Source organism: Nonomuraea sp. NPDC049400, from assembly GCF_044466425.1.
In the GTDB taxonomy this organism is placed as follows: domain Bacteria; phylum Actinomycetota; class Actinomycetes; order Streptosporangiales; family Streptosporangiaceae; genus Nonomuraea.
Window position 1 is genome coordinate 1 of sequence record NZ_JBITMP010000018.1, and the last position, 56,357, is coordinate 56,357.

52 protein-coding genes (1 of these 52 running past the window's edge) are annotated in these 56,357 nt (G+C 70.5%); 23 read left to right on the forward strand and 29 right to left on the reverse strand.

The window, feature by feature from the left end; genetic code table 11:
• Positions 1-352 precede the first annotated feature (352 nt).
• From ACIBVN_RS27395 to ACIBVN_RS27405, 3 genes are read right to left on the reverse strand one after another with little or no spacing between them, the layout of a single operon-like run.
• The gene (locus tag ACIBVN_RS27395; RefSeq protein ID WP_397141011.1) at positions 353-898 is read right to left on the reverse strand and encodes a hypothetical protein; all 546 of its coding nucleotides are present in this window, start codon (positions 896-898) and stop codon (positions 353-355) included.
• Between the two features lie 47 nt (positions 899-945).
• Entirely contained in the window at positions 946-1,431 is a 486-nt protein-coding gene (locus ACIBVN_RS27400; RefSeq protein ID WP_397141013.1) for a TSUP family transporter, read from the reverse strand.
• A 21-nt stretch (positions 1,432-1,452) separates the two neighbouring features.
• Entirely contained in the window at positions 1,453-1,950 is a 498-nt protein-coding gene (locus ACIBVN_RS27405) for a hypothetical protein (RefSeq protein WP_397141015.1), read from the reverse strand.
• Positions 1,951-2,231: 281 nt separating this feature from the next.
• Between ACIBVN_RS27405 and ACIBVN_RS27410 the strand changes: the two genes are divergently transcribed.
• The gene (locus tag ACIBVN_RS27410) at positions 2,232-3,209 is read left to right on the forward strand and encodes an L-threonylcarbamoyladenylate synthase (protein WP_397141017.1); all 978 of its coding nucleotides are present in this window, start codon (positions 2,232-2,234) and stop codon (positions 3,207-3,209) included.
• Positions 3,210-3,382: 173 nt separating this feature from the next.
• On the opposite strand, the gene ACIBVN_RS27415 is transcribed toward ACIBVN_RS27410, so the two are convergent.
• Together ACIBVN_RS27415 and ACIBVN_RS27420 are read right to left on the reverse strand one after the other, a co-directional pair.
• The gene (locus ACIBVN_RS27415; protein ID WP_397141019.1) at positions 3,383-4,024 is read right to left on the reverse strand and encodes a carbonic anhydrase; all 642 of its coding nucleotides are present in this window, start codon (positions 4,022-4,024) and stop codon (positions 3,383-3,385) included.
• Between the two features lie 532 nt (positions 4,025-4,556).
• Complete coding sequence (locus ACIBVN_RS27420) at positions 4,557-5,573, reverse strand: TerC/Alx family metal homeostasis membrane protein (RefSeq protein WP_397141022.1); 1,017 nt, start codon at positions 5,571-5,573, stop codon at positions 4,557-4,559.
• A gap of 417 nt (positions 5,574-5,990) precedes the next feature.
• Between ACIBVN_RS27420 and ACIBVN_RS27425 the strand changes: the two genes are divergently transcribed.
• Both ACIBVN_RS27425 and ACIBVN_RS27430 read left to right on the forward strand, forming a co-directional pair.
• Positions 5,991-6,170 carry a hypothetical protein gene (locus ACIBVN_RS27425; RefSeq protein WP_397141024.1) on the forward strand — a complete coding sequence of 60 codons (180 nt, stop codon included), beginning with the start codon at positions 5,991-5,993 and terminating at the stop codon, positions 6,168-6,170.
• A gap of 359 nt (positions 6,171-6,529) precedes the next feature.
• Entirely contained in the window at positions 6,530-7,930 is a 1,401-nt protein-coding gene (locus ACIBVN_RS27430; RefSeq protein WP_397141026.1) for a sensor histidine kinase, read from the forward strand.
• Positions 7,931-7,959: 29 nt separating this feature from the next.
• Here ACIBVN_RS27430 and ACIBVN_RS27435 read toward each other — a convergent pair whose 3' ends face one another.
• The 3 genes from ACIBVN_RS27435 to ACIBVN_RS27445 form a co-directional block, all read right to left on the reverse strand.
• A complete protein-coding gene (locus ACIBVN_RS27435; protein ID WP_397141028.1) occupies positions 7,960-10,020 on the reverse strand; it encodes a beta-galactosidase in 2,061 nt (686 codons plus the stop codon).
• Between the two features lie 85 nt (positions 10,021-10,105).
• The gene (locus ACIBVN_RS27440; protein WP_397141030.1) at positions 10,106-10,606 is read right to left on the reverse strand and encodes a DUF6807 family protein; all 501 of its coding nucleotides are present in this window, start codon (positions 10,604-10,606) and stop codon (positions 10,106-10,108) included.
• A complete protein-coding gene (locus tag ACIBVN_RS27445; RefSeq protein ID WP_397141032.1) occupies positions 10,603-11,715 on the reverse strand; it encodes a Gfo/Idh/MocA family protein in 1,113 nt (370 codons plus the stop codon). Before ACIBVN_RS27445 ends, ACIBVN_RS27440 begins: the two co-directional genes overlap by 4 nt.
• Before the next feature lie 115 nt (positions 11,716-11,830).
• On the opposite strand from ACIBVN_RS27445, the gene ACIBVN_RS27450 reads away from it, so the two are divergent.
• A complete protein-coding gene (locus tag ACIBVN_RS27450) occupies positions 11,831-12,871 on the forward strand; it encodes a LacI family DNA-binding transcriptional regulator (protein ID WP_397141034.1) in 1,041 nt (346 codons plus the stop codon).
• Positions 12,872-12,935: 64 nt separating this feature from the next.
• On the opposite strand, the gene ACIBVN_RS27455 is transcribed toward ACIBVN_RS27450, so the two are convergent.
• The 7 genes from ACIBVN_RS27455 to ACIBVN_RS27485 form a co-directional block, all read right to left on the reverse strand.
• Positions 12,936-13,511, reverse strand: coding sequence for a hypothetical protein (locus ACIBVN_RS27455; protein WP_397141036.1), 576 nt, complete (start codon positions 13,509-13,511; stop codon positions 12,936-12,938).
• 43 nt (positions 13,512-13,554) lie between these two features.
• Positions 13,555-14,580: an ABC transporter ATP-binding protein gene (locus ACIBVN_RS27460; protein WP_397141038.1), complete on the reverse strand. Its 1,026-nt coding sequence runs from the start codon at positions 14,578-14,580 to the stop codon at positions 13,555-13,557.
• Entirely contained in the window at positions 14,577-15,674 is a 1,098-nt protein-coding gene (locus ACIBVN_RS27465; RefSeq protein WP_397141040.1) for an ABC transporter ATP-binding protein, read from the reverse strand. Before ACIBVN_RS27465 ends, ACIBVN_RS27460 begins: the two co-directional genes overlap by 4 nt.
• A 68-nt stretch (positions 15,675-15,742) precedes the next feature.
• Positions 15,743-16,870 carry an ABC transporter permease gene (locus ACIBVN_RS27470; RefSeq protein ID WP_397141042.1) on the reverse strand — a complete coding sequence of 376 codons (1,128 nt, stop codon included), beginning with the start codon at positions 16,868-16,870 and terminating at the stop codon, positions 15,743-15,745.
• A 6-nt stretch (positions 16,871-16,876) separates the two neighbouring features.
• Positions 16,877-17,863 carry an ABC transporter permease gene (locus tag ACIBVN_RS27475; RefSeq protein ID WP_397141044.1) on the reverse strand — a complete coding sequence of 329 codons (987 nt, stop codon included), beginning with the start codon at positions 17,861-17,863 and terminating at the stop codon, positions 16,877-16,879.
• A gap of 46 nt (positions 17,864-17,909) precedes the next feature.
• Positions 17,910-20,030 (reverse strand): ABC transporter substrate-binding protein, encoded by a 2,121-nt coding sequence (locus ACIBVN_RS27480; protein WP_397141046.1) that lies wholly within the window; start codon positions 20,028-20,030, stop codon positions 17,910-17,912.
• Positions 20,031-20,408: 378 nt separating this feature from the next.
• The gene (locus tag ACIBVN_RS27485) at positions 20,409-20,741 is read right to left on the reverse strand and encodes a hypothetical protein (protein WP_397141048.1); all 333 of its coding nucleotides are present in this window, start codon (positions 20,739-20,741) and stop codon (positions 20,409-20,411) included.
• A 194-nt stretch (positions 20,742-20,935) separates the two neighbouring features.
• Here ACIBVN_RS27485 and ACIBVN_RS27490 point away from each other — a divergent pair, with 194 nt between their 5' ends.
• Positions 20,936-22,315: an FAD-dependent monooxygenase gene (locus tag ACIBVN_RS27490; protein WP_397141050.1), complete on the forward strand. Its 1,380-nt coding sequence runs from the start codon at positions 20,936-20,938 to the stop codon at positions 22,313-22,315.
• A gap of 76 nt (positions 22,316-22,391) precedes the next feature.
• The gene (locus tag ACIBVN_RS27495; protein WP_397141351.1) at positions 22,392-22,811 is read left to right on the forward strand and encodes a CoA-binding protein; all 420 of its coding nucleotides are present in this window, start codon (positions 22,392-22,394) and stop codon (positions 22,809-22,811) included.
• A gap of 27 nt (positions 22,812-22,838) precedes the next feature.
• Here ACIBVN_RS27495 and ACIBVN_RS27500 read toward each other — a convergent pair whose 3' ends face one another.
• The 3 genes from ACIBVN_RS27500 to ACIBVN_RS27510 all read right to left on the reverse strand — a co-directional run bounded on the left by ACIBVN_RS27500 (position 22,839) and on the right by ACIBVN_RS27510 (position 24,666).
• On the reverse strand, positions 22,839-23,219 hold the full coding sequence (locus ACIBVN_RS27500) for a DUF2255 family protein (RefSeq protein WP_397141052.1): 381 nt from the start codon (positions 23,217-23,219) through the stop codon (positions 22,839-22,841).
• 42 nt (positions 23,220-23,261) lie between these two features.
• Positions 23,262-24,251 (reverse strand): aldo/keto reductase, encoded by a 990-nt coding sequence (locus ACIBVN_RS27505; RefSeq protein WP_397141054.1) that lies wholly within the window; start codon positions 24,249-24,251, stop codon positions 23,262-23,264.
• Between the two features lie 70 nt (positions 24,252-24,321).
• Positions 24,322-24,666, reverse strand: a complete 345-nt coding sequence (locus ACIBVN_RS27510) for a carboxymuconolactone decarboxylase family protein (RefSeq protein WP_397141056.1) — start codon at positions 24,664-24,666, stop codon at positions 24,322-24,324.
• A gap of 170 nt (positions 24,667-24,836) precedes the next feature.
• On the opposite strand from ACIBVN_RS27510, the gene ACIBVN_RS27515 reads away from it, so the two are divergent.
• Complete coding sequence (locus ACIBVN_RS27515) at positions 24,837-25,733, forward strand: helix-turn-helix transcriptional regulator (protein ID WP_397141058.1); 897 nt, start codon at positions 24,837-24,839, stop codon at positions 25,731-25,733.
• Between the two features lie 228 nt (positions 25,734-25,961).
• Here ACIBVN_RS27515 and ACIBVN_RS27520 read toward each other — a convergent pair whose 3' ends face one another.
• Both ACIBVN_RS27520 and ACIBVN_RS27525 read right to left on the reverse strand, forming a co-directional pair.
• Positions 25,962-28,379 (reverse strand): glycosyl hydrolase family 95 catalytic domain-containing protein, encoded by a 2,418-nt coding sequence (locus ACIBVN_RS27520; RefSeq protein ID WP_397141060.1) that lies wholly within the window; start codon positions 28,377-28,379, stop codon positions 25,962-25,964.
• Between the two features lie 42 nt (positions 28,380-28,421).
• Positions 28,422-30,314: a glycoside hydrolase family 97 catalytic domain-containing protein gene (locus ACIBVN_RS27525; protein ID WP_397141062.1), complete on the reverse strand. Its 1,893-nt coding sequence runs from the start codon at positions 30,312-30,314 to the stop codon at positions 28,422-28,424.
• Between the two features lie 170 nt (positions 30,315-30,484).
• Here ACIBVN_RS27525 and ACIBVN_RS27530 point away from each other — a divergent pair, with 170 nt between their 5' ends.
• The 3 genes from ACIBVN_RS27530 to ACIBVN_RS27540 all read left to right on the forward strand — a co-directional run bounded on the left by ACIBVN_RS27530 (position 30,485) and on the right by ACIBVN_RS27540 (position 34,437).
• Entirely contained in the window at positions 30,485-31,885 is a 1,401-nt protein-coding gene (locus ACIBVN_RS27530) for a glycoside hydrolase family 28 protein (RefSeq protein WP_397141064.1), read from the forward strand.
• The gene (locus tag ACIBVN_RS27535) at positions 31,882-33,630 is read left to right on the forward strand and encodes a hypothetical protein (RefSeq protein WP_397141066.1); all 1,749 of its coding nucleotides are present in this window, start codon (positions 31,882-31,884) and stop codon (positions 33,628-33,630) included. Before ACIBVN_RS27530 ends, ACIBVN_RS27535 begins: the two co-directional genes overlap by 4 nt.
• A gap of 75 nt (positions 33,631-33,705) precedes the next feature.
• On the forward strand, positions 33,706-34,437 hold the full coding sequence (locus ACIBVN_RS27540; RefSeq protein ID WP_397141068.1) for a hypothetical protein: 732 nt from the start codon (positions 33,706-33,708) through the stop codon (positions 34,435-34,437).
• On the opposite strand, the gene ACIBVN_RS27545 is transcribed toward ACIBVN_RS27540, so the two are convergent.
• The gene (locus ACIBVN_RS27545; protein WP_397141070.1) at positions 34,368-34,772 is read right to left on the reverse strand and encodes a VOC family protein; all 405 of its coding nucleotides are present in this window, start codon (positions 34,770-34,772) and stop codon (positions 34,368-34,370) included. The two genes, ACIBVN_RS27540 and ACIBVN_RS27545, sit on opposite strands and share 70 nt — an antisense overlap.
• Before the next feature lie 55 nt (positions 34,773-34,827).
• Here ACIBVN_RS27545 and ACIBVN_RS27550 point away from each other — a divergent pair, with 55 nt between their 5' ends.
• Positions 34,828-36,084, forward strand: a complete 1,257-nt coding sequence (locus ACIBVN_RS27550) for a hypothetical protein (protein ID WP_397141072.1) — start codon at positions 34,828-34,830, stop codon at positions 36,082-36,084.
• A 25-nt stretch (positions 36,085-36,109) separates the two neighbouring features.
• On the opposite strand, the gene ACIBVN_RS27555 is transcribed toward ACIBVN_RS27550, so the two are convergent.
• The 6 genes from ACIBVN_RS27555 to ACIBVN_RS27580 form a co-directional block, all read right to left on the reverse strand.
• On the reverse strand, positions 36,110-36,922 hold the full coding sequence (locus tag ACIBVN_RS27555) for an amino acid ABC transporter permease (protein ID WP_397141074.1): 813 nt from the start codon (positions 36,920-36,922) through the stop codon (positions 36,110-36,112).
• Positions 36,923-36,941: 19 nt separating this feature from the next.
• Positions 36,942-37,610 carry an amino acid ABC transporter permease gene (locus ACIBVN_RS27560; protein WP_397141076.1) on the reverse strand — a complete coding sequence of 223 codons (669 nt, stop codon included), beginning with the start codon at positions 37,608-37,610 and terminating at the stop codon, positions 36,942-36,944.
• A 4-nt stretch (positions 37,611-37,614) separates the two neighbouring features.
• Positions 37,615-38,451, reverse strand: coding sequence for a glutamate ABC transporter substrate-binding protein (locus ACIBVN_RS27565; protein ID WP_397141078.1), 837 nt, complete (start codon positions 38,449-38,451; stop codon positions 37,615-37,617).
• A 9-nt stretch (positions 38,452-38,460) separates the two neighbouring features.
• A complete protein-coding gene (locus ACIBVN_RS27570; protein ID WP_397141080.1) occupies positions 38,461-39,204 on the reverse strand; it encodes an amino acid ABC transporter ATP-binding protein in 744 nt (247 codons plus the stop codon).
• Between the two features lie 81 nt (positions 39,205-39,285).
• Positions 39,286-40,113, reverse strand: a complete 828-nt coding sequence (locus tag ACIBVN_RS27575) for a glutamate ABC transporter substrate-binding protein (RefSeq protein ID WP_397141082.1) — start codon at positions 40,111-40,113, stop codon at positions 39,286-39,288.
• The gene (locus ACIBVN_RS27580) at positions 40,110-40,796 is read right to left on the reverse strand and encodes a response regulator (protein ID WP_349458035.1); all 687 of its coding nucleotides are present in this window, start codon (positions 40,794-40,796) and stop codon (positions 40,110-40,112) included. Before ACIBVN_RS27580 ends, ACIBVN_RS27575 begins: the two co-directional genes overlap by 4 nt.
• 162 nt (positions 40,797-40,958) lie before the next feature.
• On the opposite strand from ACIBVN_RS27580, the gene ACIBVN_RS27585 reads away from it, so the two are divergent.
• From ACIBVN_RS27585 to ACIBVN_RS27625, 9 genes are all read left to right on the forward strand, one after another.
• Positions 40,959-43,772, forward strand: a complete 2,814-nt coding sequence (locus tag ACIBVN_RS27585; protein WP_397141085.1) for a response regulator — start codon at positions 40,959-40,961, stop codon at positions 43,770-43,772.
• Between the two features lie 83 nt (positions 43,773-43,855).
• Complete coding sequence (locus ACIBVN_RS27590) at positions 43,856-44,563, forward strand: hypothetical protein (RefSeq protein ID WP_397141087.1); 708 nt, start codon at positions 43,856-43,858, stop codon at positions 44,561-44,563.
• Positions 44,563-45,441, forward strand: coding sequence for a hypothetical protein (locus tag ACIBVN_RS27595; RefSeq protein ID WP_397141089.1), 879 nt, complete (start codon positions 44,563-44,565; stop codon positions 45,439-45,441). The genes ACIBVN_RS27590 and ACIBVN_RS27595 overlap by 1 nt, the downstream gene beginning before the upstream one ends.
• A gap of 17 nt (positions 45,442-45,458) precedes the next feature.
• A complete protein-coding gene (locus ACIBVN_RS27600) occupies positions 45,459-45,767 on the forward strand; it encodes a YbaB/EbfC family nucleoid-associated protein (protein WP_397141091.1) in 309 nt (102 codons plus the stop codon).
• 68 nt (positions 45,768-45,835) lie between these two features.
• Positions 45,836-48,868 (forward strand): BTAD domain-containing putative transcriptional regulator, encoded by a 3,033-nt coding sequence (locus tag ACIBVN_RS27605; protein ID WP_397141353.1) that lies wholly within the window; start codon positions 45,836-45,838, stop codon positions 48,866-48,868.
• Positions 48,869-48,941: 73 nt separating this feature from the next.
• Entirely contained in the window at positions 48,942-49,847 is a 906-nt protein-coding gene (locus ACIBVN_RS27610; RefSeq protein WP_397141093.1) for an ATP-binding cassette domain-containing protein, read from the forward strand.
• Entirely contained in the window at positions 49,844-50,635 is a 792-nt protein-coding gene (locus ACIBVN_RS27615) for an ABC transporter permease (RefSeq protein ID WP_397141095.1), read from the forward strand. Before ACIBVN_RS27610 ends, ACIBVN_RS27615 begins: the two co-directional genes overlap by 4 nt.
• A 43-nt stretch (positions 50,636-50,678) precedes the next feature.
• A complete protein-coding gene (locus tag ACIBVN_RS27620; RefSeq protein ID WP_397141097.1) occupies positions 50,679-51,953 on the forward strand; it encodes a sensor histidine kinase in 1,275 nt (424 codons plus the stop codon).
• Positions 51,944-52,588: a response regulator gene (locus ACIBVN_RS27625; RefSeq protein ID WP_397141099.1), complete on the forward strand. Its 645-nt coding sequence runs from the start codon at positions 51,944-51,946 to the stop codon at positions 52,586-52,588. Before ACIBVN_RS27620 ends, ACIBVN_RS27625 begins: the two co-directional genes overlap by 10 nt.
• Positions 52,589-52,610: 22 nt before the next feature.
• On the opposite strand, the gene ACIBVN_RS27630 is transcribed toward ACIBVN_RS27625, so the two are convergent.
• Together ACIBVN_RS27630 and ACIBVN_RS27635 are read right to left on the reverse strand one after the other, a co-directional pair.
• Positions 52,611-53,306 (reverse strand): sulfotransferase family protein, encoded by a 696-nt coding sequence (locus tag ACIBVN_RS27630; protein WP_397141101.1) that lies wholly within the window; start codon positions 53,304-53,306, stop codon positions 52,611-52,613.
• Between the two features lie 42 nt (positions 53,307-53,348).
• A complete protein-coding gene (locus ACIBVN_RS27635) occupies positions 53,349-54,107 on the reverse strand; it encodes a maleylpyruvate isomerase family mycothiol-dependent enzyme (protein ID WP_397141103.1) in 759 nt (252 codons plus the stop codon).
• Positions 54,108-54,170: 63 nt separating this feature from the next.
• On the opposite strand from ACIBVN_RS27635, the gene ACIBVN_RS27640 reads away from it, so the two are divergent.
• The 3 genes from ACIBVN_RS27640 to ACIBVN_RS27650 form a co-directional block, all read left to right on the forward strand.
• On the forward strand, positions 54,171-55,157 hold the full coding sequence (locus ACIBVN_RS27640) for a MerR family transcriptional regulator (protein ID WP_397141105.1): 987 nt from the start codon (positions 54,171-54,173) through the stop codon (positions 55,155-55,157).
• 117 nt (positions 55,158-55,274) lie between these two features.
• On the forward strand, positions 55,275-55,997 hold the full coding sequence (locus tag ACIBVN_RS27645; RefSeq protein WP_397141107.1) for a DUF6082 family protein: 723 nt from the start codon (positions 55,275-55,277) through the stop codon (positions 55,995-55,997).
• Positions 55,998-56,268: 271 nt separating this feature from the next.
• Positions 56,269-56,357: the 5' end (the start) of a GNAT family N-acetyltransferase gene (locus ACIBVN_RS27650; protein WP_397141109.1), read on the forward strand. Its footprint extends 460 nt past the window's final position; the window shows 89 of its 549 coding nt (coding positions 1-89); the start codon lies at positions 56,269-56,271; the stop codon falls past the right edge of the window.

Below are 56,357 nucleotides of genomic sequence, written 5' to 3' on the forward strand. Positions count from 1 at the left end.
GATCTGACTCCCAGCCGCGGGAGGTGTCATAGAGGCTGGGCACCGACAGCTGGGTTTTCGGTGCGACACGCTCAGGGGAGGCGGACGAGGACGGCGTCGGCGTGCCGGTCCGGGGCGCGTGCGATCCTCCCGAGTCATCGCTTCCCGCACCTCCTCCGCAGGAGGTGAGAAGGCCGGCGACCGCCATTGCCGCAAGTACGCACCTGGGCCGATTCACACGAATCCTCCATTCAGCAGAACGCATCGGTTGGTTCGACTGCCGAGATCGCCGCAAAGTTCCGGGAAGTTTCGACCCTGAATGGGTCGCGGATCTGGCGCCGTTGCTTGCCCATTGCCCCCGGTACAAACGCGATCAATCCCTGATGACTGCGACGCGCTCGCTATTGGCCGACCGTGTGGCCGACCCTGCCGAGCCGGTCGTGATGCGGCCGCACTTGTACGGCACTTTGGAACTCGATATGAGCAAGCACCTGGAATGGGACGAGCAGAACGCGTTCCAGGACTCGATCATCGAGGTCAATTCCACACGGCGCTGTTTCGCGTAGAGCGGCGAGGGCGATGCGGTCGTCGGATCTGGCAGGCAATGTCCGGGGAGCCAGGTGTGCGTCAGGCTGAGCGGATTGAGGATCCGTTCAGTCAGCAGATCGGCTTCATTGAGGTCGCCAGCCTTGAAGCCGGAGGTCGGGGACGGAAGGTGTACCGCCTGACCGACGCCGGTCGTGAGGAGTTCCGCGCGTGGATGACACGGGAGCTGGCTGGGCCCGATCTGGAGACTGCGGCGCTGTCCAGGCCCTACTTCCTCGGTCTGCTGGAGCCGGTCGAACGCGTAACGGTGCTCGGCCGCATCACGGCACGCATTGAGACTGACCTCGCCGCGCTCTCGGCCCTCGACAAGCACCTCGATACGCTGGACATCCCTGAGGAGCACCGCGACCTCGCCGTCTATCAGCGTGCGACGCTCGATACGACCCCGATCGCCGCCTGCGCCGGGCCGGGCAGGGCCAGCGCGCCCAGGGCGGTGGTGTGGGTGAGCATCAGGGCGGCGGCCATGAGGACCATCATCGCCGCGAGCACCTTGTAGAGGGTGTCGGTGCGCATCCGGACCGCCCAGGAGGCGCCCGCCCAGGCCCCCAGCAGGCTTCCGGCCAGCAAGTTCGCCGCGACGGTCCAATGCGCGGCCAGCTCGGCGAGCGAGACGGCGGCCAGCCGGGCGGGCAGCGCGGTGAGCATCACGATCAGGATCATCGCCTTGTTCAAGATGACCGCCGACAGCGCGGCGAACCCGAACAGGCTGATCAGCAGCGGCAGCCGGAACTCGGCGCCGCCCAGGCCGATCATCCCGCCTGACACGCCCACCGCCGCGCCGGCGGCGAACACCAGTGGCAACGAGCGCACCACGCGGGAGGGCATGGCGCCTTCGTCCAGGTCCATGCCGGTCAGGGGTGTGTCCAGTCAACCGTACAGACCCCATCTGGGGTCTTCTGCCCACGTCGGAGGCCAGGCCGGGGGGAATGATGATCGCATTACGCGACGGAGCACCGTGCCCGTGTAGGTGCCTGCCACCGCGGCGTCGGGGACGTTGATCACCAGGGTGGGATTCCAGGCGGCGGAATCGTCGCCGGAGCCGGTGGTCTTGCTGAAGGCGGTGCGCGTGGCGGCCAGCGTCTCGGCGGCGGCTGCGTTGGCCTGGCCTGCCCCGAAGGTTCCGGTGCCTGTGGTGGCTGTGGCCGGGCCTGACCAGTACAGCACAGCCGAGTTGGGAATGGTTTCAGCAGCCGTGCCGCCGCCGGTAGTGAAGCCGCCCGACGCGGCGGACACTGATGCGACCCAGGTGGCGTTGAGTGCCGCGCGCTGGTCGGACACGGTGACCGTGCCGAGTTGCTTGCCGCACACACCGAAACGTAAGAACGCCTCGAGGCCGTCGTGATCTACGCTGGCGACGTTGCACACTCAGCGCCTCCCTGGGCACGGCGACCGTGCTGGACAGCAGGAACGGGAACTCTCCCTGGACGGCAACCGCCACGGCCGCCGACTTCACCACCGGCGGCGGACCCCCGCGCAGACCATCACCAAAGATCGTCTCGCCTACTGGTCCGGCCCGATCGCCGCCCAGTCAGGTGCTGGCACCCGCGTCGCGGGCCAACCCACCGCGAGCGAACAGCCTTGGCTCGTCGTCATGCGCTGATGAGACGGCGGGGTGTGGAGAGCGCAGCAGTGAGAGGATTGTGAGCGTGAGGGCAAGAACCAGTGACATCGACAAGGCGGCCGGTGTGCTGCGCGGTGGAGGTCTGGTGGCTTTCCCGACCGAAACCGTCTACGGTCTGGGCGCCAACGCCGAGGACTCTGCCGCCGTCGCGCGCGTCTTTCAGGTCAAGGGGCGCCCGCCCTCCCACCCGCTGATCGTCCACATCGGCGGCGCGGAGCACCTGGGCGACTGGGTCGAGAACGTGCCCGTGACGGCGCGTCTGTTGGCCGAACGCTTTTGGCCGGGGCCGCTCACGCTGGTCCTGCCGCGCGGTCGCCGGGTGCCCTTTGAAGCGACTGGTGGCCTGGAGACGGTGGCCGTGCGCGTGCCTGACCACCCCGTCGCGCTGGCGCTGCTGGCGGCCTTTGGCGGCGGAGTCGCGGCCCCGTCTGCCAACCGCTTCGGCTCGGTCAGCCCTACAACGGCGAATCACGTCCGTGCGGAGCTCGGTGATGAGGTCGACTTCGTGCTGGACGGCGGCCCCTGCGAGGTCGGCGTCGAGTCAACCATCGTCGATGCTACGGGCGAGGCCCCGAGCGTCCTTCGGCCCGGCGGGGTGACGCGCGAGGACCTCGAAGCGGTTCTGGGGCGCCCGCTTGCGGTCCACTCCACCAGCCGTGTTCGGGTGCCTGGCCAGCATCCGTCACACTACGCGCCGCGTGCGCGGGTCGTCCTCGTCGAGCCCGAGAAGGTCGTCGCCGAAGCGGAGCTCGCGCAGGAGCTAGGGCACCAGGTGGGCGTCTTTCTTCCCCCCTGTTTCGCCGACGCTGCGGTGAAGGCGCACGCCGTGGTGGCGATCCCGGGTTCGATGGCTGCTTACGCGCGCGGGCTGTATGGGTTCCTGCGCGAGCTCGACCAGCGGGGGTGCGACCTGATCGTCGCCTCCTTGCCGGTGGAGGAGGGGCTGGGACTCGCGATCGCCAACCGGCTCCGCCGCGCCGCGGGGCCCCGATCCTCCGCGTGACCAGCAACGCCCCTCGTCAGTGAGCACCGCTCTCCCCGTGGAACCCCTCGCAGTTCCCTCTGTGCCAAGTGGCACGGGCCAGGCCGGCGCGCGAGGTGCGAGATAGGGAGCGGGACCGGATCGGTGGGCCTGCGCGGTGTGACGTGGCTGTGCAACGGCTGGCGGAGCTCCGGTCACAAAGCGGAGCCAGCAGCGACTTCGAGGCCACGGGCTGCTACCACCTGTGCGCTGCCGTCGGCCAGGCGGTAGCACAGGCCCACGACGGCGGCGTGGCCGGCGTCGACCCGTTCGGCGAGCACCCGAGAGCGGTCCAAAAGCAAGTCAACCGTGTGCCTTATGTGCTCGGCCAGGACCTCGTCGGCCTCCACACGACCTGCGGCCCGCGCCGCGAGCACGCTGGGCGTCACCCGCTCGACGACGTCCCGGACGTACCCGGCCGGCGCCATGCCGTCTTCCAGTGCGGCGCACGCGGCGCCCACCGCGCCGCACGAGTCGTGGCCGAGGACCACTACCAGCGGGCAGTCCAGCACGTCCACCCCGTACTCGATGCTGCCCAGCACCTCCGCGCCCATCACGTGGCCCGCGGTGCGCACCACGAACAGGTCACCCAGGCCACGATCGAAGATGATCTCTGCGGCCAATCGGGAGTCGGAGCATCCGAACAGGACGGCGAACGGGCGCTGGCTGGGTGCGATCTCGGCGCGGCGGGTCGCGTCCTGGTTCGGGTGCTCGGGGGTACCCGCAACGAAGCGCTGGTTACCCGCGAGCAGCAGCTCGAAGGCTTCCTTGGGAGTCGGAGACTTGATCTCGGCCATGACCGCAGCCTAAGCCAAGCCCCCGGCCGTCTCACTGCCTGGTCTTTCCAGTACCCGCTGAAAGTTTCGTCATCACCCGCAGGGGACGATGCTCGATGACCGGCCAAGTAATCGAGACAAAAGTATGCAGCTCAGCCCGGTTCGTACCGGTATGGCGATCAGGCTCCCAGCATCCGTCGCGAGGGCTGTCGGGCTGACGTCAGCGGTGCCTTCGGCGTCGATCATCTTCTCGAAGCTGGTGCAACGGGTGCACCTTCTGGCTGCAGGGATCCTTTTCAGGATGGCAGAGGCAGGCAGCGGGGGAGGACTGGGGTGTCTCCCCCAACAGTCTCCCCCAACAGCGGACAGGGATGAGGTTTGATGGGTATGACTGCTGCGCCGGGCACGCCGGTGGGGGAGAGTTGGAGGCGGATCTCGCCAGGCGGCGCACGATGCTGGTTCGGGCTTCGGTAAGAACGTGATCTGATCGGCGGTTGAGACCGGCGCGTAGCCGGGACACGCTCCTCAAGCTACGCAGGGAGCGCCCCGCGCGTTAACCGTCGGAGGGTGGGTCGGCACGTTGGGCATCGCGGCTGTTGGCGTGCACGCTGGTGATCGTGACGGTCGTCAGGACCGCGATGATGACCCCGAGCGAGACCAGGGTGGGGATCTGAGGGACGGCGGGCCAGATGCCGTGTGCCCAGTGCAGGACGAGTTTGAGCCCGATGAAGCCCAGGATGACGCCGAGCCCGTGGTTGAGGTGCCGCAGCTTCTCCAACACACCCTGCAGCACGAAGTACAGCGCCCGCAGCCCCAGCAGCGCGAAAGCGTTGGTGACGAAGACGAGGAAGGGGTCTTCGGTCACGCCGTACACGGCGGGCACCGAATCGACCGCGAAGACGATGTCGGTGGCGAACACGGCCACGATGGCCAGCGCCAGCGGGGTCAGGGCGCGCCGACCCGACTCGCGAACCATCAGGCGGGAGCCGCGGTAGTCGTCGGTGACCGGCATGACGTGCCGCAGCAGGCGGACCGAGCGCATGGAGGAGATGTCCACCTCCTGCTCCCTGCCGCGCAGCGCGTCTTTGAGGATCTTCCCGGCGGTGACGATCAGGATCGCGCCGAACAGCAGGAACGCCCAGGTGCCGCTGGCCAGCGCGGCCGCGCCCAGGGCGATGAAGACCGCGCGCAGCGCCAGTGCCCCGATGATGCCGTACAGCAGCACCCGCTGGGCCAGCTCGCGCGGCACCGCGAAGGCCGAGAGCAGCAGCATGAACACAAACAGGTTGTCCACTGAGAGCGACTTCTCCACCACATACCCGGTGTAGAACTCCACCGACGCCTGCGACCCGAACGCCAGCCACACATAGACGCCGAACAGTAGAGGAAGCGCCAGGTAGAAGACCGACCACCGCACCGCCTCACGCATCCGCACCTCGTGCGGGCGCCGCGTCAGGACGAAGTCGGCGCCCAGCAGCAGCGCCAGGCAGGCAACAGTGATCACCCACAGATGCGGTGAGCCGATCGTCTCCAGCGGGGCAGCCGTCTCCAGACTGGTTGGGGCTGGCATGGGACCTCCTCGAACGCGACAGGGCCGTTCGAGGTCTCCTTCACCCACCACCACCGTGCGGGCGGCCGCCCGGGGACGAGGTCACGCCCGTACTGACCGGGCCGGCTCTTGGGAAGTACTCCCCTCGCCCTTCCAGGGTAGGCGAACCTCCTGGTCAGCTCCACTTCGGCGGCTCCCTTGGGGCGATCGCAGGGCGTTTGACCAGTGCCGCAAGCTGGGCCGATAGTGGAAGGAGCACGTAAAGGGGAGTACCCGCCGTCGGACATCCCGCCGTCATCACGGTCTTCACGCCTGGAAAGGCTCGGCGGGATGGCCCTCCAGCTGTGGCCTGGCCGACAAGGCTGCTGAGGCGGAGGGTGCGGGAAGACCTTCGTCTTCATGGCCGTACCTCCAGGCGAGGCTGAGGGGGGAGTCCTCATGTCGATCATCGTGCTTCTCGAGATCCTGGCGGGCATCCTGCTGATCTTCTCCGCACTCATCAGCGCCGCTGCGCTGTGGGTTCCACCGCCGCGGTCCCATGCCGCCGTCCGTCACCGCGCCGCCTCTCGCACGCAGCCTGTCGAAGACCGCCCGGAGTGGCTGGGAACGCGCCGCTGACAAGAACGCCGGGCCCTGCCACTCCGCACAGTGCCCATCGCCACCACCACCGGCAGGGCTCTCCGTACGTGGCTGACGTGCCTTGACAACCCCTAGATATTGGCCAGGCGTGTTCTCAAACCGCCTACTTGCCTGATGGTCGCGCGGCACCCCAGATAACTGGATCGCCGACAGGACGAGGAGCAATGTCCTGGAATCAGTGCGAGGACGACGTCGTCGCAGAGCCAGGTGGCGCTGCCCAGCAGGAGCCCAGACGAACTGCACCCGTGATGTGGTTTACAGCCTTTTGACCGTTTTTCTCCTTATCGCCAGTTAGGGTTTCGGTGCGGGGGTTTTGCGGTGCAGCTGGTCACGAGGGGGTGATCAGGGTCAGTTGGTGGCATCGTTGTTCGATCCGGGCCCGTCTGGCCCTGCTGGCCAGTGCCGTCATGGCGCTGCTGTGCTCGGCGTTGGCGGTGTTCATCGTGCTGGTGGCGCGGCAGGCGGCCATCGATCACCGGACCGAGCAGCTCTTTGCGCTTGCTGTGGAGATGGGCATCCAGGCGCGCCAGCAGATACCCGATCTGACGCAAGGCAGCCCGGTCCGGGCGGTCCAGGTGTTCAACCCGGCCGGCGACATGGCTGCGGCCACCCCGGAGATGGCGGACAAGCCACCGATGACGAACCTGCGCCCCGATCCCGACGCCTTTGCCAGCGCCCGCACGTGCGATACGCAGGCATTCCCCGGCCGGTGCATGATCGTGCTCGCCTATCCCTTTCACCGCTCCGACGGCGTGTGGCAGATCGACATGGCCGTTCCCGACGTCCCCTGGTACGTCGGTCCGGAACTGCTGATCCCGCTCGCCGTCGGCTGGCTGCTCCTGGTCGCGGCGACCGCAGCGGGCAGCTATCGGATCGTGGGCAAGACCTTGGAGCCGGTAGGCGTCATCGCCGGCAACCTCGCCCAGATCACCGCCAGTGACCTGGACCATCGGGTGCCGGTGCCCAGGTACCGCGACGAGCTGCGGGATCTGGCCGAGACCGCGAACCGCACGTTGGATCGAGCCCAATCCGCGGTCGAGCAGCAGCTCCGCTTCGCAAGCGAAGCCTCCCACGACCTGCGCAGCCCGCTGACCGCCATCCGCATCCACATCGAAGAGGCCCTGATGGACCCGCGCCAGGCGAACTGGCCACAGGTCGCGAACGCGGTGCTGGAGAGCGTGGAACGCATGCAGCACCTGGTCTGCGACCTGCTGCAGGCGGCCCGCCTGGACGCGGGAGTCACCGGCCGCCGCGAGAGGCTCGACCTGACCGAACTGGTGCGGCGCGAATTGGACCAGCGGCCCGCCAGGGTCTACCTACGCCGCCGCCTGGCGGCCGGTGTGATCGTTGAGGGTGACCGCCTCGACCTGGCCAGGCTGCTGAACAATCTGCTGGACAACGCCGAACGGCACGCCGAGTCCATCATCACCGTGCTCCTCACGCTCGAGGACGGTGAGGCAGTGCTGGAGGTGAGCGACGACGGAGAAGGTGTTCCACCCGAGCAACGGGAGATGATCTTCCAGCGGTTCGCGCGGTTGGAGGCATCCCGTGTCAAGGACGCTGGTGGGACAGGGCTTGGACTACCGATTGCCCGGCAGATCGCGCACGCCCACAACGGCACCCTGACCCTTGAGGACAGCCCTCGCGGCGCACGATTCGCGTTCCGCCTTCCCGGCTACACCACGCGCAACGCCAATCATCCGCAAGGCAAGAAGGTGAGGCGCAGCCAGCCGCATTGAACACCTGGCGAATCTCCTGGTCTCAGTGCTCAGTGAGTCTTGTGGCGCAGGACGACCGCGCCGAACGGTGGCAGTCGCAGACGGTCTGCGACGGCGGCGTGGCCGTTCAGCAGGTCGACGGACCAGGACAGGGCGGGGTCGAGGTCGACGATCGCCTCCTCTGGGGTGTGGTTGAGCAGGAAGAGGTGGTCGGTGCCGTCGGCGGCGCGGCGGTGGACGGCTTCGACGCCGTCGGGGGTGTCCATGACGGGGGTGACGCCGGCGCCGGTGGCGCAGTCCAGGACGAGGCGGTGCATGGTTTCGGGGTCGGGTGAGGTGCCAAGGTAGGTGGCGGTGCCGGTGCCGAAGCGGTGTCTGGTGGCGGCCGGTTGTCCTTTCTGCTCGCCGTCGGTGTAGGTGGCCAGTGGCTCGGCGCCGTTGAGCAGGATGATGTCCTGCCAGTCCGTGGCCGTGCCGGTATGGCCGGCGTGGTGCAGCTCGTAGGCTTCGCCGATCTGGAGGGGGTTGAGCTCGTCGATGTCGATGCCGAGCAGGTCGCGGAAGGCGCCGGGGTGGCCGCCGGGCCGTACCCGGTCGTGCTGGTCGACGATGCCGGAGAAGTATGACATCAGCAGGTGCCCGCCGCCGCGCACGTACGCTGTGATGTTGTCGGCGGCGGCGTCGTCCACAAGGTACAGGTTGGGCACGATCACCAGGCGGTAGCGGCTCAAGTCGGCGTGCGGGTGGGCGAAGTCGACGGGGATGTTCGCGTGCCAGAGCGGCCGGTAGTGGTCGAGGATGCCTGTGGTGAACTTCAGGTCGCTGGATGGGTGGTCGGGTGCCTCCAGTGCCCACCAGTTTTCCCAGTCCCACAGCATGGCCACGTCGGTGGGGTCGCAGGAGCCGCCGACCAGGTCCGCCAGGCGCGCCACGTCGTGGCCCAGGGCGACTGCCTCGCGCCAGGTGCGGGTACGGGTGCCGCCGTGAGGGACCATCGCGGAGTGGAAGCGCTCGGCGCCGGCGCGGGAGGCGCGCCACTGGAAGAACATCACCGAGTCCGCGCCCCGTGCCACGGCCTGCAGGGAGCGTACCCGCAGCTGGCCGGCAGGGCGGGCGGAGTTGCGGCCGCCCGTGAGGTTGTTGCCGGTGGCCGATTCCAGCATCAGCCATGGCTTGCCACCGCGTAGCGACCGCATGAGGTCGAAGTTGTAGGCGGCCAGCAGCTGGCCTTCCGGGTCGTACGGTTTGGCGTAGATGTCCAGGGACACGACGTCTTCCGCAGCGGCCCAGCGCCAGTAGTCCAAGTGCTTGAAGGAGCCCATGAAGTTGGTGGTCACCGGCAGGTCGGGAGTGTGGCGGCGGATGATGTCGCGTTCGGCGATGAAGCACTCCAGCGACGCAGTGTCGGAAAAGCGGGCGAAGTCGAGGAGCTGGCCGGGGTTGGGGCCGGACACGAGCCTGTTGCGGGCGGCGGGGGTGCCGATGTGGTCGAAGGAGTCGTACCGCTGGCCCCAGAACGCGGTGCCCCACGCGTCGTTGAGGGCGTCGACAGTGCCGTAACGGTCGGCGAGCCAGCGGCGGAAGTGCGCGACGGAGACCGGGCAGTGGCAGCCGAACCCGACGTACTCGTTGCCGACGTGCCACATGGCCAGCGCGGGATGGCCGGCGTAGCGCTCGGCCAGCCGTTCGGTGATCCGCGCCGCGTGGTACCGGTACACCGGCGAGGACGGGCAGAAGTGCACGCGGGCGCCGAAGGCGATCTTGCGACCCTCCGCGTCCACCGGCAGCGTTTCTGGATGTTCGTGGGCCAGCCAGGAGGGCGGCGCGGCGGTGGGGGTGGCCAGGTCGACGCGCACGCCTCCCTCGGCCAGGAGGTCCATGACCTCGTCCAGCCAGCCGAAGTCGAAGACGCCGGGACGGGGCTCCAGCAGCCCCCAAGAGAACACGCCGACGGTGACCAGGTTCACCCCGGCCTCGCGCATCAAATGGATGTCTTCCCGCCAGGTGTCGGCCGGCCACTGCTCGGGGTTGTAGTCGCCGCCGTAGGCCAGGCCCTGCAGGCGCTGCCGCAGTCCGGCCAGGCGTTCGTCGGCGAGGTCGGTGTGGGGCACGGATTGCTCCTTGGTGGTGTTGTGGATCACTTCTGTGTTCCCATCAGCAGGGCCATGGCCCAGTCCTGGTCGTTGCCGCGGCTGTTCACCGTGCCCCTCCCCACGCCCGCGTGTCCTCTGGTCCCACCACGCCGGCCGACCTCGCGTCACGGCTCAGCAGCTCCTTTACCGCAGTGGCGAGTTCTGGCGCCTGGTCCGGCCCCGCGTCGGCCACGGCGACGCCGTAGCGGAACCGGACCGTGCCCGAGGCGGGCACGGTGAGCTCCTCGCTGAAGAACGGTGCCGGGTTGAGGCAGGCGAACGCCTCGGCGCGGGCGAACCACTGTGGTGGGTGCCGGGGGTTGTCCGCGGCGTCGGCCATCAGGACCAGCGACCGTGCGTCGTCCTCGTCGTGCCGGCCTGCGAATGCCATCCAGGAGTGGCGCTGTCCGCGCAGTTCGTCACCGCCCGTGCCGGACGGGGTGACGAGCGTGCCGTCCGTGAAGGAACGGGGGCCGCGCCAGAACAGGCCGCCGTACCCGGCGTTTTCCCGGCCCCGTGTGGTCGGGGAGCCCAGTGCGATGTCCGCGCCGGAGACGTTGGTCATGCGGGCTCCTTGACGCGCGGCCATGGCACGGCGCCACCGTCCATGGCGCGTACGAAAGGATCGTCGCCGGTCAGTTCGCCGGCGGCGACGGGGCGGCGGCGGAACGCGGAGGCGTAGGTCGCGGCGGCGAACTCCAGGGTGCGGCGCGCTTCGGCGAGGCTCACCGCGGGTTCGGTGCCGTGGCGCAGCGCGTCCAGGACCGCCGCGATCTGCACCAGGTGCCCGCTCTCGACGTCGTCCGCGCCGTCGCTGCGCCACAGGTCGGCCAGGTGCTCGTGGCCGTGGGCGGGAGTGAAGCGCCAGTGCTTGTCCTGGTAGCCGTAGAGGTGCTCCAGCTCGACGGTGGCGTGCTCGAAGTCGAAGCGCAGGCGTGAGGTTTCGCGCGGGGCGAGCAGCGAATTGACGACGCTGGCCATGGCCCCGTTCTCGAACCGGGCGAGGGCCATCGAGACGTCCTCGGTGTCGGTGGGCCGGGCGAGACGGCCGGCCACGGCGGTGACCTCGCTCCACGGGCCGAGGACGGAGAGCAACAGGTCGAACTGGTGGATGCCGTGGCCCATGGTCGGGCCGCCGCCCTCCACCTCCCAGCGCCCGCGCCAGGGCACGTCGAAGTACGCGTCGGTGCGGTACCAGAGGGTCTCGCAGACCGCGGTGAGCGGCCGGCCGAGCGCCCCGGAGGAGACCAGCCGGCGCAGCCGGACGGCGGCCGGGCCGAAGCGGTGCTGGAAGACGGTGAGGACGGGTGTGCCGGTGGCCTGCTGCACCGCGGCGAGTTCGTCCAGCTCGGCGAGGCTCAGCGCGGTCGGCTTCTCCACCAGTACCGGCACCCCGGCGCGCAGGGCGGCGATGGCCAGCGGCGTGTGACTGTGCGGCGGGGTGCAGATGTGCACCAGGTCGAGGCGCTCCTCTGCGAGCAGCTCCTCCGCGTCGGTGTACACGCCCGGCACGGAGAAGCGTCGGGCGAAGGCCTCGGCGCGGTCGCGGTCGGTGTCGGCGACGGCCACCAGGCCCGCCCGGTCGGACAGTTCGGTCAGGGCACCCGCGTGGGCGTGGGCGATGCCGCCCGCGCCGACGATGGCGACGCGGGCGGACGGGGACGGGTCCGGCATGGACGGGCTCCCTCGAGAGGCATAATAGTGAACGTTCACTTTTGCTTGGAGGGAAACCGTAGTGAACTTTCTCCCGCAGGGCAATAGGGTGCGTTCAGCACAGGGGGTTCCATCCATGACCGAACACTCCGCACCGCCCAGGCGGCCCACCATCAAAGAGGTGGCACGCCTGGCGGGCGTCTCGCACCAGACCGTGTCGCGATATCTGAAGTCCCGTCAGGGCCTGCGCCCGGCCACACTCGAGCGCATCGACGGCGCCGTCGAGAAACTCGGTTACCGCCCCAACCTCATGGCTCGCTCCATGCGCACCCGGCGCACCGGCCGGCTCGCCGTCGTCATGCCCGTCAACACCTTCAACCACGCGCGCCTGCTCTCCGGTGCCCTGGCCGCGGCCCACGAGGCGGGACACGTGGTCGAGGTCGTCAGCGTCGAGGGCTCCACCGCGGCCCGGACCGAGCGAGTCCTCGAACTCGCCCACGCCGGACAGGTGGACGGGGTGCTGTCGCTGACGCCCATGGCGGCCGGCTTCGAGGACGCCTTGCCGAAGGGGGCGGCCGTCGTCGTCTCCCCGGATTTCGACGACGGCATGCGAAGCATCGGTGAGCTCACCGACGCCTCGCCCGTCAGCGAGCTGATGGAGCGCCTCGCCGCCCTCGGCCACCGGCGGTTCCTGCACGTCGCCGGCGATCAGGAGTTCGCCTCGGCGCGGGCGCGCAAGGTCGCCTACCTGGAGGCGGTCGAGCGGCTCGGACTCGAGTCGGTCGGGATGGCGGAGGGTGACTGGTCGGGCGAGTCGGGGGTGGAAGCCGTCCGGCAGCTGGACCCCGACCGGCTGCCCACGGCCGTGATCGCCGCCAACGACGTGGTCGCCTCCGGGGTGCTGCGCGGTGCCCGTGAACGCGGCCTGGACGTGCCCGGTGACCTGAGCGTCACCGGGTGGGACGACAACGAGCTGTGCCGGTTCCTCCCCCCGTCGCTCACTACCGTCCGCATCTCCTGGGAAGGAGCCGGGCGCAACGCGGTGCTGCGGCTGATCAAGGCGGTCGGCGGGCCCGAGCTTGAACCGTGGAACGGCCCGGTGGCGCAGGTCATCTGGCGCGAGTCGACGGCCCCACCGCGCCGTCGCCCCGCGTCCGCACCCGCCGGGACGCGCTGACGCCGGCAGGCTGCCGCGTGTCCCGCCACGGTGCCGCGCGGCGGGGCGGCGTTCCGGCTGGGGCTCAGGCGACGTGACCGGGTGCACCCGACGCCGTGGCCGCATGGGATGTACCGGGCACTGCCCGGCCCAGCTCCGGATCCGCGCCGTACCAGATCTCTTCGGCGAGCTGGAGCGTGGCCCAGCAGTAGTTCCCCATCGGAAGCCAGTACGCGTACGCTCCCCGCGTCGCACCTTGATACACGAAGACCAGCTGGGTCTGCCCCGCGTACAGCGCCCGGATGCAGCGCTGGCGGATGTGTTCCCCCTCGCGGAAGGTGACGGTGCGCTCCATCTCCACCGCCCCGCCCACCGTGTCCTCGCGCGCCTCCAGAACGTCCCGTTCCGGCAGCGTGGCCAGGCCGGCGTCGAAGCCGTCGCGCAGCTCGGGCAGGTCGCCGGCGGTCACGCCGGCCGGGAGCGTGCTCACCCAGGCGGCGACGTAGGTGTCCGGGTCGTCCGCGTCGGGCCTGAGCATCACCCCCTCGCGGTCCTGGTCGAGCCGGTCGGCGTACCAGTCCCAGGGGTAGCGAAACGAGAAGCGGCCGCGCGGGTCGCGGTAGCGGGTGATGCCGGTGAACTGCGGTATGTCGTCGGTCATGGCACTCCTGTCGGACGCCCGGTGACGGGAGAACTGGCGGGTTTCAAGACGTGGGCGCTGCCGCGGCGGCGCCCACGAGCGGCAGCTCGCCGGCGAAGTGGCAGGCCGAGCGGTGGCCCTCGCCGACCTGACGCACCGGCGGGGTCTCCGCGGCGCAGACCGGCTGGGCGTAGGGGCAGCGCGGGTGGAAGTAGCAGCCGCTGGGTGGGCTCGCGGGGCTCGGCACGTCGCCGGTGAGCAGCTTCGGACGGGTTCGCACCCGCGGGTCGGGCTGCGGTACGGCGGCCAGCAGCGCCTCGGTGTACGGGTGCTTCGGCGCGGTGTAGAGCTGCTCGACCGGTCCGCTCTCGACGATCCGTCCCACGTACATCACCACCACCCGGTCGGCGATGTGCTCGACGGCCGCCAGGTCGTGGCTGATGAAGAGGTAGGCGAGGCCCAGCCGGCGCTGCAACTCCTCCAGCAGGTTGAGGATCTGCGCCTGCACGGACACGTCCAGGGCGGAGACCGCCTCGTCGCACACGATCAGGTCCGGGTTGAGGGCGATCGCCCGCGCGATGCCGATGCGCTGGCGCTGGCCGCCGGAGAAGGCGTGCGGATAGCGGTTCGCATGTTCGGGGCGCAGGCCGACCAGGGTGAGCAGGTCCGCGACGCGGTCCTTCAGCGCCTGCCCGGCCGCCGCCTTGTTGATGATGAGCGGTTCGGCGATGATGCTGCCGACGGTCATCCGGGAGTCCAGGGAGGCGAACGGATCCTGGAAGATCATCTGGAGGTGGGGGCGGACCGCGCGCAGAGCGCGGGCGTCGGCGGACTCCAGGTGGACGGGGCCGCGTTCGGGGTGGTGGAAGACGACCTCGCCGGCGGTCGGCTCTTCCAGCCGGACGATCGTGCGCCCGGTCGTGGACTTGCCGCAGCCGGACTCGCCGACCAGGGCGACGGTCTCGCCCCGGCGGACCGTCAGATCGACCCCGTCCACCGCCTTGATCTCCCCGATGGGGCGGCGCAGGAAGCCGCCGCGGACGGGGAAGTGCTTGCGCAGACCGGTTACTTCGAGCAGTGGTTCGTTCATGCGTCCTCCCCCGGTTCCGTCCGGCCGGTCTCGTCGTCGCCCTGGTAGAGATGGCAGTGCACGGTGTGTCCCGGTCCCGCGGTGCTCAGGGCCGGGACGGCGGTGTCGCAGCGGCCCGGGATCGCCTCCGGGCACCGGGGGTGGAACGGGCAGCCGGCCACCCGGGTGTGCGGATCGGGCACCGAGCCCTCGATCACGTCCAATGGCGCCTTGCGATTGCCGCCGATGCGGGGTATCGAGCGGAGCAGCGCCTGTGTGTAGGGGTGCTTGGGGTCGTGGAAGAGGTCGTCGACGCTGCCGCGCTCCACGATCCGGCCGAGATACATCACGATCACCTCGTCACAGAGCTGGGCGACCACGCCCATGCTGTGGGTGATGAACATGATCGACATGCCGGCCCGGTCGCGCACGTCCCTGATCAGTTCGAGGATCTGTGCCTCGGTGGTGACGTCCAGCGCGGTGGTGGGCTCGTCGGCGATGAGCATCGTCGGGTTGCAGGAGAGCGCCATGGCGATCATGGCGCGCTGCCGCATGCCGCCGGAGAGCTGGTGCGGATAGGACGTGGCGACCGCCTCGGGGTGCGGCATGCCCACCTGGCGCAGCATCTCCACGGCGCGCTTGTGCGCCTCCTCGCGGTCGCGCGTCTGATGGATGAGGACGGCTTCGGCGATCTGGGCGCCGATGGTGTACACCGGGTTGAGCGAACTCATCGGCTCCTGGAAGATCATCGCGATCTCCCTGCCGCGCAGCGCACGCATCCGCGCACTGTCCGGGCCGAGCCCGGTGATCTCGGTCTCCCCGCCGACACCGCGCAGCGTGATGCTGCCGCCGGTGATGCGCCCCGGCTTCTCGACGATCTGCAGGATCGCCCGGGCCGTCACGCTCTTGCCGCAGCCGGACTCGCCGACGATCCCGAGCACCTTGCCCCGCGGGACGTCGAACGTCACGCCGTTCAGCGCGCGTACCACGCCCAGCGGAGTGGGGAACTCCACCTCCAGGTCACGGACGGACAGCACAGGGTCTCCCGCGCTGTGCGGCACCTCCACGGAGGCGGCAGCAGGTGCTCCTTCCTCTGCCGCGTATGACTGGCTCATCGTGCGGTTCTCCGGCTCGGTCGGGGGTCGGTCGGTCTGTCCTTTCACGCGGGTTGCCACGGCGCCCCTCATCCGTAGGGGTCGACGGCGTCGCGCAGCCCGTCGCCGATCAACTGGAAGCAGGTCACCGCGAGCACCACCAGGGCCGCCGGGATCAGCAGCCATGGGTACTGCTGCACGGTTGCGACGTTCTGCGCGTCGGATAGCAGGACACCCCAGCTCACGGCGGGCGGCAGCATGCCGACGCCGAGGAACGACAGCGACGTCTCGGCGATGATCGTGGCCGGCACCGCCAGCATCGCCGTGGCGACGATGTGGCTGGAGGCGTTCGGTATCAGGTGCCTGAAGACGATGCGGGCGCTGGAGGAGCCGGCGATCCGGGCGGCGGCGACATAGTCGCTGGCCGCGTACGACATCACCTTGCCGCGGATCTGCCGCGCGAGGCCCGCCCAGCCGACCAGTGACAGGATGAGGGTGATCAGGAAGTAACGGCTGGTGACAGACATGTCCTGGGGGAGGATCGCGGCCAGCGCCAGCCACAGCGGCAGTGTCGGCAGCGACATCAACAGTTCGATGAACCGCTGCAGCAGCGTGTCGACGGCGCCACGGAAGTACCCCGAGATCGTGCCGATCGTCGCGCCGAGGAAGGTGCCGACGGCCACGCCGAGCAGGCCGATGGTGAGCGACACCCGCGCGCCCTCCATGGAGCGGGCGAACACGTCCCGGCCGGCGCTGTCGGCGCCCCAGAGCAGCAGCGTGTGCGGCTTGTCCACCGTCACCAGGTGCCGGTCGGTCGGGATCAGGCCGAACAGCTTGTACTCGTGCCCCTTGCCGAAGAACCGCAGCGGTACGGGCCTGCTGCAGTCACTGCGGTACTCGTAGGTGAAGGTCGCGGTGTCGAGCTGCTGTTCGCGGCTGCAGATCGCCGGTCCGCCGGACCAGATGACGGCCGTCGGGGGTGCGTTCTTCAGGTCGGCGTCCTGCCGGTCGTAGGGATTGGGGGAGAGGAAGGGGGCCAGGATCGCGCACGCGTAGAGCACCGCGAGCACGACCGAACCGGCCACCGCGAGGCGGCTCTTGAGGAAGCGGCGCAGCATGAGCCGCCACTGCGGCAGCGTGGCCGTCCCGTTGCCGGCCTTGGCGGGCGCGGAGGGGGCGGTCGGCTCCTTGACGGGAGCCGGTGGTGTGGTCGTCATCTCCGATCACTCTCCGAGCCGGATGCGGGGGTCGATCACGGTGAGCAGGAGGTCGGCGACGAAATTGCCGATCACCAGCAGGGCCGAGAGCATGAGCAAGATGGTGCCCGCGACGTACATGTCCTTGTTGAGCAGGGAGTTGACCAGCAGCGGCCCGATGGTCGGCAGATTGAGGACGATCGACACGATCGCCTCGCCGGAGATCAGCACGGGGAAGGTGGTACCGAAGGTCATCACCAGCGGGTGCAGCGAGTTGCGCACCGCGTGCTTCCAGATCACCTTGCGCTCGGACACCCCCTTGGCCCGCGCGGTCTGCACATACTGGTTGTTGAGAACGTCGAGCAGATTGGCGCGCACGACGCGGGTCAGCCAGGCGGTCGAGCCGGCCGCGATCACCACCAGCGGGACCCAGAGATGTTCGAGCAGATCGGTGAACTTGGCCCAGCTCCACGGGGCGTTCTCGTACTGGCTGGAGAAGAGCCCGCCGACGTCCGCGCCGAGGTGGTTGGCGGCGAGCGTCATGACCACCAGCGCGAACAGGAATTCCGGGATGGCGACCCCGATGAACTGGATCACCGTGATGACGCTGTCGGGCAGCGAGCGCCGGTGGGTGGCGGAGTAGACCCCGAGTGGGATCGACAAGCCCCAGGCGATGAGCAGGGCCCCGATGCTGAGCAGCAGAGAGAGTCCGAGCCGGCTCCAGATGAGGGAACCGACGGGTTCGTTGAGAGTGAAGGAGAACCCGAAGTCGCCGTGCCAGAAGCCGGATATCCACTTCGCGTACTGGGTGAACCAGGATTCGTCGACGCCGTACTGCGCCTTCAGCGCGATGATCTGCGCCTCGGTCACCTCGCCGCCCTGCGACTGCAGCTGGGAGATCTTCTGCGAGAGAGCACTGCCGGGCGGGGCGGCGATGATGGCGAAACTGAGCATGGACACGACGGCGAGCGTCACGATCATGTAGAGGACGCGGCGGGCGACCACGATCAGCATGCGGCTCTCCCGGGGATGACGGCCGGCCCGTCCGCGCTGGATGCGCTCACGAGTGCTTCTCCGGGTTCGTCCAGTACCAGCACTCGGGGTCGTAGGTGGCCGGGGCAGGGATGTGCCAGGGGCCGGTGATGCCGCCGAGGGCGAGGTTCTTCTGATCGGGGACGTTGGCGAGGTCCCGGTTCTTGACGATCACTTCGGGGAAGTTGGCCGTGGAGCCCATGAAGAACGGCCCGTCCTCAATGTGGATCTTGAACATCTGCCAGACCAGCTGGTTGCGCTTGACTGGATCTGCTTCGGTCTTGGCCTGTTTGTACAGACTGGTGAGCTTCTCGACAGGGTCGCCTGGCTCGGGCGCCATCCGCGGGGGATGCCGCTTGATCGGCGCGAGGTCCAGCTCCTCCTTGTTCTTGCCGCTCGCGCTGTTGGCGTACCAGGCGGCCTCCAGCGGGGCCCAGTACTGGGTGTTCACCGGGACCAGCCAGTTCGGGACCACCATGATCGAGGTGCCGTTGGCGTTGCCCCAGTTGGTGTGGGACATCAGCTGCCCTGCCGTCCACTGCTCGCCGAAGGCGGCCGGCGACATCGGGACGCGCTTCATGTGCAGCCCGATCTTCTTCATGTCGGCGACGAGCTGCTCGTCCTTGTCGGCCTCCGGCTTGGAGATGTCGGCGGAGTAGGGGACCTGGATCGTCAGGGGCGCGCCGTCGGGGAACTCCACGTAGCCGTCGCCGTCGGTGTCCTTCAGACCGATCTCCGCCAGCAGCGCCTTGGCCTTCGCGGGGTCGGGGCCGAGGTAGGAGTCGCGCCACTGCTGGTACAGCTTCGGGCCGTCCGGCTCCGCATGGAACTCGGCCGTGCCGGGCCCGATGGTCCCGGTGGTGAGCTCACCCTGGTCGAAGTACAGGCTCTTGCGGGTGGCCTTGCGGTCCCAGCCGAGCGAGACGGCCTGGCGGAAGCGTTTGTCGCGGATCAGCTTGCCGTACTTCTCGTCCTTGGCGATGTAGTCGTAGTTGAAGAAGAAGATCGAGCCGGTGCCGTCCCCGGTGTTCCACAGCAGGATGTCGTAGTGGCCCCTGTCCTTGTTGCGGGAGAGCGTGGACACGTCGGCGAGGCTGACCTGATTGAAGAGGCCCTGGCAGTAGTCGACCGCACCCTGCTGGATCTTGAGCTTGAGCGCCTCGGCGTTGGTCTGCATCGAGAAGCTGATCTCGTCGATGTAGGGCAGCTGGTCGCCGTTGGTGTTGACGACCCAGTAGTACGGGTTGCGCTCGAGGACGATGCCGGTGTTGTTGTCGAAGGACTTGCACCGGTAGCCGGTGAGCGTGGGACAGTCGGGGTTGCGCTTCCAGTCGGCCTTCTGCTCCCACAGGCCGCCCGGGGTGTCCCAGTCCTTGGGGACCTTCTTGTTGTACTTGGGGTGGTACTGCTTCAGGTAGTGCTTCGGCAGCACCCAGGTCGGGCCGTTCCTGCCCAGGCCTCCGTTGACATAGGTGGCCAGTTGCTCGGGGAAGAGCGGCTGCGGGGTGTCCCAGGTGAACTTCAGCGTATGGTCGTCCGCCTTGGTCATCTTCACCGGGGTGCCCTTGCCGGAGATGTTCGACGGCGGTGGCGTCTGCGCGTTGTGGCCGGGCAGGACCATGTCCTCCCACCAGAACAGGATGTCGTCCACGGTGAAGGGTTCGCCGTCGGACCACTTGAGGCCCTCGCGGAAGTGGACGGTCCACTCGGACGCGTCGTCGTTGGCGCTCCACTTGTCGGCGAGACCGGGGCCGACGTCCAGGCCGTCGTTGAGGAAGCGCAGGGGCGAGTTGCCGTAGCAGAATTCTGCGATCGAGTTGGCGTTGGCAGCGCCTGTGGAGCCGAAGGCGAGCATCTTCAGCTTCCCTCCGTACCGCCCCTCACCCGTCCAGCGGTGCGGGATGACGTAGGGGTTTGTGGGGATGCGCTGCTCGACGGGCGGCAGACCCTTGCCCGTCAGTGCAGGCGACTCCTGGATCTTCGCCGGCCGCTTCAGCGCCTCGGTCACGTCGCCCTTCTTGTCAGAACCCCCGCTCGGGGACGTCGCGGCGGGCTTGTCAGAGGTACCGCTGGTGCATGCGGCGAGCATCACGCCGCCGGCGGCGGCCGCGGCGGTGCGCAGCAAGTGGCGTCGGCTGATTTGGCTCATGGTCCAACTCCTGGACTTGGAGGCGTCGGGGGTGCGGAGAAGTAGCGGCAGCATGCGCGTGCCGGTGCGGTTGAGCTGCGGGAAGGCGGCTCGCAAACCTGTGGCGACGCGATTGCGTCGAGGCTAGTGAACGTTCACCTTTGGGTCAATACACATGACGTGATCGATCACTTTTAAGTGGGCGCGGAGTGAGGGCCGTGGGCGGCATGGCTGGCAACACGGGCCACCGGGCCCGTCACCCGGCATGCAGACGTGTCGTACGTGTCCAAGAACCGCAAGATCTTCTACGGCGGTGAGAGGCTCCTCCCTGCCGCGCAGCATCGCCGAGTCCTGCGACCAGTCCTACCCGTCCCCAGGACAGGTCCTCCGGCAGCGCCGTCACCCGGAGCACCTGCGCGACGCCGGAGCGGGACGCAGGTCCTCGGGTGACGTCAGCATCCGGATGGGCACGTCCAGACCCGCGACATCGCTATGGGGTCGTGGCAGCCTCTCCGAGGTCGTGGTCAGCAGGTCATACAGGCGTACGAGCGTGTCGGGGTCCCTGAAGCCGCCCGCCTTGACGACGACGGGCAGCCGCCTTGCGCCTTCGACGAAGCCGGGCGGGATGCCAGCCTCGACATCGCCGGCCAGGGCGACGGACCGGATGCCGAGGGCGAGCAGGACCGTACGAGCGCTCTCGCGAGAGGGTACGCGGCCCTCGTACCTTCTCACTCCACATCCGTCAACCTGATGATCCACTGAGGTGGTAGATGAGCGGCGTGGACGTGGATGGCCGCGAGCTCGGGGAACTGCTCGTCCGGCTCTACGCCGGAGGGCCGCTGCTCAACGTCGATTCATCTGTCGGGATGACAGCGCCCGGCAGAAGCTGACAGCGATCCGGCAGCGCGGCCTGGCACGGTCGTGCCATGAACGAGAAGACAGATGTACTCATCGTCGGTGCCGGCCCGACCGGGCTCACCCTCGCCGTGGATCTGGCCCGCCGGGGCGTCGCCTGCCGCATCGTGGACCAGGCGGCTGTGCCTGCCGGCGGCTCCAAGGGCAAGGGGCTGCAGCCCCGTACGCAGGAGGTCTTCGACGACCTCGGGGTGATAGGCCAGGTCCTGGCGGGCGCGACGCCCTACCCGCCGCTGCGGGTCTGGATGGGCAGGGTGCCCGTGTGGCAGGCCCGCATGCACAAGCGCACCCCGGCCACGGACGCGGTGCCGTACCCGATGGTGATGATGCACCCGCAGTGGCGGACCGAGTCGGTGCTGCGCGAGCGTCTGGCCGAACTGGGTGGGAAGGTGGAGCAAGGCGCCGCGCTGATCGGTTTCGAGCAGGACGCGTACCGGGTGACCGCCAGGCTGGGCACGGGGGAGATCCTGCGGGTGCGTTACCTGGTGGCGGCGGACGGCGGCAGGAGCCCGGTGCGCAAGGCCCTCGGCATCGGCTTCACCGGCGAGACGCGCGAGGAGGAGCGGATGGCTCTGGGCGACGTGCGGGTCGAGGGGCTCGGCCGGGACCACATCCACGTCTGGGTGCGGCCGGGCAAAGGGATGGTGGCGCTGTACCCCATGGCCGGCACCGACACCTTCCAGCTGCTCGCCTCGCTGAAGCCGGGCGTCGTGCCGGAGCAGACGCTGTCCTGGTATCAGGAGATCGTCGCGGAACGGTCGATGCGGCGCGGGGTGCGCCTGACCGAACTGTTGTGGTCCTCTCTCTACCGGGTCAACATCCGCCTCGCCGACCGTTACCGCTCCGGCCGCGTCTTTCTGGCCGGGGACGCCGTCCACGTGCACCCGCCAGAGGGCGGGCAGGGGCTCAACACCGGCGTGCAGGACGCCTACAACCTGGGCTGGAAGCTTGCGCGGGTGCTCGCAGGCGCACCGGAAGCGCTGCTGGACACGTACGAGGAGGAGCGCAGGCCCGTCGCCGCCCGGGTACTCGGCCTGAGCGCGGACCTGCACGACAAGAAGTCCTACAAGCGTGACGAGGAGACCTACCAGCTCTCACTGAGCTACCGGGGCGGCTCGCTGGCCCGGTGCGGTGGCGAGCGGGTGCCTGACGGCCGGCTCCGGCTGGCCGACGGGACGTGGGCACGCATGTTCGACCTGCTGCGGGGCCCGCACTTCACGCTGCTGTCGCCCGACCCCGCCCCTCGCGTCGCGGGTGGGCCCGAGGTGCGCGCCTACAAGCCGGCCGAGCCGTACGGCGGCGAGCGGCACACGCTCGTCCGGCCGGACGGGTACGTTGGGATCTCCACTTCATCGGCCGACGAACTCGCTGCCTACCTGGCCATGGTGTGATCCTTTTCGCCATCCGATGACGAGACGGTTGGCGCGGCCGCGGAAGTTCCGGCGCGCCGGCTGTGTTGCCGCCGGCATGGAAAAGCGTTTCGCGGACGACGATGTCATCAAGCGGCTGCTTCACGAGGCACAAACCTGGGCCTTCGTCGGGCTGAGCGACAACCCGGAGCGTACGGTCTACGATCAGGCGCGGCTGCTCCAGGCGCGAGGCAAGCGGATCATCCCCGTTCATCCTGCCGCCGAGACCGTGCTGGGCGAGACCGGATACTCGTCGCTTGCCGAGGTCCCGGAGAAGGTGGACGTGGTCGCCGTCTACCGGCGTTCCGAGCTCGCGGGGCAGGCGGTTGACGAAGCGATCGCGATCGGTGCCGGGGCGGTCTGGCTCTCGCTCGGCGTCATCGACGAGGCCGCGGCTCAGCGTGCTTCGGACGCCGGCCTCGACGTCGTCATGGATCGCTGCCCGGGCGTCGAATGGGCATTGCGCAGAGGCCTTTAGGAGCGCGTTGAACGACGGTGTCCCCCTTCACGGGCGCGGTACGAGCTTGAGCGTGGTGGCTCGGGCCTGGGCGGCGACCATGGGAGTGACGTAGGTGCCGCCGTAGCGGCCGTACTTGGTGCGGTAGGCCGCGTCGATCCGGTCGTTGATGCCGGGATCGTTCTCCTCGGCCAGGGCGACGTCCTTGTCGACGCCGCCGGCGGTGATGCGGGCGTGGTGGCCGGCTCGGGCGGCCCGGTACCAGGCGCCGTCGCTGCCTCGGTAGGAGCGGATGTAGAGGTCGTCGCCGTCACGGACGACCCAGATGGGCACGGGTGTGCGCGGCGTGCCGTCGTCGCGGACGGGCGCGATCCGCAGCTCGTCCGCGGTGCCGATACGGGCGAGCTCGTCCCTGGTCCATGAAGCCATGACGAATGTCCTTCCTGCTGGTGTTGCGGCGCCGGCGACAGGTCACAGGCCGGTCATGCGTTCGAGGTGTTCGGGGTAGCGGCCGCCCTGGATGTCGATCTCGGCGGCGGCGCTGTCGATGTGTGCGAGGTCGTCGGTGGTGAGCGTGACGTGGGCGGCGGCGATGTTCTCCTCCAGTCGTTCCAGCCGGCGGGTGCCGGGGATGGGCACGATCCACGGGTGCTGGGCCAGCAGCCAGGCCAGGGCGATCTGGGCGGGGGTGGCGCCCTTGCGCCGGGCGATGGCGGCCAGGAGGTCGACCAGTGCCTGGTTGGCCTTCCTCGCCTCGGGGGTGAAGCGCGGGATGCTCGTGCGGATGTCGGCGCTGTCGAAGCTGGTGGCTGCGTCGACGGTGCCGGTGAGGAATCCCTTGCCGAGCGGGCTGTAGGGGACGAAGCCGATGCCGAGTTCGGTCAGGGCAGGCAAAACCTCCTGCTCGGGCTTGCGCCACCACAGGGAGTACTCGCTCTGCACGGCGGTCACGGGCTGGACGGCGTGAGCGCGGCGGATGGTGGCAGCGGCCGCCTCGGACATGCCGAAGTGCCGGACCTTGCCTTGCTGGATGAGCTCTTTGACGGCTCCGGCGACGTCCTCGATCGGCACCTGCGGGTCGACGCGGTGCTGGTAGTACAGGTCGATCACGTCGACGCCGAGCCGCTGGAGCGAGCCGTCGACGGCCTTCCGGATGTGCTCGGGCCGGCTGGACAGCCCGCTCTGGCGGCCGTCGGCGTCGAAGGCGAATCCGAACTTGGTGGCGATCACGACCTGATCGCGGACGGGGGCGAGGGCTTCGCCGACCAGTTGCTCGTTGAGGAACGGCCCGTAGACCTCGGCGGTGTCGAAGAACGTGACGCCCCGCTCCACCGCCGCCCGGATCAGCGTGATCATCTCCTGCCGGCTGCCCGGGTTGGGACCGTAGCTCTGGCTCATGCCCATGCAGCCGAGACCGATCGCCGAGACCTCGAGGCCACGCCCGAGAGTTCGCTTGTCCACAGTCATCTCCTTCGTTGGTCAATCGCCGTCGCCGGCGTACTCGTGGCCCGTCGGGGTGGAGCTGCTGACGTCAAGCAGTCCTTGTTTCCTCGACGATGGTCTTCAGCCGGGCGACCGCGCTCATCGCGGCAGGCCAGCCGGCGTAGAAGGCCAGATGGGTGAGGGCCTCGACCAGTTCGTCCTTGCTCAGCCCGTTCTCCAGCGCCTTGCGCAGGTGGAAGTCCAGCTGCTCGGTGCGGTACAGCGCGGCCAGACTGGTGACGGTGACCAAGCTGCGGTCGCGGGCTGACAGCTCTGGCCGCTCCCACACGTCCCCGAACAGCACCGTTTCCGTCAGCTCGGCCAGCTTCGGCGCGAAGTCGCCGAGCCCGCTCCGGTCGCCCGCGGGCTTCGGACCCCTCGTGTTCTGCGTCATCGTCTCTGCCTTTCCCCGTGCTTGTCGTGGGCTCGGGGAGGCGGCGGGCGGCACGCACAACCCCGGCACCAGCCAGCAAACCGCTGATGAGACAAGCCAGACAGGTCCTGCTGTTCCATGTACTGACAGAACACCCCACGGCACCAAAACCGGGCCTACCCTGGGAGGACATGGACAACCGCAGTGAGGTTCGCGAGTTCCTGATCTCGCGGCGAGCCAAGATCACCCCGCAGCAGGCCGTGCTGCCCGCCTACGGCGGTCACCGGCGGGTGCCCGGGCTGCGCCGCGAAGAGGTCGCCATGCTCGCCGGCGTCAGCGCCGAGTACTACGCCCGCCTGGAACGAGGCAACCTCAGCGGCGTCTCAGAAAGCGTCCTGGAATCCCTGGCCCGCGCGCTGAAGCTGGACGAAGCCGAACGCGCCCACCTGTTCGACCTGGCCAGAACCGCCAACGCCGGCCCCCGCACCCGCCGCCGCCCCGCCCAGCAGCAGATCCGGCCCGGCATCCAGCTCCTGCTGGACTCGATGACCGACGCTGCCGCCTACGTCCGCAACGGACGCCTGGACATCATCGCCGCCAACCGGCTCGGCCGGGCACTGTACGCGCCGGTCTTCGACGACCCGGTCCGGCCCGTCAACCTCGCCCGCTTCCGCTTCCTCAACCCCCGGGCCCACGACTTCTACCCCGACTGGGACGAATCCGCTCACACCACCGTGGCCCTGCTGCGCACCGAAGCCGGCCGCGACCCCTACGACCGCGCCCTGACCGACCTGGTCGGCGAGCTCGCCACCCGCAGCGAAGAATTCCGCACCCTGTGGGCCGCGCACAACGTCCGCCTGCACCACACCGGCGTCAAGAACTTCCACCACCCGGTCGTCGGCCACCTCAGCCTCCCTTTCGAAGCCATGCCCCTGCCCGCCGACCCCGGCCTGACCCTCACCGCCTTCAGCGCCGAGCCCGGCACCGCGGCCCACGACGCGCTCACCCTCCTCGCCAGCTGGGCCTCAACCCTCGACCAGACTGAACCGGCCGGAGACAACGACCAGACCCGCGCGTCGAACACCTGATCTGCGCCTGCCGTTGAACCGGTCCCGGTCCATGAGGACGTCAACCGGCAAGGCTCCTGTCCTCACACCTCCTTCTCCAGCGACGATCCCGAGCAGATCGCAGGCAGGCGGCACCCGGCCCAGCTCCAGGGCGGCGCTCCGTGGCCCGTGACGGGTGCCGTGCGGGAGTGCCCGGAGCCGCCCGCGGACGCGGCCGGGCGGGGGTGGTGCCCCGCCCGGCGGGGGGTGTCAGGTGATCCGGTAGCGCTCACCCGCCTTGGCGGAGAACGTCAGGGTGTCGCCGTCGACGCGGTGGGCGACGGGACGGCCGCGGCCGTCGATGACGCGGGCCCCGTCGCGGAAGGTGTCGTTGCGCAACCTGACCGTGCCGCCCTCGTCCGCGGTCAGCCCCACCTCGGACAGCCGCCCGGACCGCCACGCCAGGTCGAGCGTGCAGGCGCCGCGGGCGCGCACACCTGCCACCCTGCCGTCCGCCCAGGCGGCGGGCAGGGCGGGCAGCAGGTCGATCGTGCCGAGGTGGCTCTGCAGCAGCAGCTCGGTCATGCCCGACGTGGCGCCGAAGTTGCCGTCGATCTGGAACGGCGGATGCGTGTCCCAGAGGTTGGCCAGCGTGCTGGTCTTGAGCTGGTCGGCCAGCAGCTTGTGCGCGCGGTCGCCGTCGAGCAGCCGGGCCCAGAAGTTGATTTTCCAGGCCTTGCTCCAGCCGGTGCCGACGTCGGTGCGGGCGTTGAGCGACACCTTGGCCGCCTCGGCCAGCTCCGGCGTGGTGCGCGGCGAGATCTGCCGCCCGGGATGCACGGAGAACAGGTGGGAGACGTGCCGGTGGGTCTCGGCGGGGTCGTCGATGTCCTCCTTCCACTCCTGGAGCTGACCCCACTTGCCGACGCGCAGCCCCGGGTCGAGCCGGTCCAGGACCGCCGCCGCCGTGGCGGCCTCCTTCCGGTCGCCGAGCAGCGCGGCGGCCTCGTGCAGGTCGGTGAACAGGTGCCAGAGGATCTGCTGGGACATCGACGCGCCCGCGGTGGCCGGCCCGAGTTCGGGCGAGCGGCTGGGCACGGCGACGAGCTTGCCGTCACGAGGGTCGCTCTGCAGGAAGTCGAGCCAGAACCGCGCGGTCTCCTTCATGACCGGGTACGCGGTCCGCTTCAGGAAGCCCTTGTCGAGGGTGAAGCGGTAGTGGTCGTAGAGCTGGCCGGCCAGCCAGGCGCCCGACTCGGGGAAGAAGTAGGCGGGATGGTCCCAGGCCCCGGTCTGGCCGAAGATGTTCGAGGCGTGATGGGCGACCCAGCCGCCGGCGTCGTACATCTGCCTGGCGGTGACCCTGCCGGGCTCGCGCAGCCGGTCGACGTAGGTGTGAAGAGGCTCGGCCAGCTCGGCCAGGTTGGTCTGCTCGGCCGGCCAGTAGTTCATCTGCAGGTTGATGTTGAGGTGGTAGTCCGACTGCCAGGGCGGGGCCTCCAGGACGTTCCAGACGCCCTGGAGGTTGGCGGGCAGTGACCCCGGGCGGGAGGAGGCGATCAGCAGGTAGCGTCCGTACTGGTAGAAGAGCTGCTCCAGGGCGCGGTCGGCGCTCGAGTCGCCAGTGCCGTACGCGGCGAGCAGATCGTCGGTGGGGACCGCGGGCATGACGCCGCCGAGGTCCAGCCTGACCCGGCCGAACAGCTTGCGGTGGTCGGCCTGGTGCGCGGCCAGCAGCTTCGCGTGTCCCTTGGCGGCGGCCGCGTCGACGCGGGCGGTGAGCCGGGCGTGCGGGTCCTCGCCCTTGTACGTGGGGTAGTCGTCCGCGTAGTCGGTGCCGGTGCCGAGGATGAGCACGGCCGAGTCGGCGCCGGACACCGTGACGGTCCCGTCGGGGTTGTCCGTCCTGGTGCCGCCCTGGTTGAGGATCTGGAGCTGGGCCTCGTACGCCATGCCGTTGCTCGAGAGGTTGCCCTTGACGGTGAGCCGGCCGCCCGCGGCGGTGGCGGTGGCCGAGCGGTTGGCCGGCACGGCGATCCGGGCGGTGAAGCCGACGCCGCCGGGGCGGTCGGCGGCGAGCCTGGCCACGATCACGCCCGCGGGCGCGGAGGCGAAGTACTCGCGGGTGTGGCGCACGTCCCCGGCTCTGAAGGACACCTTGGCCACGCCGCGCGAGACGTCCAGCTCCCTGCGGTAGCCGGTGGGCTGTTCCGGCAGGCCGGGGAAGGTGAGGCGCACGTCGCCGAAGCTCTGGTACGCGCCGAATCTGCGGTGGCGCGGCGTGTCGGACTTCAGCCCCAGGGCGGCCAGGACGTCCGCGGCCGGGATGCCGCCCTCCTTCCAGATCCGCTCCCTGACACCCTCCAGAGCGCCGGGCCGGGGGGCGTCCCAGTTGCCGAAGGTGTAGTCGGGCACCCCGGGGCCGCCGGTCCACAGGGTCTTGTCGTTGAACTGCAGCCGTTCGGCCGCGACACCGCCGAACACGGTGGCGCCCATGGCGCCGTTGCCGACCGGCAGGGACCGGGTCTCCCAGCCCTGGTTCGTGTCGGGCGCCGGCTCGTCGTACCACAGCGTGTACGGCTCGCCCGCCTGCGCGGCGGCGGCGGGGAGGTGGGGAAGATCGGGGACCACGGCCAGCGCCGCGCCGAGGAGCATGATGATGGAGCCTGCCAGTAAGCGTCGGTTCATTCGGTCGCACCTATACATCGGAGGTGTGGTCGGGCCGGAGGCCTAGCGGTCGCACGTCGTGATCCCCGGTCGCCGGCGGCAGGCGATCGCCGCGTAACCGCCCTCGGCCGGCACCGGCACGGAGAGGCGATCGCGGGGCCCGTCGACCAGGTGGCCTTCGCGTACCAGCCCGTTCGGGCCGTCGCGTACCACCTCGACCAGCCACCGGCCCCGCAGCATGGTCAGCGGGACGTCGAGCGTGCGCGCCGCGCCGGACACCCCGGCGCCCACGAACCACCGGTCGCCGGCGCGCCTGGCCAGCACCACGTGATCGCCCGGACGCCCGGACAGCAGCCGCGTCTCGTCCCAGGCGGCCGGCACCTGTTCGAGGAAGCGCTCCGCCTCCGGTCTGGCCCGGTAGGACTCGACGGTGCCCGCCAGGTCCTGCAGACCGGACTCGTACGTCACCGCCAGGCCCAGCTCGTGCGCGTCGGAGGTGGGCCGGCTCTCCCGGTGGAAGGCCATCGGCGTGTAGTCCATGGAGCCGACGACGTTCCTGGTGAAGGGCAGGGTGGTCAGGTGCTGCGTGGTGAGGGTGCGCTTCTCGCCGCCGTGCACGCCCTCCATGGTCAGCACGTGCGGCCAGGTGCGCTGGACGCCCTTGGGGATGGTCGAGCCGTGGAAGTTGACCATCAGCCGGTTCTCGGCGGTGGCGGGGAGGATCTCGTCGTACCAGCGCAGCCGCTCCTGCGACTCCGCGTCCATGAAGTCGATCTTGACGCCGCGCACGCCCCACCGGTGCAGGGTCGGCAGCCACAGGGCGCGCTCCTCGGCCGTGTCCAGCTCGCGGAAGTGGACCCAGACCATGATCTCGACGCCCTTGCTGCGCGCGTATTCGACGAGCTGGGGGATCCAGCTCGTGGCCGGCCAGTCGGGGTGGGTGACGTCCCACTGGTCCTTCAGGAAGTACCACCCGGCGTCCACTTTCACGTACGGCCAGCCGCGGGCGGCGGCGTAGTCCACGAACTCCTTCTGCCTGTCCAGGCTCTGCCCCGCCTCCCTGCCGCCCGCGAGCCAGGTCCACAGCACCGGCCCGGGCTCGATCCAGGAGGTGTCGCGGACCTTGGAGTCCTGGGCGAGATCGTCCACGAACGTCGACTCGGTGACCGTGGCGAGGTCTCCCGCGATCATCACCCGCCACGGCGTGGTCAGCGGGCCGGAAACCTGGACCCGCTCGTCCCACAGCAGCAGGCGGTAGGTGCCGGTGCCCGGCTCGTGCGCCAGCCTGGGGCCCGAGTAGCGGCCGTCCAGGTCGGACTCGGTGACCAGGAGGTGGCCGCCGCCTGTCTCGAACAGCGCGGGCACCATGAAATCGGCCGCGGGCGCGCTCGCGGCCGTGTACGGCGAGAACGGGTTCTCATAGTCGCGGCGGTGACGCGCCAGCCAGGCCGGGGCGTCCTGCTCCACAATGAACGCGGACGCCTCGCGCAGCACGGCGCCGTGGTCCTCGGGCAGCCGGTAGCGGTAGGCCACGCCGTCCTTCGCGACCCTGACGACCAGCTCCAGGCGGGCACCCGCGGCGTTCGCGAAGGAGAGAGTGGTCTCCCGCATCACGGAGTGCCGCTCCAGGCGCTTGCCCGCCGCGGTGGCGTAGCGCTCGGTCACCACCCGATCGCGGCGCTGCGAGAAGCGCAGTCCCTGTGACAGGTCGGCCCGTTCCGTGACGATGCCGAGCGGGCTCGCGGCCAGCACCTGGGCGCCGCGACGGCTCACCGCGAGCGTGAGCGAGCCGTTTCCGGGATCGAGGACGAGCTCCGCCGCGGGGCCGCCGGGGAAGCCTGAGATCTTCCAGCTTCCCGCGGCATGTGCGGCCTGCGCGGGCAGGGCCGGGAGGGCGGGCAGGCAGAGGGCCAGGAGCAATAAGGCGCTCAGTCGGATCACGGCAGCGGTCGGCATGTAGAGCCTCCTGCAGGCCACATACATCGGATGTATTTCCGGGATCGTATACCCGCGGGTTCCGGGAGGCCAGCCTGTGCCCCGAAATTAACTTCGTCAAGATTTGAATTCGGGGATGGCGGCATCTACGCTCCAGAGATCCGACGTCTCCACGACCCCCGGTGGTGACCATGCCATCTCGACGCTCTCTGCTCAAGGCTGGTGGAGCCCTCGCCGCGGCCACGCTCGCCACCGGAACCGGCCCGGTGTCGGCCGAGTCCCGATCCTCTGATCCATGGCACAGGGTGCCGGACATCCTGCGTAAGATCCGACCTCCCCGTTTCCCCAGCCGGAAGTGGGACGTCACCGCCTTCGGCGCCGTGGGCGACGGCACCACCGACTGCACGGCGTCGTTCAAGGCGGCGATCGCCGAGTGCCATCGCGGGGGCGGCGGCCGGGTCGTGGTGCCGCCAGGACGCTTCCTCACCGGTGCCGTCCACCTGCTGAGCGACGTCGAGTTGCACGTGTCCGAGGGCGCCGTGATCGCCTTCAGCACCGATCCGGACGCGTACCTGCCGGTGGTCTTCACCCGGTGGGAGGGCACGGAGTGCTACAACTACAGCCCCTTCGTCTACGCCCATGGACAGCGCAACATCGCGGTCACGGGCAAGGGCACGCTCGACGGCCAGGCCAGGCAGGGCCCGTGGGAGAGCTGGTACGCCAACGGCGGTCCTCAGGGCGGCGACCAGCGGGCGCTGCGCAAGATGGGCGACGACGGCGTGCCGGTCGAGCAGCGGGTGTTCGGGGCGGGCCACTACCTGCGCCCCGCCATGGTCCAGTTCGTGAAATGTCAGAACATCCTGGTCAGCGACGTCACGATCCTCGAGCCGCCCATGTGGACCGTCAACCCGGTCCTTTGCACGAACGTCACCGTCCGGGGCATCACCGTCGTCAGCACGCTCTACAACACCGACGGCTGCGACCCGGAGTCGTCCTCATACGTGCACATCCACGACTGCCGGTTCAACACGAACGACGACTGCGTGGCGGTCAAGTCGGGACGCGACGCCGACGGCCGCAGGGTGGGCGTGCCCAGCGAGAACATCGTCGTCCAGGACTGCTTCTTCTCCGGCCGCTGGGGCGGCATCACGGTCGGCAGTGAGATGTCGGGCGGCGTCCGCGACGTCTTCGCCGAGCGGTGCGTGATCAACTCGCCGGACTTCCCCGGCAACTACCCGGTGAAGTACCCCGTTTACATCAAGGCCAGCAAGAAGCGCGGCGCCTTCATCGAGGGCGTCCATGTGCGCGACTTCACCGGCCGGAACGTGGACCGCGAGGTGATCTTCGTCAACATGGCCTACAACAGCAATGAGGGAGGCGCCGAGCCGGTGTCGGTGCGCGACATCCGGATGGAGCGGACCAGGCTGGACGGCGCCGACGCCGTGCTCAACCTCGTCGGTCTGGAGACCGACCACCTGGTCGGGGTGCGCCTGGAGAAGTGCGCGTTCACGAACGTCACCGGCCCGGACAAGATCGCGTTCACCGGTCGGCTGAGCATGCGCAAGGTGTTCGTGAACGGGGTGGAGCAATGAGGCACCTCCTCGCCGTCCTGATCCTGCTGGTGACGGCCGGGGTGGCGGTGCCCGCGCGAGCCGAGGCCGGACAGCGGGTGCGCGGGTGGACGATCCTGTCCGACAGCGAGGCCGGGGCCGACGCCGTCATCGACGCCGCCAAGCCGTACAAGATCAACCACCTGCAGCTGAGCCACGAGATCGTGCACGACCTGCGCGAGGTGCGCGAGCCCGCCAAGCAGGCGCAGGCCAACCGGCTCACCAGGGCCGCGCACGACGCCGGGATCGCCGAGGTGGCGATCTGGGACCACTCGCTCTACGACCTGGACTACTACCCGGCCGAGTTCCGCACCGGGCCCGGCGGCACGATCAACCTGGACGATCCGGCTTTCTGGCAGTGGTTCAAGCAGGATTACCAGGAGCTGCTGGACCTGGTGCCGGACATCGACTCGGTGGTGCTGACCTTCATCGAGACCGGCGCGCGGGTGGAGCGGCAGCACTCGGCGAAGCTCACCACGGCCGAGCAGAAGCTGGCCTACCTGGTCGACCAGGTCGCCGAGGTCATCGTCAACGAACGAGGGCTCGGGCTCTACCTGCGCACGTTCGGTTATTTCCCCGAGGAGATGGAGCGCACGATCGGCGCGATCGCCCTGGTGCGCAACCCGGAGGTCAAGGTGATGGCCAAGGCCACGCCGCACGACTTCTTCCTCACCCACCCGAACGACGCCACGATCGCGCGGATCAACCGTCCGGTGCTCGTCGAGTACGACACCGCGGGCGAGTACAACGGTCAGGGGAAGATCGCGAACGGGTGGCCGGAGGAGCACGTCAGGCGGCTGCGCCACTACCAGACGCTGCCGAACGTGATCGGCTACGTGGCCAGGACCGACCGCTACGGCGAGTCGCGCATCATCGGCACGCCCACTGAGATCAACCTGTACGCGCTCGCCCGGGCCACGGAGGACCGCGGGGTGAGCGTGGAGACGATCTACCGGGAGTTCGCGGAGAAGACGTACGGGAAGCCGGCCTCACGTGAGGTCGCCTCGGCGCTGTCGAAGTCATACGAGATCGTCACCTCGGTGCTCTACAGCCTGGGCACCAATACCGCGAACCACTCCCGGCTGGACTACGAGCCGTACTGTTCGAGCTATCACCGCAGCGTGTCCGGCAAGTGGATCGAGCCGCCGGTCACCTACGTCCGCCATGGCGTGAACAAGCGCTTCCACTTCTGGACCGACGTGGTCAACCATCTGTCCCCGGCCGCCTGCAAGGCCGATCCCACGCTGGCCAGGGAGGCGCAGTACGTGTTGGACAGGGGATGGGTGACCCCCGGTGACCAGATGACGCCCGCGTACCTGCGACATGTCCTCACGGAGAAGGACCACGGAGTGCGGGTGGCCGAGAGTGCGCTGCGCGCCATCACCAGGGCCAGGCGCGACCTGTCGCCCGAACACTTCCAGCAGCTCAGCGCCTACTTCGAGCGGACGCTGCTGACCGCGAGGCTGCACCGGGCGGTCGCGGCGGCGTACTTCGGCTACCGGATCTACGTCCGGGATGCCGGCCGGCGGACCCGCGAGCTGGAACAGCTCATTTGGGACGGGCTCGACGACAGCCGGCGCATCGCCGAGCAGATCCGGACTTATCCGACGCCTGCGGCGAGCGGCGAGTGGGACTGGGTCCGGGACGCGGCCGAGGCCGGCAAGTACTACGACCGCATCGCCAACGGCTGGGACCGATACGGCGGCATCGCGGTCCCGCGGCCTTGAGCATCCCCGCCAGACGCCACTCGATCCCGAGGAGCACAATGCGTGAAGATTCTGTCAGGCTGAGCCGCCCAGGCCGTGCACGACTGCTGGGCGAGCGAGGTACGCGTGGAGAACTGCGACCTCGGCTTCGGCTTCACCTCCGCCAAATCGATCACCCTCTCCGGAGTCGTCGTCGGCGGCAGGGCCGCTCACCACAGCTTCGCCTGCCGGATGCAGTCGCACGACAACCTCGTCGACGACTTCCAGATCGAGGCGTTCACCGTGCCGGTGCCGTCCGGCGCCGTCCACCACGGCCTCAACGTGGAGGGCCTGTCGTCCGGCAACGTCTGGCGGCGCGGCCGGATGGCCGAGGGCACGTTCGACACCCACCGGGCGCTGCCCTTCGAGAACGCCAGGACCGACATCACCATGGTGAACAACGGCCGGGTCGGCGGCTCGGCCGCCTCCGGCCCGCTGTTCGGCGCCAGAATGGCGCACTGGAACGTCCGGATCACGGGCGGCAGCGCGTACGCCGTGACGATCGCGGACGTCGCCCCCCGCAGCGCGACCGTGGGCATCCAGGGCACGGATGACACGGCCAGCGGGCTCCCGCGGGACTTCACCGGCGACCTGCAGAACCTCCTCACCGAGCAGGGCTCATCTCCCCAGGTCACCGACCTGTACGCCGCCCAGCGCAACCGCCTGCCTCGTCCAGGGGTGAGTGAGACCGGCGCCTTCGAGGATTCCGCCCAACCCAGTCAGGCGAAATCGGCCGCCGTCATGCCGGCTGGATGGCCGGGTGGCCACTGCACGAGCTCGATCCGGTAGCCGTCGGGGTCGGTCAGCCATGACGTCCGCATCCCCGGCCCCAGGTCCGCCGGCGGCTCGGCCGTGACGCCCCTGGCCGCGAGAGCGGCGATCGTGGCATCGAGATCGTCCACCTGGACGACGAGGTGGTTGACGGCGCCGACGTCCTTGACCGGTCTCGCGGGGTCATGCACGAGCTCGAGGCTGACGAACGGATCGTCGGGCAGCTTCAGCATGGTAAGGCTGCCGAACTCCGTCTCGGAGACACCTCCGAGCTTGGCGTACCCGAGCGCGGTGTAGAAGGCGAGCGAGCGTTCCAGGTCGGTGACCCGCAGCCCGAGGTGGAGCATGCGCATGATCGGCAGACTAGTGCCGGCCGGACGAGTGCACCACTCCCGCTAGCATCGGCGGATGACTCAGCCGTCGTCGTCCGCGCGTCGCGTGCTGCGCTGGGTGCGGCGGTTCGTGGCCGTTGCGGTGAGCGTCTGCGCGTTGGCGGGCGCCGTGCGACTGGTCGTGCCCGCCAGCGGAAGCGCCGCGGGGGAGCCGCCTGGGGTGCGGCGGCAGCTGGCGTTCCTGCGCGAGGCCCTCGAGGCGGGCGCGGGTGACGAGGCGCAGGCGCTGTTCCCCGAAGGCTTCTTCTTCCTGCACGCCCTGTACGGCCTGAGCTGGGTCGAGCTCGGCCTGCGCGAACCGCCGGGCGAGCGGTCGCAGGCGCTGCGCGAGGCGCGCTGGGCGCTGGAACGGCTGGACTCGCCCTCCGGCCGGGCCCCGTTCAGCCCCGGCCTCACCCCGCCCTACGGCGTCTTCTACCAGGGATGGTGCAACTGGCTGCGCGGCGGGGTGCTCAGCCTGCAGCCGGAGGGGCGGCGCGATCCCGCCGAGGCGCGCCGGTTCGCCGGAGACTCCGCCGCGCTCGGTGCGGCGTTCGACTCCTCGCCCTCGCCGTACCTGGCCGCCTACCCGGGCCAGTCGTGGCCGGTCGACTCGACGGTGGCGGTGGCGTCGCTGCGGCTGCACGACGCGCTCCTTCCGCCCCGGTTCGGCGCGACCGTCGAACGGTGGCTGCGGGAGGTCCGGCGGCGGCTCGACCCGCGCACCGGACTGCTCCCGCACCGCGCCGACCCCGGCACCGGCGAGCCGGTCGAGGTGGCGAGGGGCAGCTCGCAGAGCATGATCCAGCGGTTCCTGGTGGACGTGGACCCGGCCTTCGCCGCTGAGCAGTACGTACGCTTCCGCGACCGCTACGTCGCCACCCCGCTCGGGCTCGGCCCTGCCGTGCGGGAGTACCCGGAGGGGGTGGACGGACCGGCCGACGTGGACTCCGGGCCGCTTCCGCTCGGCGTGAGCCTGTCGGCCACCGTGGTCACCCTGGGCGCGGCCCAGGCGCACGGCGACGCCCCGCTGGCCGCCGCGCTGGCCGGTTACGGCGAGCTGGCCGGGCTGCCGATCGACACCCCGTGGAGCAAGCGGTACGCCTTCGGACTGCTGCCCATCGGGGATGCGTTCCTGGTCTGGTCGAAGACCGCCCGGCCCTGGGTGTCGCGGCCGCAGGACCCGCCGCCCCCGAGCGTCACGTGGTGGTGGCGGGTGCCGCTGCTGCTCCTCCTGGCCGCCCTCGGCGCCGCCCCCTGGCTGGCCGCGCTGCGTCGCCGGGCCGCCGCCTGACCGGCGCTGCTCGCGGGGGACGCGGTCAGCGGGTGGCGGCGAGGCGGGTGGCGCCGAGGCGGTGGGCCAGGCGGTCGAGGGAGAGGTTGATCAGGATGAAGATGGCCGCGATCAGGATCGCCGCCGGAATGACGTTGGAGAAGTTGGCCGCGATCCCGTTCAACCCCCGATCGACCAGCTCGTCGTAGCCCACGATGAGCCCCAGCGCCGAGTCCTTCAGCAGCACCACGAACTGGCTGACGATGGCGGGCATCATGGCGCGGAACGCCTGGGGCAGCAGCACGAGCCGCATCACCTGCCCCTTGCGCATGCCGATCGCGTGAGCCGCCTCCGCCTGCCCGCGGGGCAGGCTCTGCACCCCGGCGCGGATGATCTCCGCGATCACCGAGCCGTTGTAGAGGGTCAGCCCGAAGACGACGGCGGCGAAGGCCGAGATGTTCGCGCCGATGAGCACGTACGACCCGAAGAACGCGAAGAAGATCAGCAGCAGCAAGGGGACGGACCGGAAGAACTCCACCACCGCGGCCGCGGGCACCCGGATCCACCGGTGGTCGGACAGCCGGGCCGTGGCGAACACGAGCCCGAACAGCCCCGCGAGCACCACCCCCGCCACGGCCGCACCCAGCGTCCCGGCCAGCCCCGGCAGGATGAACGTGGCCCAGACGTCGCCGCGCAGCAGCGGCGTCCACTTCTCGGCCGCCCACTGTTCCTTCGCGTCGAACCGCACATAAACCACGTACGCCACCAGCAGCAGCACGAGCGCGACGCCCGCCGCCAGCGCCCGGTTGCGCCGGATGCCGCGCGGCCCGGGCGTTTCGTAAAGGTTCGCGTAGCTCACCACATCACCGCCAAGAAGCTCATCTCGCCACCGCCATCCGCCGCGACAACCAGCCGAACAGCAGCCCCATCGGCAGGCACAGCAGCACGAACCCGGCCGCGAAGCCGAGGAAGATCTCGATGACCTGGTCCCCGTACGTCTCGATCATCTCCCGCATCCGCACGGACGCCTCGCCCACGCCGACCACGAGCGCGATCGTGGTGTTCTTGGTCAGCGCGATCAGGATGCTGCCCAGCGGCGCCACCACGGCGCGGAACGCCTGCGGCAGCGTGATCAGCCGCAGGGACTGGACAAAGCCAAGCCCCAGCGACCGGGCCGCCTCCGCCTGCCCGACCGGCACCGTGTTGAGCCCGGACCGCAGGGCCTCGCAGACGAACGCCGAGGTGTAGGCGGTCAGGCCGATGACGGCGAGCCAGAAGTTGTTGGTCGCGATGTCGTCCGACAGCTCGACCCCGAGGTTCGCCCCGACGCCGAGGCCGGTGAACAGCAGCACCAGGGTGAGCGGGGTGTTGCGGGCCACGGTCACGTAGCAGTTCGCGGCGCCGCGCAGGGAGGCCAGCGGGGCCACCCGCATGGCGGTCAGCAGCGTCCCCAGCACCAGGGAGCCGAGCGCGCTGACCGCCGTCAGCCGTATCGTCATCCAGAACGCGGCGAGGATCGTCTCGCGTTCGATCAGCAGTGCTTCCATACGATCAGTACCGCTCCAGCTGCGGGGCCTGCGGGAGGGCGAAGCCGGAGGCGCCGACGCTGGCCTGCAGCGCCTTCGTCCAGCTGCCGTCGGAGAACATCTTCTCCAGCGCGTCGTTGACCGCCTTGCGCCCGGCGGTGTCGTCCTTCTTCAGCCCGATGCCGTACTTCTCGGTGCTGAACGGCTTGCCGACCACCTTGAGCTTGCCCGCGTGCTGCGCGGCGTAGCCGGCGAGGATGACGTTGTCGGTCGTGATGGCGTCGAGCTGGCCGCCGAGCACGCGGTCGACGCAGGCCGAGTACGTGCGCTCCTCCTGGAGCTGCACCTCCTTGGAGTACTCCGACTTGACCTTCTGCGCCGGGGTGGAGCCGGCGACCGAGCAGAGCTTCTTGCCGTTCAGCGCCTCGGGCCCGGTCAGCGCGGCGTCGGCGGCCCTGACCAGCAGGTCCTGCCCGGCCACGAAGTACGGCCCGGCGAAGGAGACCTTCTGCTTCCTGGCGTCGGTGATCGAGTACGTGGCCACCACCATGTCCACCTGGCCCTGCTCGATGAAGGCCTCCCGGTTGGCCGACACGGTCTCCTTGAACGTGATGTCCTTGGCCTCGACGCCGAGCTGCTTGGCCACGTACTTGGCGACCTCGACGTCGAACCCGGCGAAAGTGCCGTCGGGCGTGCGCAGCCCCAGCCCCGGCTGGTCGGCCTTCACGCCGATCACCAGTTTCTTGTCGTTCTTGGCCTTGTCCACGACGGAGGCGTAGCTGTCCTGACCGCCGCCGCAGGCCGTGGCGGCGGTGGCGAGCGCGAGCACCGTGAAGGTCGCGTAGAGGGATCGGCCGAACATGAAAGCTCCTTAGTGGGTGAGGATCTTGGCGAGGAAGGACTGGGCGCGCTCGCTGCTCGGGGAGCCGAAGAACGCGTCGGGGGTGTTCTGCTCGACGATCTCGCCTTCGGCCATGAAGACGACCCGGTCTGCCGCGCGCCGGGCGAAGCCCATCTCGTGGGTGACGACGACCATGGTCATGCCGTCGCGGGCGAGCGAGGTCATGACGTCGAGCACCTCGTTGACCATCTCCGGGTCGAGCGCCGAGGTGGGCTCGTCGAAGAGGATCGCCTTCGGGTCCATGGCCAGCGCGCGTGCGATGGCCACCCGCTGCTGCTGCCCGCCGGACAGCTGGGCGGGGAACTTGGCCGCCTGGCCGCCGATGCCGACCCGGTCGAGCAGCTCCTGGGCCTTGCGCTCGGCCTCCGCCCTCGGCCGCTTCAGCACGTGGACCTGCCCGAGGACGACGTTGTCCAGGACGGTCTTGTGCGCGAAGAGGTTGAAGGACTGGAAGACCATGCCCACCTCGGCGCGGAGCTTGGCGAGCGCCCGGCCCTCAGCGGGCAGCGGCGTCCCGTCCAGGGTGATCGTGCCGGAGTCGATGGTCTCCAGCCGGTTGATCGCCCGGCACAGGGTGGACTTGCCCGCTCCGGACGGGCCGATGATCACCACGACCTCGCCCTGTTTGACGGTCAGGTTGACGTCCCTGAGCACGTGGTGGTCGCCGAAGCGCTTGTTGACCTGGTCCAGCACGATCAGGTCCGCGTGAGTCATGCGTCACGCTCCTTGTCTCGGTCAGCGTTGGCGTAACCGTAGGAGCCGCATGTGTCACCGAAAGGCTTGTGCGCTTTCTGCTCAGCGATTGGCGGGGCGAGATTGATCAGGCGTCGCGCCGGAGACGCCGATGGTGTCCTTGAAGGCGCGGTCCCACTGCCCGTCGCGCAGCCAGCCGCTGATCAGCCCGTTGAGGTAGTCGCGGAAGCCGGTGTCCTGCTTGCGCACGCCCATCCCGTACGGCTCGCGCCCGAACGGCTTGCGCACCAGCCGGAACAGGTCCGGATGCTGGTCCAGCAGGCCGAGCAGGATGGTGTCGTCGGTGCTGATCGCGTCGACCCGCCCGGCCATGAGCGCGGGCACGCACACGCTGTAGCCGTCGACGATCTCCAGGGTGGCGCCGGGCGCCTGGGAGCTCAGCCGCTCGCTGGACGTGGAGCCCTTCGCCGTGCACACGCTCTTGCCGTCCAGGTCCCACACGCCCTCGATGGTGGTGTCGGCGGCCCTGACCAGCAGGTCCTGCCCGGCGTAGTAGTACGGGTCGGTGAAGCTGACCAGCTGGGCGCGGGCCGGCGTGATCGAGTACGTGGCGATGACGAGGTCCACCACGCCCTGGCTGATGAAGTTCTCGCGCTCGCGCGAGACCGTCTCCACGAACCGGATGTTGCGCTCGCTGCCGGTGAGGTCCTTCGCGATGAGCCTGGCCATCTCCGCGTCGAACCCGGTGATCCGCCCGCTGGCCGGGTCCTTGAAGCCGAACATCGGCTGGTCGAACTTGATGCCCACCGTGAGGATGCCGCGCTCCCTGATCCGCCACATCGTGGAGCCCTCGGGGAAGGGATTGCCGTCGCCGCAGCCCGCCGGCAGGAGGCAGAGCAGCACGGCGAGCAGCACCCTGAGCGTGCTCACCGGACGCGGTACCGATGCTGCGGGCGTCCGGTCGGACCGTACTTGGGCCGCGCCTCGAGCAGGCCGCGCTCGGCGAGATGCTCCAGGTAGCGGCGGGCGGTGGCGCGGCTGACGCCGATCATGCCGGCCAGCTCGTGCGCCGAGGCGTCCTCTTCGACGGCGGAGAGCGCGTCGAGCACCAGTTGCTCGGTGGCCGCCGAGATGCTCTTGGGCCGGGAGCCCTGGTCGAGGTGGAGCGAGCGGAAGATGCGGTCGATCTCCTGCTGCTCGACCAGCCGCCCGCCCGCCTCGAGCTGCTCGGCGGTGGCCGCGTAGCGCAGCAGCGTCTGCTCGAGCGTGCCCGCCCTGGTCGGCTTGACCAGGTAGTACAGGGCGCCGCGCTGCATGGCCGCGCGTACCGTGGCCGACTCCTTGCGTCCTGAGATCACGATGACGTCGGCGGGCGGCTGTTCGGGGCGGCGCAGCCGGTGCGCCACCTCGAGCCCCGGCATGTCCGGCAGGTGCAGGTCGAGCAGGACCAGCCGGGGCGCGAAGCGGCCGGCGGCGGCGAGCGCGGCCTGACCGGTGTGCGCGATCCCCACGACCCTGAACCCGAGTACCCTGTTCACCTGCGCGTGCAGTGCCGCGGTGACGACCGGATCGTCGTCCACGATGAGAACGGTGATGTCCCGGGTCTCAGGCATCGCCAGCTCCTCGTCCAGGTCCAGTTATGACGAATCAGGGTGAGCTTAAGCGGGTTTTGTTACAAAAGGTCAAGTTTTGTGCGTTCTGCTCACCGAGACCCGCCGCCCGTGCCCGTTCCCTCCTACCCTGTACCCGAGCGGACAGGGGAAGGACGGACGCCGGTGAGATGGCTGCTCGCGGTGACAGCCCTGTGGGTGGTGCTCGGCCTGCTGCCCCTTGCGCTGCTGACCTCCTCCAGCATCTCACTGTCGGAGAATGCCGTCAGCGACGAGGTCACCGACCGGGTCAAGACGACCGCCTCGGTGAGCCGGGTCGTGGTCGAGCAGCAGATGGGCTCGCTGGAAAAGCTCGTCACCGCGTTCGCGCAGCGCCCGAGCATGCGCGACACGGTGGCGCACGCCGCCGCCGCCGCCATGAGCGACCATCTCGGCGAGCTCAAGCGGCTGCGTGACGGCGTCAGCGGGCTGATCCTGGTCTCGTCAGAAGGGCGCATGCTCGGCGCGGAGCCCAAGACCGTGCTGCCCCAGGACATCAGCGCCACCGACTGGTTCGGCGCGGTGCGCGACCGGCGGGCGGCTCACGTCTCCCAGGCCTACACGCCCACGATGGTCGGCGTGTCCAGGGCCGTCGCGGTGGCCGCGCCGATCCCCAGCGCCGACGGCAAGCGCATGCTCGGCATCCTCGCCGTCGTCTACAGCCTGGACGCCATCCAGGAGTTCGCCAAGGAGGCCGCCGAGGCGCAGGAGATCCAGCTGCTGATCACCGATCGGGCCGGTGTGCTCGTCGCCGACCCCGACAGGAAGCTGCTCGCGCTCACCTCCCTGCGCGAGGACCCGCGCGTGGACGCCGCGCTCGCCGGCCGCTCCTGGAGCGGCGAGTTCCGCGGCATCGACGGCACCGTGCTGTCGGCCTCGGAGCCGATCCCCGGCATCGGCTGGACGGTCACCGCCGAGGTGTCCGCCGCGGAGGCGCTGGCCTCCGCCGAGCAGCTCAGGGCGAACGTGCTGACCGTCGCGGCGCTGCTGGCGCTGCTCATCCTCATCGGCCTGGGCCTGCAGATCCACACGACGCGCGGCCGCCGCCGGGCGCAGGCCACGCTGGCCAGGTACGCGTCCGAGCTGGCCGCCGCCAGGGACGAGGCGGTCAGCGCCTCCAGCGCGAAGTCCGAGTTCCTGGCCAAGATCAGCCACGAGATCCGCACCCCGATCAACGGCGTGCTCGGCATGAACTCCCTGCTCATGGGCACCCGGCTGGACGACGAGCAGCGCCACTACGCCACCACCGCCCAGGAGTCGGCCCAGAACGTGCTGCGCCTGCTCGACGACTTCCTCGATCTGTCCAGGATCGAGGCGGGCCATCTGCAGGTGGACGAGGTGCCGTTCGACCTGCCCAGGCTCTGCGACGAGGTGGTGGCGCCGTTCGCGCCGCACGCCTATGAGCAGGGGCTCTGGCTCACGCTGCGGCTCGACGAGGACGTGCCGCGGCAGGTGTCGGGCGATCCGGCGCGGCTGCGCCAGATCCTCACCAACCTGGTGGGCAACGCGCTGAAGTTCACCGTCCAGGGCGGCGTCGACCTGCACGTCACTCTCGACGAGGGCGCGCCGGGCGAGTCGCGGGCGGTGCTCAGGTTCGCGGTGGCCGACACCGGCATCGGGGTCGGTCCCGACGACAGAGAGAAGGTGTTCGGGGTCTTCCGCCAGGTCGACTCGCCGATCACGCGCAGGACCGGCGGCAGCGGCCTGGGGCTGGCCATCGGCCGGCAGCTCACCGAGCTCATGGGCGGGGAGATCGGGCTGGACAGCGTGGAGGGCGTCGGCAGCCGGTTCTGGGTGCGGCTGCCGATGGACGTCCTGACCTGGTCGGAGCCGTCGGTCGAGGCCTTGCAGGGGCGGCGCGCGCTCGTTGCCGACCCGCGCCCCGAGGACCGCGCGCTGGCCGTGCGGGCGCTGGCGGGCGCGGGGCTGGACGTGGAGGAGACCACGGACTCCGCCCTCGAGCTGCTGCGGGCCGCGGCCGAGGGCGGGCGGCCGTACGAGCTGGCGGTGGTCGCCCTCGACCTCGGCGCCGACGCCGAGTCGATCGCGCACGTGATCCTCACCGACCCGCTCTTCCAGGCCACCAGCGTGGTCGTGGTCGTCACGCCGGGTCGCGCGGGCTTCGCCTGGCCGGGCGCCGCGGGGGAGCGCGCCGTGCAGTCGATCACCCGGCCGCTCAGCCGCCGCCGCCTCCTCGCCGCCGTGGAGAACGCCCTGGGCACCGCTGAGTGCTCGGGGGAACTGCGCGAACGAGCGGAGACCGCGGCGCAGGGCGCCCGGATCCTGGTGGCGGAGGACGACGAGGTCAGCCGCCAGGTGGCGATGCTCGTGCTGCGTCAGGCCGGCCACGAGGTCGAGGTGGTGGACGACGGCGAGCAGGCCGTGCGCGCCGTGCTGGGCGGCGGCTACGACCTGGTCTTCATGGACTGCCAGCTGCCCGTGCTCGACGGTCTGGCCGCGACCGAGGAGATCAGGCGGCGCGAGGACACGCACACCCCGATCATCGCGATGACCGCGGCGGCGATGCCGGACGACCGGATCCGCTGCCTGGAGGCCGGGATGGACGACCACCTGGCCAAGCCGGTGGACTGGGGGCGCGTGCTGGCCAGGATCCCGGAGTGGGCGTCGTACGCGGGCCTCCCGCCCGAGCTGGCGGGCCTGTCGCCGGAGGCGCTCGCGGACGTGGCGGAGGCGTACCTGGCCACCGCCGGGCGGACGTTCGAGGAGCTGCGGCAGGCGGTGCAGGCCGGTGACGCGCCGCTGGTGGCCTCGCTCGCGCACCGGCTCAAGGGCAGTTGCGCGACCGTCGGGGCCGTACGGGAGGCCGAGCTGTGCGAGCGCGTCGAGGACCTGGCGCGGGCGGGGGCCGTCGAGGGGGAGCCGCTCGACGAACTCGGCGAGCTTCTCAAGGCCACGCCCTCGTGGATGAACCACCCGTAGCAATGAATTAACAATTGGGAAATTTGTCCACGTTACTGTCGCGATGTTGCTGATCATGTCTGTTTGTTGTGATTGGAGGGTTGATGGCTGATTCATCTGGTGAGCCCAGCCCAACAACCACCCCGAGCCCGACGGACTCTCCGACCCCGACCCCCACGCCGACGGAGCCCCCGAGCCCGACTCCGACGGAGCCTCCGAGCCCGACTCCTACAGAGCCTCCGAGCCCCACGCCTACAGAGCCTCCGAGCCCCACGCCTACGGAGCCTCCAAGTCCGTCCCCGACGGAGCCTCCGAGCCCGACCCCGACGTGGCCGGGCACTCCGACGCCGACCTGGCCAAGCACTCCTTCGCCTTCGCCGACGTGGTCGGCTCCTCCTGCGCCATACCCGTACCCCCGCCCGTCCCCAGACCCGCAACCCACCCCCAACCCCACCGACCGGGTCCAGATCGACTGGACCTCGATCCGTGGCCTGGCCAGGCTCTTCGACCGGACCGGCGACGACGTTGTAGCGCTCCACCGCGCGTCCACCTCGCTCGCCACCACCTCCGACCTGGTCGGCGGGGACGACGACGGGCGCGCGTTCGCCGAGTGGTACAGCGACGGCTACGACTCGCTCACCGACGCCATGAAGCGCATCGCCGACAAGAACTTCAGCTCGGCGGGGAACTTCCGCGACCTGGAGAAGCTCTGGGACTTCCTGGAGCAGCAGATCATCAACACGCTGCCCGAGATCCCCGACCTGCCCGCGCCGCCGATCCCGCAGATCCCGCCGCTCACGGAAGGTGCCTGATGTTCGACCCCTTCCAGGCGCTGGCCTGGTTCGCGCAGGTTCATGTGCCGGTGGCCGACACGAGCAACCTCCGGGACCGTGCCAAGGCGCTGCGCGCGCTGGCCGCGTCCATCGGGAAGGTCGCCCACCACACCGACATCGGCGTCGCCGAGGCCCGCAAGGCGAACGACAGCCGCTCCGTGGACCGGTTCGCGGACGTGTGGCCCAAGGAGCTCGCCCCCCGCTACGCCGCGCTCCAGGAGGAGCTGCTGGACCTGGCGGCGGGCTGCGAGGAGTACGCCGACGCCGTGGAGGAGCACCGCGAACAGCTCTGGAGAATCGGCACGCTGCTCGCCGCCATGGCGTTCACGATGATGTTCGGCTTCGTCTACCCGGCGGCCAGGGTCGCGGCCGAGAAGGCGTTCAATTGCCTGGTGGCCAGGGCCAGGCTGGAGCGCACGCTCTTCCAGAAGATCACCAAGGTGATCCTCGAGAGGCGGATGGGCAAGCGCCGCGTCGGCAACTACTTCGTCAGGGAGGGGCTCGACGCGCTGGCGGACTCCGTCCTGTGGACCGTGCTCAAGACCGGCGTGCACGCCGGCAGCTCCGCGGCCACCGGACAGCCGATGGGCAACCTCTGGGAGTACGCGGGCAAGCACTTCGCCGCCGAGATGGCCTACAACGGCGGCATCAAGGCCCTGAGCGACGTGCGCCGGTTCTTCCCCGCCACGAAGGTCACCGAGACGCTGCTGGGCTCGGGACCGGCGGGCAAGTTCTTCCGCCGCACCCTGTCGGCTGCGACCGTCTACCCCCTCGTCGCCAGTGGCTCGCTGACGACGCAGGGCGCACTCCGCTCGGCGCTGGCGCACGCGCCCAGAGCCTTCATCTTCAAGCGCTGAGTCAGCGAGGAACGACCATGACGACACCACATACCGGTGACCCCGAGATCGATCGTGCTCTGGCCGAGATGGCGGCGCAGACGGCTCGCTTCGAGGAGGTGAGCCGCCTGCTGGAGGAGACGAGGGGGCGCGGCGAGAGCGCCGGCGGGCAGGTCGTCGTCGAGCTCAGGCACACCGGCTCGCTGGCCGGGCTGCACATCGACCCCCGCGCGATGCGGCTGGGCTCGCAGGCGCTGGCGGACGCCCTCGTCGAGGCGTTCCGGCTGGCGGAGGAGGACGTGGCCGGGCAGTCGTACGACCTGGCCAGGACCGTCTTCGGCACCTGACCCCCGCCCGTCCCTGCGCCCGGTTGGAGCGGGATGCGGTGAATGGGAAGCTTGGAGCCGTGCGTGTGATGTTGCTGGGCCCGTTCGAGGCCCGTGACGGCGAGGGCCGCCCGATCGAGATCTCCGGCGCCAGGTTGTGCGCGCTGATGGCCAGGCTGGCGCTGGAGCCGGGCCGGGTCGTGCCGCTCGACGCGCTCACCGACGCGATCTGGGGCGAGCACCCGCCGGCGGGCGCCGCCAACGCCCTGCAGTCGCTCGTCTCCAGGACCCGGCGGCTGATCGGGCACGCCGCGATCGAGTCGCATCCGGCCGGCTACCGGCTCACGGTCGGCCCCGACGACGTGGACGTCAGCCGGTTCGAGCGGCTGGTGAGCGCGGGCGGGCTCGCCGCGCTCCGCCAGGCGGAGGCCCTGTGGCGGGGGCCCGCGCTGGCCGACCTGGCCGGGCTGCCGTTCGCCGACAACGCCGCCGTCCGGCTGAACGAGCTGCGGCTGTCGGCCGCGGAAGACCGGCTCGAGCTCGAGCTGGGGGCGGGCAACGACGTGCTGGCGGAGCTGGGGCCGCTGGCCGCCGCGCACCCGCTGCGCGAACGCCTGCAGGGGCTGCTCATGCGCGCCCTGTACGCGGCGGGCAGGCAGGCGGACGCCCTCGACGCCTACGAACGCACCCGGCACACGCTGTCGGAGGAGCTCGGCGTCGATCCGTCCGCCGAGCTGGCCGAGCTTCACATGGCGATACTCCGGCACGACCCGCAGCACCAGGACCGCCGCCGCGCCCACAGGACGAACCTGCGCGCCCAGGTGACCAGCTTCGTCGGCCGCGAGCAGGAGCTGGCCCAGCTCGCCAAGGCCCTGGAGACCGGCAGGCTCGTCACCGTCGTCGGCCCGGGGGGCGCGGGCAAGACCAGGCTCGCCGTCGAGGCCGCCGCGCGCTCCGCCGACCTGGCGCCCGACGGCGTCTGGCTGGCCGAGCTGGCGTCCGTCACCGACCCCCACGACGTCGCCAACGCGGTGCTGACAGCGATCGGAGCCAGGGACGGCACCTGGTCCGAGGGCGACGCCACCGGCCGGCTGGCGGAGGTGTTCGCCCGGCAGAGCGCGCTGCTCGTGCTCGACAACTGCGAGCACGTCGTGTCGGCCGCCGCCGAGCTGGCGGAGCGGCTCCTGGGCGCCTGCCCTGACCTGCGCATCCTCGCCACCAGCCGGGAGTCCCTGGCCATCGGCGGGGAGAGCCTCCACCCCATACCGCCGCTGGAGTGGCCCGCCGGCACGGCCCGCGACGTCCGCGAGTACTCGGCGGTACGGCTCTTCGCCGAACGAGCCGCGTCGGTACGCCCCGACTTCATCGTGGACGACACCACCGCCGGCGCGGTCGTCGAGATCTGCCGGCGGCTCGACGGCATGCCGCTGGCCATCGAGCTGGCGGCCGCCAGGATGCGCGCCCTGAGCGTCGAGCAGATCGCGGCCAAGCTCGACGACCGCTTCCGGCTGCTCAGCAGCGGCAGCCGTACGGCTCTGCCCCGGCACCGCACCCTGCAGGCGGTCGTCGACTGGAGCTGGGGCCTGCTGTCCGGCGAGGAGCGGGAGCTGGCCATGGTGCTCGCGGCGTTCGCGGGCGGGGCCACGCTCGACGCGCTGGAGGCGGTCAGCGGGCGCGACCCGCTCGACGCCCTCACGGGGCTGGTGGACAAGTCCCTGGTCGAGCTGTCCGGCGAGCGTCACCGCATGCAGGAGACGGTCAGGTCGTACGGGATGGCCCGGCTGGCGGAGTCCGGCCGGGACAGGGCCGTGCGGGACGGCCACGCCCGCTACTTCCTGCGGCTCGCCGAGACGGCCGACCCGGAGCTGCGCGGCCCCGACCAGCTGCGCTGGATGGCCAGGCTGCGAGCCGAGCACGACAACATCGTGGCGGCGCTGCGGTTCGCGGCCGAGACGGGGGACGCGGAGCTGGGCGTGCGGGTGGCGGTGGCCGTCTGGTGGTTCTGGCTCATGCAGGGCATGCGGATCGAGAGCGTCCACTGGACGCACGCCGTGCTCGGCCTGCCGGCTGAGGTGCCGGACGCGCTGCGGCCCGTGCGGCTCGCCCTCCACGGGCTCGTCCACCAGCAACTCGGCGCCACGGAGACGGCCAGGGAGGCGGTCCGCGCCGGGCTGGAGCTGCGCGAGCGGCTCGGCCACCCCGCCCACGTGCTGCTGCTCCTCGCGCCGGTGCTGGTGGGCGACCAGGCGGCGGCCGCCCGGTCCGCCGAACGCCTGCTCCCGGGCCTCACCGGGTGGGAACGCGCGCTGACGCTGATGACGCAGTCCATGGCGGCCGAGAGCGAGGGGGACCTCACCAGGGCGTTCACCCTCATCGACGAGTCGCGGCAGGAGCTGGAGGACCTCGGCGACCGGTGGGCGCTGTCCTCGGCGCTGCGCGTGCTGGCCGAGCACCACGACCGCAGGGGCGACCTCAGCGGCTCGATCGAGGCGCGGTCGCGGGCCCTGCGCCTGGCCGGCGAGCTGGGCGTCGTGGAGGACCAGGCCGCCATCCTGGCGAAGATCGCGATCTCGTACGCGCGGTCGGGCGAGCACGACCGGGCCCGGTCGTACATCGACGCGTCCTGGGACTGCGTGGAGCGGATGCGGCGGCGGGAGGGCGTCGAGTACGTCCGGCTGGCGCACGCCGAGGTGCTGCTCAGGAGCGGTGTCCTGGAGGAGGCGCGGCGCGAGCTGCGGGCGATCGAGGATCCCTCGTGTCCTTCCGACGTACGCGCCTGGGCCGCCTGCTACCGGGCGATGGCCGCGCTGCTCGACGGCGACCCGTCGAGTGCCGGGCCGCTGCTCGACGCGGCGATGGAACTGGCCGACCTGCCGATCATGGCCGCCGCCGCGCACGTGCGGGCCGCCGCACTGGCCGACGACGAGCCGGCGCGGGCGGCGTACGTGCTGGGGGCCGCCACCGCGCTGCTCGGGGCTGAGGACCGCAGCGGGTTCGGCAACCTGCTGCGGCCCGCGGAGCGGGCGCGGGCGGCGCTGGGCGACGCGGCGTTCGACTCGGCGTACGCGAGCGGCGCCGCGCTCACCCGCGACGCCGCGATGCGAGCCGTCCGCCCGGCATAGCGGTTTCCCGCCATCGAAGTCGGCGGCTCGCCCCCATACCCGCCGGGCCGAGGGCTGCCTAGCGTGGGGCGGCGTGATCAGTCTGAACGGTTTGAGCAAGAGGTACGGCGACCGCCTGGCGGTCGACGACCTGACGCTGGAGCTGAGACCGGGCGTGGTGACCGGATTCCTCGGCCCGAACGGGGCGGGCAAATCGACCACGATGCGCCTGATCCTCGGCCTCGACCGGCCCACCGCGGGCACGGCGCTGGTCGGCGGGCTGCCGTACCACCAGATCAGGAACCCGCTCCGCGTGGTCGGCGCGCTCCTCGACGCCCGCGCCCTCCACCCGGGGCGCAGCGGCCACGCGCACCTGCTGGCGCTGGCCCGCGCCAACGGCATCCCCCGGCGGCGCGTCAGCGAGGTCCTGGAGAAGGTCGGCATGGCCGGGGCGGCGCGCAAGCGGGCCGGGGCGCTGTCGCTCGGCATGAGCCAGCGGCTCGGGATCGCGGCGGCGCTGCTGGGGGACCCCGAGGTGCTGATGTTCGACGAGCCGGTCAACGGGCTCGACCCGGACGGGGTGCGCTGGGTGCGCGGGCTCATGCGATCGCTGGCCGGGGAGGGCAGGACGGTGTTCGTCTCCAGCCACCTCATGACCGAGATGCAGCTCACCGCCGACCACCTCGTCGTGATCGGCAAGGGCCGCCTCATCGTGGACGCGCCCCTCTCCGAGGTCATCGCGGGCAGCTCCCTGACGTCCGTGCTCGTCCGCACTCCGCACGCCGGAGATCTCGCGGCACGGCTGCGCGCCGCGGGGATCGCGGTGGAGCGGCACGGCGAGAACGAGCTCGAGGCCACCGGCGCAGCCCTCGAAACGGTCGGCGACCTGGCGCACGAGGCCGGGATCCGGCTGCACGAGCTGCGGACCAGACAGGCCTCGCTCGAACAGGCCTACCAGGAGCTGACGGCGGGAAGCGTCGAGTACGGGGCGGGATCATGAGGACGTTGCGGCAGGCGATCGGGGCCGAGTGGGCGAAGCTGTGGTCGGTCAGGTCCACGTGGTGGTGCCTGGCCGGCGCGGCGGCGCTCATGGTCATGACAGCGCTCATGCTCGGCGGAGCCGCCGCCACCGAAGCCCTGCGTGCAGGCCGGACCTGGGTGCGGGTGACGGCGAGCGAGCCGGTGGTGTCGGCGACGTCGTTCGTCCAGTTCGCGCTGGTGGCGTCGGCGATGCTGGCGATCACCTCGGAGTACTCGTCCGGCAGCATCCGGGTGACGTTGCAGGCCACACCCGTCCGGGGGATGGTGCTGGCGGCGAAGGCGCTGGTGGTGGCGCCGGTGATGGCCGCGGCGGGCGTGCTGTCGGGAGCGGTGGCGACGGCGGCCGTCCACGTCGTGCTGTCCGGCGACCTGTTCGGCGGGCTCGTCGTGCTGCCCGTCGGCGAGGTCGTGACCGACCTGCTCGGAGTGGGGGTGTTCTTCGCGCTGGTGTCGGTGATGACGCTCGGCGTCGGCGCCGCGATGCGCAGCGCGGCGGGCACGCTGACCGTGGTGTTCATGCTGCTCATGGGTCTGCCGCTGATGCTGCTGATGACCGGGAGCCAGGTCGCGCTGGACGCGTCGCTGCGGATGCCGATGTTCGCCGGGCTGGCCTTCATGGGCAGCGTGGACAACCTGACCGGCGGGCCGATCCCGTATCCGGCGGGGGAGGGGCTGGCCTGGCTCGTCGCCTGGACGGCTGCCGCCTTGGCGGCGGGCCACGCTGTGCTGCGCCACCGGGACGCCTAGAGCCGTGCGCATGACGAGGGAGTCACGCCTAGACTTCACGCCCGTGTCAGGCAACAGAGCGGCCCGGGTGCTGGCCGGAGTCGTCCTCGGGATGGCTCTCGGCCTCGTCGAGCTGGTCTTCCTGTGTGTGGCGTGGCCCGCGTACCTGGTCCCCGCGGCCAGGCCCGCCGCCGCGCGCGGGCTGGACAGGCTGATGGCGCTGGAGAGGGCCAGGCTGTCCAGGTGGCTCGGGCACGAGACGACGCGGCAGGACGGCGGTTACGGCTTCCTCGTCGCGCGCGCCGCCCTCGGGGTCGTCGGCGGGTACGGGTGCGCGGCGGGCCTCTTCCTCGGCGGGCTCCTCCTGCTCGGCGGCCTGTGGGACCTCGCATGGGGACGGGCGGAGCCGGTGCCCGTGAACCTGCCCGGCGTGAAGATCGTCACCAGCAGCGGCGTGCTCGGCCTGACCGGCGGCGTCGTGCTGCTCGCCCTGGTCGCCCTCATGGCCCTGGCCGTCGGATCGCTCGAACGGCGGCTGGCCGACCGTTTCCTCGGCCCCGGCAGCCACGAGCTGATGCGCCGGCGGATCGCCGAGCTGACCGCCACCCGCTCCGGCATCGTCAAAGCCGTCGACGACGAGCGGCGCAGGATCGAACGCGACCTCCACGACGGCGTGCAGCAGCGCGGTGTCGCGCTCGCCATGCTGCTCGGCCGCGCCCGGCACAGCCCTGACCCGGAGCGGACCGGCGAGCTGGTCGCCCAGGCGTACAGCGAGTCGCGGCAGCTGCTCGACGAGCTGCGCAGCGTGGCCTGGCGCATCTACCCGACCGCGCTCGACGAACTGGGGCTGCGCGCCGCGCTCGCCGGCGTCGCGGAACGCTCGAGCGTGCCGGTGACCGTGCACTACGGGCTGGCCGAGCGGCCCGTGTCCGAGGTCGAGACCGCGCTCTACTTCGTCGCCCGCGAGGCGATCACCAACGCGATCAAGCATGCCGGGGCGCGTGACATCCTGGTCGTGTTGACGGAGGACGAGCGGGCGGTGGGCGTGGCGATCTCAGACGACGGCGCGGGCGGGGCGGACCCCTCGGGCGGCGGGCTGTCGGGGCTGGCCCGGCGCGTCCTGGCGCTCGACGGTGAGTTCACCGTGCACAGCCCGCCGGGCGGCCCCACCAAGATCGCCGCCCTGCTCCCGAAGACCCCACCCGGAGGCTCCCCCGGCGCGGCGTCCGCGGCGGCGGAGCCACGGCCCGGGCTCATGGCGCCGGAGACGCGGTCCGGGCACATGGCGGCGGAGACGCGGCCCGGCGGGGCCGGGGCGGAGGCGGGCCCGTGCGCGTGATCCTGGCCGACGACTCCGTGCTGCTGCGCGAAGGGCTCACCCGCCTGCTCGACGACGCCGGCCACGAGGTCGTCGAGGCCGTCGGCGACGCTCCCGCGCTGCTCGCCGCCGTCGAGCGCCACCGCCCCGAGGTGGCCGTGATCGACGTACGCATGCCGCCCGGCCACAAGGACGAGGGCCTGCGGGCGGCCCTGGAGATCCGCGAGCGCCATCCCGGCGTCGGCGTGCTCGTCCTGTCCCAGTACGTCGAGCAGCACTACGCGGCCAGGCTCCTGGCCGGCTCCACGCGCGGCCTCGGCTACCTGCTCAAGGACCGGGTCTCGGAGGTGGCCGACTTCCTCGACTCGCTCGAACGCGTACGCGCGGGCGGCACCGCGTTCGATCCCGAGGTGGTGCGGCAGCTCCTGGCCCGCACCACCCACGCCGATCCGCTGAGCAGGCTGGGCCCGCGTGAGGGCGAGGTGCTGCGCCACCTCGCCCAGGGCTTCGTGAACGCGGCCATCGCCGAGCGCCTGCACGTCTCACTCAGCACGGTCGAGAAGCACGTCAACGCCATAGTGGAGAAGCTCGACCTGCCCCGCGACCCCGACTACAGCCGCCGCGTCCTGGCGGTCCTCCGCTACCTGGACACGTGAGACCCGGGCGGCGGGGGAGTCCTCACTCGCGCCTGGAGAACGGCGTGTCGATGGTGCCCTCGGTGACCAGCCGCTCCATCGTCTGGCGGATCGCCTTCGCGTCGTTCAGGTGCGGGAACGGCTCCCCGGCCGGGACGTCCACGCCCAGGAACCGGCAGAGCGGCTCCCACCCTTCGCGCACGTCGAACACCAGCAGCCGCTCCGCGGGCAGGCTTTCCTTGACCGTGGCGACGTGCCGCTCGAACGCCGCCACCGCCTCCGCCTCGTCGGGCAGCCCCTCCCTGAGGCTCCCCCTTCCGTCGAACACGGACCGGGAGATCAGCTCCAGCACCGGGCCGAGCCGCATCATCCCGCCGAACACGGCCGCCGCCTCCTCCGGCATGTCCTCCGGGAGCTCCCGCCCCGGGCCGTTGGCCATGAGCGCCTGCATGCTGACGTACCAGTCGTGCGGGTCGCGTACGGTCAGGACGACCTTCGCCTCCGGGTACGCCTCCGCCTGCTCCCGCCAGAAGAAGGACGCCGGCCAGTCCTGCGTGGAGCGGAAGCCGTCGAAGACGTGCTCCCAGTCCACCTGCTCGCCGGTGGCCAGGGGCAGCCACCTCTCGACGCGGTCGGGGTTGGTGAGGATGTCGAACATGTGGTGGCACGGCCCGAACCCGAGTCGTTCCAGTGCCGCCTTCATCGAGCTGGTCCCGACAATCGCCGGTCCCGTAGCCATGAGGCGCGCCGCGGGCAAAAGCTGGCAAAGGCCTACCTGGTGTCAGATCGCCATGTGGGTCAGCCAGTGCTCCATCAGCGCCCGGTCCCCGGTGATCGTCACCCGATCGTCGTCGAGGGGAATGCGGCGGTTGCACACCAGCATGAGGTACGTGACGGCCCCCGACAGCATCACATCGGCCTCCACCGCCCCGTGCTCCCACCGCATCCCCTGGGGCGACCTGGTGATCACCCACCCGTCCCCCCGGTCGGGTCGCAGTCCGAGCCGCTCACCGTTGCCGCGCAGCTCGACCAGCGCCGGCCTGACTGCCTCCGCGCCCGGGGCCGCCAGCATCTCCAGGCCCTCGACGATCACGTTGGCCGCGAGGTCGTCGGCGATCTCGAACCCGCCGCCCGTCGTGACCGCCGCGTCGTAGTGGTGGACGGCGGTGTCGTTCAGCATCCTGCGCAGCCAGAACGCCGCGGGCCGCGGGCCCAGGAACGTCCAGACCTCGGTGTCCGCGCCGACCTCCTGGACGGCGCCGATCACCTGCTCGGCGCCGTCGTTCAGCCACTCCACCCACCCGGCCGGTGCGCCGGGATCGGCCTGCCACGGGTCCGGCACTCCCGCCGGCTCGCCCTTGCGCAGCAGCTCGGCCACCCACCGATGGGCCTGCCCGATGTGCCCCACGAGCGTACGCAACGGCCATTCCGGACAGGTCGGCACCTGGGTGTCCGGGTCCCCTCCGGCAGCCACGCGGGCGAGCCCCGCGGTCTGCTCGCGCAGCCCCTCGGCCATCCGCGCGGTCTCCAACGTCTCCATGACGAATCTCCTCTCGATCTCGTGCGCCTGTACGGTAGAAACTCCAGTCCAGTGGAGGTTCAAGTGCCTGAGACGGATCCGCGGCGAAGCGAGGACCTCCATCTCAGGGTGACGGGCGAAGCTCGGGCGAAGCCGCTGCGCCACGAGACGCTCGGGATCGGAGACCTGGCGGCGCTGACCGGCGTTCCGGTGCGGACCATCCGCTTCTACTGCGACGAGGGCATCATCGAGTCGGTGCGCAGCGTGGGCGGGCACCGCAGGTTCGGCCGGTCGGCCGTGGAGCGGCTCGGCCTGGTCAGGCGGCTGCGCGGGCTCGGGCTCGGCCTGCCCGCCATCACCGCCGTGCTCAACGGCGAGCGTTCCATGGCAGAGGCCGTCGCGGCCGAGCGGGCGGCGCTCGACGTGCGGCTCGCCGACCTCGCCTGGCGGCGCGCCTCGCTGCGGGCGGTCGAGGAGGCGAGCCCCGCCGAGCGCGCCGCCCGGCTGGACCTGCTGGCGGCCGTGAAGGACGGGTGCGCGGCCCGCGACGCGCTGATCGACTTCTGGCGGCGCACGATGGTGGCGCCGGTGGCGGAGGAGATGTTCGCCGGATTCGTCGCCATGGCCGTGCCCCAGCCGCCCCTCGATCCGACGCCGCCGCAGGTGGTCGCGTACGCCGAGCTGGTCACCCTGGTCGGCGACCGGTCCCTGCTGCGCGGCCTGCTGGACAGGGGGCGGGTCAACGTCGAGGTGATCGCCGACGAGAACGAGCTGATGTTCGGGATCGCCGAGGCGTGCACCATGGTCGGGCCCATGGTGCGGGCGGGCGAGCCGCCCCGGGAGGGCCCGGAGCTCGACCGGTTCGTGGCGGCGCACGCCTCGGTGCGGGGGAGGGGCGACACCCCGCAGTTCCGGCGGGAGCTGCTGGCGAACGTGGCGCCCGACCGGGACCCGCGGATGCGGCGGTACTGGCGGCTCGTGGGTGAGGTCAGCGGTGAGGTGGCCACGCTGGGCTCGACGCACCTGTGGCTGGCCGACTCCCTCGAACGCTGGCTCCGTACCGACCACTGAGCCACCCCGGCCGCAGTCCTTGCCGGTCGTGCTCCCGTCCCGCACGGCCCGCTGTAATGCGGTCGCGGTGGAAGTGGATGTAGTCGAAGGTGGGCATCCTTCGGGAGGGGCGAGGCCATGGCGAGGGCGGGTGCGAAGTGGGTCGGCGGGGTGGCGGCAGGGATCGCGATCCTGCTGATGCTCCTGGCGTCGCCGTTCCTGCTCGATCGGCTCGCCGCCTCGACGGGTGTCGACTGGGCCTCGCTCGCCGACGTCGGTGACGCCTACGGCTCCGCCGTCGCGCTGCTGACCGCGGCCTCACTCCTGGTGCTGGCCGTTTCGGTGGCCTTCCAGGCGCGGACAGCGCGGATCTCGTCGGAGACCGCCGTGCGGATGCTCCATGTCGAGATGATGCGTTTCGTGATGGAGGACCCGTCCCTCATGCAGGTGGAGGGCGGGGAGTGGGACGGCACGGCGGAGGCGTCCGAGGAGACACGGCGGTGGGTGTACGCCAACATGCAGCTCGCGCTCTTCCGGTCGTTCTACGCGCTCAAGGAGATGCCGGCAGCCGGGCTGCGGATGCAGATGGCCGCCAGGTTCAGGTCGCGGATCGGCCGGGAGCACTGGGAGTTCAACCGGACCTGGTTCCGGGCGAGCGAGCGCAGCCGTCACGACCGGCGGTTCGGCGAGATCGTCGAGGAGGAGTACCAGAAGGCCGTCCGGGCGGGTGAGGCGGTGCCGGAACGCTCGCGCGTGTCCCGTGGCGGGCTGCCCCGGGGGCTCGTGGCGGGCGGGTTGGCGGCGGTCGTCGCCGTCGGGGCCGGAGTGCTCCTCGGCAAGAGGCGCGGTGGCCGGGCCTGATCCCCCGGACAAGCGTCAGCGCGGGCCGGCCCCGCACCCCCGAGGTTCCGGATCGAGCCCGGGTACGGCTGGCAGCGGCCGTTGCGGGGATCAGAGAGAAAGGCACTGAGCTTGTCGCTTGACCTCTGATCCACGCGAATGCCGGATCCGACGACTCGGATGATGTAGCACCGCATAGCGGATTACGGCGAATGAGGCATAGCGGTCTGTCTGCGAATTCGCAACTGGGCTTGGTTTGCCATCGGACAGCCCGGTCAGATAGGAAGCTTGCGTGCTAAGAGGTAACAAGGTCGGACTCAGGGCCCGGCACGAGGAAGACATTCCGATCCTGCGGGCCGAGCTCTACGACGACGTGGTCAA

Coding starts and splice junctions, on each gene's coding strand:
- ACIBVN_RS27400 (WP_397141013.1), bottom strand. CDS start 1,431: ATGGACCTGGACGAAGGCGCCATGCCCTCCCGCGTGGTGCGCTCGTTG.
- ACIBVN_RS27415 (WP_397141019.1), bottom strand. CDS start 4,024: ATGGCCGAGATCAAGTCTCCGACTCCCAAGGAAGCCTTCGAGCTGCTG.
- ACIBVN_RS27420 (WP_397141022.1), bottom strand. CDS start 5,573: ATGCCAGCCCCAACCAGTCTGGAGACGGCTGCCCCGCTGGAGACGATC.
- ACIBVN_RS27425 (WP_397141024.1), top strand. CDS start 5,991: ATGTCGATCATCGTGCTTCTCGAGATCCTGGCGGGCATCCTGCTGATC.
- ACIBVN_RS27440 (WP_397141030.1), bottom strand. CDS start 10,606: ATGACCAACGTCTCCGGCGCGGACATCGCACTGGGCTCCCCGACCACA.
- ACIBVN_RS27445 (WP_397141032.1), bottom strand. CDS start 11,715: ATGCCGGACCCGTCCCCGTCCGCCCGCGTCGCCATCGTCGGCGCGGGC.
- ACIBVN_RS27450 (WP_397141034.1), top strand. CDS start 11,831: ATGACCGAACACTCCGCACCGCCCAGGCGGCCCACCATCAAAGAGGTG.
- ACIBVN_RS27455 (WP_397141036.1), bottom strand. CDS start 13,511: ATGACCGACGACATACCGCAGTTCACCGGCATCACCCGCTACCGCGAC.
- ACIBVN_RS27460 (WP_397141038.1), bottom strand. CDS start 14,580: ATGAACGAACCACTGCTCGAAGTAACCGGTCTGCGCAAGCACTTCCCC.
- ACIBVN_RS27465 (WP_397141040.1), bottom strand. CDS start 15,674: ATGAGCCAGTCATACGCGGCAGAGGAAGGAGCACCTGCTGCCGCCTCC.
- ACIBVN_RS27470 (WP_397141042.1), bottom strand. CDS start 16,870: ATGACGACCACACCACCGGCTCCCGTCAAGGAGCCGACCGCCCCCTCC.
- ACIBVN_RS27475 (WP_397141044.1), bottom strand. CDS start 17,863: ATGCTGATCGTGGTCGCCCGCCGCGTCCTCTACATGATCGTGACGCTC.
- ACIBVN_RS27480 (WP_397141046.1), bottom strand. CDS start 20,030: ATGAGCCAAATCAGCCGACGCCACTTGCTGCGCACCGCCGCGGCCGCC.
- ACIBVN_RS27490 (WP_397141050.1), top strand. CDS start 20,936: ATGAACGAGAAGACAGATGTACTCATCGTCGGTGCCGGCCCGACCGGG.
- ACIBVN_RS27495 (WP_397141351.1), top strand. CDS start 22,392: ATGGAAAAGCGTTTCGCGGACGACGATGTCATCAAGCGGCTGCTTCAC.
- ACIBVN_RS27500 (WP_397141052.1), bottom strand. CDS start 23,219: ATGGCTTCATGGACCAGGGACGAGCTCGCCCGTATCGGCACCGCGGAC.
- ACIBVN_RS27510 (WP_397141056.1), bottom strand. CDS start 24,666: ATGACGCAGAACACGAGGGGTCCGAAGCCCGCGGGCGACCGGAGCGGG.
- ACIBVN_RS27515 (WP_397141058.1), top strand. CDS start 24,837: ATGGACAACCGCAGTGAGGTTCGCGAGTTCCTGATCTCGCGGCGAGCC.
- ACIBVN_RS27520 (WP_397141060.1), bottom strand. CDS start 28,379: ATGAACCGACGCTTACTGGCAGGCTCCATCATCATGCTCCTCGGCGCG.
- ACIBVN_RS27525 (WP_397141062.1), bottom strand. CDS start 30,314: ATGCCGACCGCTGCCGTGATCCGACTGAGCGCCTTATTGCTCCTGGCC.
- ACIBVN_RS27530 (WP_397141064.1), top strand. CDS start 30,485: ATGCCATCTCGACGCTCTCTGCTCAAGGCTGGTGGAGCCCTCGCCGCG.
- ACIBVN_RS27535 (WP_397141066.1), top strand. CDS start 31,882: ATGAGGCACCTCCTCGCCGTCCTGATCCTGCTGGTGACGGCCGGGGTG.
- ACIBVN_RS27545 (WP_397141070.1), bottom strand. CDS start 34,772: ATGCGCATGCTCCACCTCGGGCTGCGGGTCACCGACCTGGAACGCTCG.
- ACIBVN_RS27550 (WP_397141072.1), top strand. CDS start 34,828: ATGACTCAGCCGTCGTCGTCCGCGCGTCGCGTGCTGCGCTGGGTGCGG.
- ACIBVN_RS27560 (WP_397141076.1), bottom strand. CDS start 37,610: ATGGAAGCACTGCTGATCGAACGCGAGACGATCCTCGCCGCGTTCTGG.
- ACIBVN_RS27565 (WP_397141078.1), bottom strand. CDS start 38,451: ATGTTCGGCCGATCCCTCTACGCGACCTTCACGGTGCTCGCGCTCGCC.
- ACIBVN_RS27570 (WP_397141080.1), bottom strand. CDS start 39,204: ATGACTCACGCGGACCTGATCGTGCTGGACCAGGTCAACAAGCGCTTC.
- ACIBVN_RS27580 (WP_349458035.1), bottom strand. CDS start 40,796: ATGCCTGAGACCCGGGACATCACCGTTCTCATCGTGGACGACGATCCG.
- ACIBVN_RS27590 (WP_397141087.1), top strand. CDS start 43,856: ATGGCTGATTCATCTGGTGAGCCCAGCCCAACAACCACCCCGAGCCCG.
- ACIBVN_RS27595 (WP_397141089.1), top strand. CDS start 44,563: ATGTTCGACCCCTTCCAGGCGCTGGCCTGGTTCGCGCAGGTTCATGTG.
- ACIBVN_RS27600 (WP_397141091.1), top strand. CDS start 45,459: ATGACGACACCACATACCGGTGACCCCGAGATCGATCGTGCTCTGGCC.
- ACIBVN_RS27605 (WP_397141353.1), top strand. CDS start 45,836: ATGTTGCTGGGCCCGTTCGAGGCCCGTGACGGCGAGGGCCGCCCGATC.
- ACIBVN_RS27615 (WP_397141095.1), top strand. CDS start 49,844: ATGAGGACGTTGCGGCAGGCGATCGGGGCCGAGTGGGCGAAGCTGTGG.
- ACIBVN_RS27630 (WP_397141101.1), bottom strand. CDS start 53,306: ATGGCTACGGGACCGGCGATTGTCGGGACCAGCTCGATGAAGGCGGCA.
- ACIBVN_RS27635 (WP_397141103.1), bottom strand. CDS start 54,107: ATGGAGACGTTGGAGACCGCGCGGATGGCCGAGGGGCTGCGCGAGCAG.
- ACIBVN_RS27645 (WP_397141107.1), top strand. CDS start 55,275: ATGGCGAGGGCGGGTGCGAAGTGGGTCGGCGGGGTGGCGGCAGGGATC.